The organism is Bradyrhizobium sp. SZCCHNR1043 (genome assembly GCF_032489675.1).
Lineage (GTDB): Bacteria > Pseudomonadota > Alphaproteobacteria > Rhizobiales > Xanthobacteraceae > Bradyrhizobium.
In genome coordinates, this window is the sequence record NZ_JAUEYN010000017.1 from 115,344 (window position 1) to 173,014 (window position 57,671).

47 protein-coding genes (1 of these 47 only partly in view) are annotated in these 57,671 nt (G+C 66.2%); 21 read left to right on the forward strand and 26 right to left on the reverse strand.

The window, feature by feature from the left end; translation table 11 throughout:
* Window positions 1–1,191 carry the 5' portion of an ATP-binding protein gene (locus QX039_RS28100; RefSeq protein ID WP_315740605.1) on the reverse strand. It extends 2,184 nt beyond the left edge of the window, so the window shows 1,191 of its 3,375 coding nt (coding positions 1–1,191); it begins with the start codon at window positions 1,189–1,191; its stop codon lies off the left edge, out of view.
* Between the two features lie 186 nt (window positions 1,192–1,377).
* Between QX039_RS28100 and urtA the strand changes: the two genes are divergently transcribed.
* The 7 genes from urtA to QX039_RS28135 all read left to right on the forward strand — a co-directional run bounded on the left by urtA (window position 1,378) and on the right by QX039_RS28135 (window position 8,343).
* Complete coding sequence (urtA, locus tag QX039_RS28105) at window positions 1,378–2,640, forward strand: urea ABC transporter substrate-binding protein (protein WP_315740604.1); 1,263 nt, start codon at window positions 1,378–1,380, stop codon at window positions 2,638–2,640.
* A 242-nt stretch (window positions 2,641–2,882) separates the two neighbouring features.
* Entirely contained in the window at window positions 2,883–3,809 is a 927-nt protein-coding gene (urtB, locus tag QX039_RS28110) for an urea ABC transporter permease subunit UrtB (RefSeq protein ID WP_315740603.1), read from the forward strand.
* 34 nt (window positions 3,810–3,843) lie between these two features.
* The gene (gene urtC, locus QX039_RS28115; protein ID WP_315740602.1) at window positions 3,844–4,983 is read left to right on the forward strand and encodes an urea ABC transporter permease subunit UrtC; all 1,140 of its coding nucleotides are present in this window, start codon (window positions 3,844–3,846) and stop codon (window positions 4,981–4,983) included.
* A gap of 10 nt (window positions 4,984–4,993) precedes the next feature.
* The gene (gene urtD / locus QX039_RS28120; RefSeq protein WP_315759547.1) at window positions 4,994–5,749 is read left to right on the forward strand and encodes an urea ABC transporter ATP-binding protein UrtD; all 756 of its coding nucleotides are present in this window, start codon (window positions 4,994–4,996) and stop codon (window positions 5,747–5,749) included.
* Window positions 5,750–5,949: 200 nt separating this feature from the next.
* On the forward strand, window positions 5,950–6,639 hold the full coding sequence (urtE, locus tag QX039_RS28125; protein ID WP_315774218.1) for an urea ABC transporter ATP-binding subunit UrtE: 690 nt from the start codon (window positions 5,950–5,952) through the stop codon (window positions 6,637–6,639).
* 36 nt (window positions 6,640–6,675) lie between these two features.
* Complete coding sequence (gene fmdA, locus QX039_RS28130) at window positions 6,676–7,905, forward strand: formamidase (protein ID WP_315774216.1); 1,230 nt, start codon at window positions 6,676–6,678, stop codon at window positions 7,903–7,905.
* Between the two features lie 96 nt (window positions 7,906–8,001).
* Window positions 8,002–8,343: a zinc ribbon domain-containing protein gene (locus tag QX039_RS28135; protein WP_315774214.1), complete on the forward strand. Its 342-nt coding sequence runs from the start codon at window positions 8,002–8,004 to the stop codon at window positions 8,341–8,343.
* Window positions 8,344–8,371: 28 nt separating this feature from the next.
* On the opposite strand, the gene QX039_RS28140 is transcribed toward QX039_RS28135, so the two are convergent.
* The 4 genes from QX039_RS28140 to QX039_RS28155 form a co-directional block, all read right to left on the reverse strand.
* Window positions 8,372–9,196: an MlaD family protein gene (locus tag QX039_RS28140; RefSeq protein ID WP_315774212.1), complete on the reverse strand. Its 825-nt coding sequence runs from the start codon at window positions 9,194–9,196 to the stop codon at window positions 8,372–8,374.
* 57 nt (window positions 9,197–9,253) lie between these two features.
* A complete protein-coding gene (locus tag QX039_RS28145) occupies window positions 9,254–9,970 on the reverse strand; it encodes a DUF1614 domain-containing protein (protein ID WP_315774210.1) in 717 nt (238 codons plus the stop codon).
* A gap of 114 nt (window positions 9,971–10,084) precedes the next feature.
* Window positions 10,085–10,654 (reverse strand): class GN sortase, encoded by a 570-nt coding sequence (locus QX039_RS28150; RefSeq protein ID WP_315774209.1) that lies wholly within the window; start codon window positions 10,652–10,654, stop codon window positions 10,085–10,087.
* Window positions 10,655–10,755: 101 nt separating this feature from the next.
* Entirely contained in the window at window positions 10,756–13,023 is a 2,268-nt protein-coding gene (locus tag QX039_RS28155; protein WP_315774207.1) for a marine proteobacterial sortase target protein, read from the reverse strand.
* A gap of 199 nt (window positions 13,024–13,222) precedes the next feature.
* On the opposite strand from QX039_RS28155, the gene QX039_RS28160 reads away from it, so the two are divergent.
* Window positions 13,223–13,993, forward strand: coding sequence for a helix-turn-helix transcriptional regulator (locus QX039_RS28160; protein WP_315774205.1), 771 nt, complete (start codon window positions 13,223–13,225; stop codon window positions 13,991–13,993).
* 1,284 nt (window positions 13,994–15,277) lie between these two features.
* Here QX039_RS28160 and QX039_RS28165 read toward each other — a convergent pair.
* Window positions 15,278–16,510, reverse strand: a complete 1,233-nt coding sequence (locus QX039_RS28165) for an ABC transporter substrate-binding protein (protein ID WP_315773761.1) — start codon at window positions 16,508–16,510, stop codon at window positions 15,278–15,280.
* 269 nt (window positions 16,511–16,779) lie between these two features.
* On the opposite strand from QX039_RS28165, the gene QX039_RS28170 reads away from it, so the two are divergent.
* The 4 genes from QX039_RS28170 to QX039_RS28185 all read left to right on the forward strand — a co-directional run bounded on the left by QX039_RS28170 (window position 16,780) and on the right by QX039_RS28185 (window position 20,852).
* Window positions 16,780–17,919, forward strand: coding sequence for an acyl-CoA dehydrogenase family protein (locus QX039_RS28170; protein ID WP_315773759.1), 1,140 nt, complete (start codon window positions 16,780–16,782; stop codon window positions 17,917–17,919).
* Window positions 17,920–18,057: 138 nt separating this feature from the next.
* The gene (locus tag QX039_RS28175) at window positions 18,058–19,227 is read left to right on the forward strand and encodes an acyl-CoA dehydrogenase family protein (protein ID WP_315740590.1); all 1,170 of its coding nucleotides are present in this window, start codon (window positions 18,058–18,060) and stop codon (window positions 19,225–19,227) included.
* On the forward strand, window positions 19,227–19,883 hold the full coding sequence (locus QX039_RS28180; RefSeq protein WP_315740589.1) for a glutathione S-transferase family protein: 657 nt from the start codon (window positions 19,227–19,229) through the stop codon (window positions 19,881–19,883). Before QX039_RS28175 ends, QX039_RS28180 begins: the two co-directional genes overlap by 1 nt.
* Before the next feature lie 177 nt (window positions 19,884–20,060).
* Entirely contained in the window at window positions 20,061–20,852 is a 792-nt protein-coding gene (locus tag QX039_RS28185) for a helix-turn-helix domain-containing protein (protein WP_315773758.1), read from the forward strand.
* Here the strand turns inward: QX039_RS28185 and QX039_RS28190 are convergent.
* Window positions 20,822–23,407: a cation-translocating P-type ATPase gene (locus tag QX039_RS28190; protein ID WP_315773756.1), complete on the reverse strand. Its 2,586-nt coding sequence runs from the start codon at window positions 23,405–23,407 to the stop codon at window positions 20,822–20,824. The two genes, QX039_RS28185 and QX039_RS28190, sit on opposite strands and share 31 nt — an antisense overlap.
* Before the next feature lie 188 nt (window positions 23,408–23,595).
* Here QX039_RS28190 and QX039_RS28195 point away from each other — a divergent pair, with 188 nt between their 5' ends.
* The 4 genes from QX039_RS28195 (at window position 23,596) to QX039_RS28210 (ending at window position 29,866) form a co-directional block, all read left to right on the forward strand.
* Entirely contained in the window at window positions 23,596–24,462 is an 867-nt protein-coding gene (locus tag QX039_RS28195) for a 3-keto-5-aminohexanoate cleavage protein (protein WP_315773754.1), read from the forward strand.
* Between the two features lie 117 nt (window positions 24,463–24,579).
* Complete coding sequence (locus tag QX039_RS28200; protein ID WP_315773752.1) at window positions 24,580–26,178, forward strand: AMP-binding protein; 1,599 nt, start codon at window positions 24,580–24,582, stop codon at window positions 26,176–26,178.
* 98 nt (window positions 26,179–26,276) lie between these two features.
* Window positions 26,277–27,893 (forward strand): acyl-CoA carboxylase subunit beta, encoded by a 1,617-nt coding sequence (locus QX039_RS28205; RefSeq protein ID WP_315773750.1) that lies wholly within the window; start codon window positions 26,277–26,279, stop codon window positions 27,891–27,893.
* Between the two features lie 17 nt (window positions 27,894–27,910).
* A complete protein-coding gene (locus QX039_RS28210; RefSeq protein ID WP_315773768.1) occupies window positions 27,911–29,866 on the forward strand; it encodes an acetyl-CoA carboxylase biotin carboxylase subunit in 1,956 nt (651 codons plus the stop codon).
* A gap of 431 nt (window positions 29,867–30,297) precedes the next feature.
* Here the strand turns inward: QX039_RS28210 and QX039_RS28215 are convergent, their stop codons facing one another.
* The 5 genes from QX039_RS28215 to QX039_RS28235 all read right to left on the reverse strand — a co-directional run bounded on the left by QX039_RS28215 (window position 30,298) and on the right by QX039_RS28235 (window position 35,083).
* Entirely contained in the window at window positions 30,298–30,660 is a 363-nt protein-coding gene (locus QX039_RS28215) for a response regulator (RefSeq protein ID WP_315740582.1), read from the reverse strand.
* Window positions 30,647–32,029, reverse strand: a complete 1,383-nt coding sequence (locus QX039_RS28220; protein ID WP_315773748.1) for a PAS domain S-box protein — start codon at window positions 32,027–32,029, stop codon at window positions 30,647–30,649. Before QX039_RS28220 ends, QX039_RS28215 begins: the two co-directional genes overlap by 14 nt.
* Before the next feature lie 344 nt (window positions 32,030–32,373).
* Complete coding sequence (locus QX039_RS28225) at window positions 32,374–32,679, reverse strand: cytochrome c (protein WP_315773747.1); 306 nt, start codon at window positions 32,677–32,679, stop codon at window positions 32,374–32,376.
* A gap of 12 nt (window positions 32,680–32,691) precedes the next feature.
* Window positions 32,692–33,441, reverse strand: coding sequence for a CBS domain-containing protein (locus tag QX039_RS28230; protein WP_315773745.1), 750 nt, complete (start codon window positions 33,439–33,441; stop codon window positions 32,692–32,694).
* Window positions 33,442–33,532: 91 nt separating this feature from the next.
* Window positions 33,533–35,083 (reverse strand): AMP-binding protein, encoded by a 1,551-nt coding sequence (locus QX039_RS28235; RefSeq protein WP_315773743.1) that lies wholly within the window; start codon window positions 35,081–35,083, stop codon window positions 33,533–33,535.
* A 296-nt stretch (window positions 35,084–35,379) separates the two neighbouring features.
* Between QX039_RS28235 and QX039_RS28240 the strand changes: the two genes are divergently transcribed.
* The gene (locus QX039_RS28240) at window positions 35,380–36,567 is read left to right on the forward strand and encodes an ABC transporter substrate-binding protein (protein ID WP_315740577.1); all 1,188 of its coding nucleotides are present in this window, start codon (window positions 35,380–35,382) and stop codon (window positions 36,565–36,567) included.
* A 159-nt stretch (window positions 36,568–36,726) separates the two neighbouring features.
* Here QX039_RS28240 and QX039_RS28245 read toward each other — a convergent pair whose 3' ends face one another.
* Genes QX039_RS28245 through QX039_RS28260 form a run of 4 tightly spaced genes read right to left on the reverse strand, consistent with a single transcriptional unit; the run spans window position 36,727 to window position 41,336 of the window.
* Window positions 36,727–37,119 (reverse strand): MAPEG family protein, encoded by a 393-nt coding sequence (locus QX039_RS28245; RefSeq protein ID WP_315740576.1) that lies wholly within the window; start codon window positions 37,117–37,119, stop codon window positions 36,727–36,729.
* Between the two features lie 26 nt (window positions 37,120–37,145).
* Entirely contained in the window at window positions 37,146–38,228 is a 1,083-nt protein-coding gene (locus tag QX039_RS28250) for a lipocalin-like domain-containing protein (RefSeq protein WP_315773741.1), read from the reverse strand.
* The gene (locus tag QX039_RS28255) at window positions 38,218–40,680 is read right to left on the reverse strand and encodes an FtsX-like permease family protein (protein WP_315740574.1); all 2,463 of its coding nucleotides are present in this window, start codon (window positions 40,678–40,680) and stop codon (window positions 38,218–38,220) included. Before QX039_RS28255 ends, QX039_RS28250 begins: the two co-directional genes overlap by 11 nt.
* The gene (locus QX039_RS28260; RefSeq protein ID WP_315740573.1) at window positions 40,677–41,336 is read right to left on the reverse strand and encodes an ABC transporter ATP-binding protein; all 660 of its coding nucleotides are present in this window, start codon (window positions 41,334–41,336) and stop codon (window positions 40,677–40,679) included. The genes QX039_RS28255 and QX039_RS28260 overlap by 4 nt, the downstream gene beginning before the upstream one ends.
* 256 nt (window positions 41,337–41,592) lie before the next feature.
* Between QX039_RS28260 and QX039_RS28265 the strand changes: the two genes are divergently transcribed.
* Window positions 41,593–42,897, forward strand: a complete 1,305-nt coding sequence (locus tag QX039_RS28265) for an MFS transporter (RefSeq protein ID WP_315740572.1) — start codon at window positions 41,593–41,595, stop codon at window positions 42,895–42,897.
* Window positions 42,898–43,318: 421 nt separating this feature from the next.
* Here the strand turns inward: QX039_RS28265 and QX039_RS28270 are convergent, their stop codons facing one another.
* From QX039_RS28270 to soxX, 8 genes are all read right to left on the reverse strand, one after another.
* The gene (locus QX039_RS28270; protein WP_315740571.1) at window positions 43,319–45,037 is read right to left on the reverse strand and encodes an N-acyl-D-amino-acid deacylase family protein; all 1,719 of its coding nucleotides are present in this window, start codon (window positions 45,035–45,037) and stop codon (window positions 43,319–43,321) included.
* 235 nt (window positions 45,038–45,272) lie between these two features.
* Complete coding sequence (locus QX039_RS28275; RefSeq protein ID WP_315740570.1) at window positions 45,273–46,496, reverse strand: MFS transporter; 1,224 nt, start codon at window positions 46,494–46,496, stop codon at window positions 45,273–45,275.
* Between the two features lie 227 nt (window positions 46,497–46,723).
* Window positions 46,724–48,472 (reverse strand): thiosulfohydrolase SoxB, encoded by a 1,749-nt coding sequence (soxB, locus tag QX039_RS28280; RefSeq protein ID WP_315773739.1) that lies wholly within the window; start codon window positions 48,470–48,472, stop codon window positions 46,724–46,726.
* A 136-nt stretch (window positions 48,473–48,608) separates the two neighbouring features.
* The gene (locus QX039_RS28285; protein WP_315773767.1) at window positions 48,609–48,911 is read right to left on the reverse strand and encodes a hypothetical protein; all 303 of its coding nucleotides are present in this window, start codon (window positions 48,909–48,911) and stop codon (window positions 48,609–48,611) included.
* A gap of 23 nt (window positions 48,912–48,934) precedes the next feature.
* Window positions 48,935–49,783, reverse strand: coding sequence for a sulfur oxidation c-type cytochrome SoxA (gene soxA, locus QX039_RS28290; protein WP_315773738.1), 849 nt, complete (start codon window positions 49,781–49,783; stop codon window positions 48,935–48,937).
* A complete protein-coding gene (soxZ, locus tag QX039_RS28295; protein ID WP_315740567.1) occupies window positions 49,780–50,091 on the reverse strand; it encodes a thiosulfate oxidation carrier complex protein SoxZ in 312 nt (103 codons plus the stop codon). Before soxZ ends, soxA begins: the two co-directional genes overlap by 4 nt.
* Window positions 50,092–50,106: 15 nt before the next feature.
* On the reverse strand, window positions 50,107–50,601 hold the full coding sequence (gene soxY, locus QX039_RS28300) for a thiosulfate oxidation carrier protein SoxY (protein ID WP_315773736.1): 495 nt from the start codon (window positions 50,599–50,601) through the stop codon (window positions 50,107–50,109).
* Between the two features lie 18 nt (window positions 50,602–50,619).
* The gene (gene soxX, locus QX039_RS28305) at window positions 50,620–50,913 is read right to left on the reverse strand and encodes a sulfur oxidation c-type cytochrome SoxX (protein ID WP_315773766.1); all 294 of its coding nucleotides are present in this window, start codon (window positions 50,911–50,913) and stop codon (window positions 50,620–50,622) included.
* Window positions 50,914–51,101: 188 nt separating this feature from the next.
* On the opposite strand from soxX, the gene QX039_RS28310 reads away from it, so the two are divergent.
* Window positions 51,102–51,779: a DUF938 domain-containing protein gene (locus tag QX039_RS28310; protein ID WP_315740565.1), complete on the forward strand. Its 678-nt coding sequence runs from the start codon at window positions 51,102–51,104 to the stop codon at window positions 51,777–51,779.
* A 50-nt stretch (window positions 51,780–51,829) separates the two neighbouring features.
* On the opposite strand, the gene QX039_RS28315 is transcribed toward QX039_RS28310, so the two are convergent.
* Window positions 51,830–53,896, reverse strand: a complete 2,067-nt coding sequence (locus QX039_RS28315) for a prolyl oligopeptidase family serine peptidase (RefSeq protein WP_315773733.1) — start codon at window positions 53,894–53,896, stop codon at window positions 51,830–51,832.
* Between the two features lie 207 nt (window positions 53,897–54,103).
* Between QX039_RS28315 and QX039_RS28320 the strand changes: the two genes are divergently transcribed.
* Complete coding sequence (locus QX039_RS28320; protein WP_315740563.1) at window positions 54,104–55,345, forward strand: MFS transporter; 1,242 nt, start codon at window positions 54,104–54,106, stop codon at window positions 55,343–55,345.
* A gap of 388 nt (window positions 55,346–55,733) precedes the next feature.
* Here the strand turns inward: QX039_RS28320 and QX039_RS28325 are convergent, their stop codons facing one another.
* The gene (locus QX039_RS28325) at window positions 55,734–56,279 is read right to left on the reverse strand and encodes a carboxymuconolactone decarboxylase family protein (protein ID WP_315740562.1); all 546 of its coding nucleotides are present in this window, start codon (window positions 56,277–56,279) and stop codon (window positions 55,734–55,736) included.
* Window positions 56,280–56,440: 161 nt separating this feature from the next.
* Here QX039_RS28325 and QX039_RS28330 point away from each other — a divergent pair, with 161 nt between their 5' ends.
* On the forward strand, window positions 56,441–57,625 hold the full coding sequence (locus tag QX039_RS28330) for an acyl-CoA dehydrogenase family protein (RefSeq protein WP_315773731.1): 1,185 nt from the start codon (window positions 56,441–56,443) through the stop codon (window positions 57,623–57,625).
* The last annotated feature ends 46 nt before the right edge of the window (window positions 57,626–57,671 follow it).

The window sequence follows — 57,671 nt, forward strand, 5'->3', positions numbered from 1 at the left end:
CACCCAGGAGATCGCGATGTTGGAGTACAGCGCCAGCGTCTGCTCCAGCGCCTTGTAGACGCCGATCTCCATCAGCAGCAGCGCGACGACGACGTTGAACACGAGCCAAACCACGCGGCCGGGGTGGCTGTGCGTCAGGCGCGAGAAGAAGTTCGACCAGGCGATCGAGCCGGCATAGGCGTTGGTGACGTTGATCTTGATCTGGGAGACGATCACGAAGGTGCCGGTCAACGCAAGCGCCAAATCCGGCCGGGCCAACACGTAGCGGAACGCCTCCAGATACATGTGCGCCGGTTCGGCGGCGTGGTCGGCGGAGACGCCGTGGCTCAGCGCGAAGAAGGCGAGGAACGAGCCTGCCAGCAGCTTCAGTGCCCCGAGCACGATCCAGCCGGGGCCAGCCGACAACAACGCGATCCACCACGACCGTTTGGACGTGCGGCGGTCACGCGGCAGGAAGCGCAGGAAGTCGACCTGCTCGCCGATTTGGGCGACCAGCGAGAACACGACCGCCGCGGCGGTCCCGAACAGCGCCAGATCGAGATGGCCCATGGGATCGCCGTGCTCGCCGGGAAACTGCTGCCATTCGACGAAGGAGTGCGGGCTGGCATAGGCGATCGCGGCAAAGGGGAGGATGTGCAGCACGACCCATAGCGGCTGTGTCCACAGCTGGAAGCGACTGATCAGGGTGATGCCGTAGGTGACGAGCGGGATGATGACGACGGCGCTGATGAGATAGCCGATCGGCCGGGGAATGCCGAAGCACATCTCCAGCGCCGAAGCCAGGATGACCGCCTCGATGGCGAAGAAGATGAAGGTGAACGACGCGTAGATCAGCGAGGTGATGGTCGAGCCGATATAGCCGAAGCCGGCGCCGCGGGTCAGCAGGTCGATGTCGATGCCGCATTTGGCCGCATGGTAGGCAATCGGCAGGCCGCAGCAGAAGATGATCACACTGGCGACCAGGATCGCGGCGGTCGCGTTGGTGACGCCATAGTTCAAGGTGATGGTGCCGCCGATCGCCTCAAGTGCGAGGAACGAGATCGCGCCCAACGCCGTGTTGGCGACGCGGGCGGCGGACCAGCGCCGCGCGCTCTTGGCCGTAAAACGGAGCGCATAGTCCTCCAACGTCTGGTTGGCGACCCATTGGTTGTATTGGCGCCTGACGCGGTCGATCCGCTGCCGCCCTGCCACTCTCGAACTCCTCACGCGAAGCGGATCGCCCGCACGCTTTGTCCTGCCGCTCGCAAGACCTACGCAGAGCCTACGTCGCGCTTTTGCGGTGCAGTATACGCAATCTTGCGTATCCGTGCGTTGCACAAAGCGCGCCATCCTTCGTCCGACCCAACGCGTGTCCTCGAACCAATGAATGGGGTGCTCATGTCAGACGAAACCAAAAAGGGCCTGAAGTCGCCACTTCGGCGCCAATTGCTGATGGGAATGGCCGCGATCCCGGCGCTCGCCATGATGCCGCGGCCGTCCTTCGGCGCCGGCCCTGCAACCTCTGCAGTCAACACCACCGGCCTTGCAGTCACGGATAGCGAAGTCACCGTCGGCATTCTGCATTCGGTCACCGGCACGATGGCGATCTCGGAGACCGGCTCGGTGCAGGCCGAGAAGCTCGCCATCGAGCAGATCAATGCCGCCGGCGGCGTGCTCGGCCGCAAAATCAAGTATATCCAGGAGGACGGCGCTTCCGACTGGCCGACCTTCGCCGAGAAGGCCAAGAAGCTGCTGGTCAACGACAAATGCGCCGCCGTCATGGGCTGCTGGACCTCGGCCTCGCGCAAAGCGGTGCTGCCGGTGTTCGAGCAGTACAACGGCATGCTGTATTACCCGACCTTCTACGAAGGCCTCGAACAGTCGAAGAACGTCATCTATACCGGCCAGGAGGCCACGCAGCAGATCATCGCCGGCCTCGACTGGGTCAACAAGACCAAGGGCGCGAAGACCTTCTACCTGCTCGGCTCCGACTACATCTGGCCACGCACCTCGAACAAGATCGCGCGCAAGCACATCGAGGGCCATCTGCAGGGCGCCAAGGTCGTCGGTGAGGAATACTTCCCGCTCGGCCACACTCAGTTCAACTCGGTCATCAACAAGATCAAGCTGACCAAGCCGGATGTGATCTACGCGATCATCGTCGGCGGCTCGAACGTCGCGTTCTACAAGCAGCTCAAGGCCGCCGGCATCGACATGTCGAAGCAGACGCTGCTCACCATCTCCGTGACCGAGGACGAGATCGACGGCATCGGCGGTGAGAACATCGCGGGCGCGTATGCCTGCATGAAATATTTCCAGTCGCTCGACAATCCGAACAACAAGGCCTTCGTCGCCGATTTCAAGAAGATGTGGGGCGAGAAGACCGTCATTGGCGACGTGACGCAAGCCGCTTATCTCGGTCCGTGGCTGTGGAAGCTGACGGTGGAAAAGGCCGGCAGCTTCGACATCGACAAGGTCGCCGCCGCCTCGCCTGGCATCGAGTTCAAGGGCGCGCCGGAAGGCTACGTGCGGATCCACGAGAACCACCATCTCTGGTCCAAGACCCGCGTCGGCCGCGCCAAGGCGGACGGTCAGTACGAGCTGATCTACGAGACCGCCGACCTGGTCGAGCCAGATCCGTTCCCGAAGGGCTACCAGTAAGCTGATCTGTCGCGTCTCATAGCAACAGGCGAATGAGATCGCTGACGCTGCTGCGCGGGAAGTGCGCTCCCTCCCCCCCTTGTGGGGAAGGGATGGGGGAGGGGGGTACCCCACCCACAGCTCGTCGTGGAGGCCCCCCTCCCTAGCCCTCCCCCACAAGGGGGGAGGGAACGATCTTGGCTGCGGACACGCTGTGCCGGCGCCGATCCATTTTGCAGCAGGGCATCACGAGAGGACGGATCATGTTCGGTGACTATTCCATCGGCGACCTCGGGGCCATCTTCGCGATGCAGGGCTTCGCGGGCCTCATCCTGTTTTCGGTCTACGTGCTGATGGCGCTGGGGCTCGCCATCATCTTCGGCCAGATGGGCGTCATCAACATGGCGCATGGCGAGTTCATGATCCTCGGCGCTTACGTCACCTGGATGACGTCGAACGCCTTCCAGCATTTCCTCCCCTCGCTGTTTCCCGGCTACTTCTTCGTCGCGATGATATTCGCCTTCATCGCCTCCGGATCGCTCGGCATGCTGGTCGAATGGGCGATGATACGCCGACTCTACAAGCGGCCGCTCGATACACTGCTCGCGACCTGGGGCCTCAGCCTCATCCTGCAGCAGGCCTACCGCTCGGTGTTCGGCGCCCGCGAGGTCGGCGTCGAGCTCCCCGAGTGGATGATGGGCTCCTGGCAGGCGACCGACGCCATCCAGATCCCGATCAACGGCATGTTTGTGATGTGCCTGACCATCCTGATCACGCTCGTGGTGGCCTACGTCCTGTTCCTGTCGCGCTGGGGCAAGCAGGTTCGCGCCGTGGTGCAGAACCGCGTGATGGCCGGCGCCGTCGGCATCAACACCGAGAAGGTCGACCGCTACACCTTCGGCCTCGGCTGCGGCATTGCCGGCGTCGCGGGCTCGGCCTTCACCATGATCGGCTCGACGGGTCCGACGGCCGGACAGCTCTACATCGTCGACACCTTCCTGGTCGTCGTGTTCGGCGGCGCCGCCAGCCTGATCGGCACCATCGCCTCCGCCTTCACCATCTCCCAGGCGCAGTCGACCATGGAGTTCTTCATGTCCGGCTCGATGGCCAAGGTGCTCACGCTGCTTGCGATCGTCGCCATCCTGATGATGCGGCCGCAGGGCCTGTTCGCCCTCAAGGTCCGCAAGTGAGCCAGCTCCGACAGCCCAACAAGAAAGCACGGTCATGATCATCAACTCGCGCTTTTTCAACAGATCAGAACTCATCGGCTTCGTCTCGCTGCTGCTCCTGCTCGTCGTCATCCTGCCCTTGGCGCTCGATGTGTTCCGCCTGAACCTGGTCGCGAAATATCTGACCTACGCCTTCGTTGCGATCGGCCTGGTGCTGTGCTGGGGCTATGGCGGCATCCTGAGCCTCGGCCAGGGCGTGTTCTTCGGCCTCGGCGGCTACTGCATGGCGATGTTCCTGAAGCTGGAGGCCTCTAGCGTCGCCAACACCAAGATCCAGTCGACGCCGGGCATCCCCGACTTCATGGATTGGAATCAGCTGACGCAGCTGCCGTTCTTCTGGAAGCCATTCCAGAGCTTCCCGTTCGCGCTGGCGGCGATCATCCTGGTGCCTGCGATCTTCGCCTTCATCATCGGTGCCGCGATGTTCAAGCGGCGCGTCGGCGGCGTCTACTTCGCGATCATCACCCAGGCGATCGCGGCCATCCTGACCATCCTGATCGTGGGACAGCAGGGCTATACCGGCGGCATCAATGGCATCACCGATCTGCGCACCCTGCACGGCTGGGACATCCGCACCGATCACGCCAAACTCATCCTCTACTTCGTCGAAGTGTTCCTGCTGTTCGTCGCCATCCTGGTGGCGCAGTTCATCCGCCTGACCAAGCTCGGCCGCATTCTAGTGGCGATGCGTGAGCAGGAGGATCGGGTCCGCTTCTCCGGCTACAGCGTCGCCAACTTCAAGATCTTTGCCTTCTGCGCTGCCGCAGTGTTCGCCGCGGTCGGCGGTGCCCTGTTCACCTTGGAAGTCGGATTCATGTCGCCGTCCTTCGTCGGCATCGTGCCGTCGATCGAAATGGTGATCTACACCGCGGTCGGCGGCCGGCTGTCGATCTTCGGTGCGGTCTACGGCACGATCCTGGTCAACTTCGCCAAGACCAGCCTGTCGGAAACCTTCCCGCAGCTCTGGCTGTTCGGCCTCGGCGCGCTCTTCATTGCGGTGGTCCTTGCCTTCCCGAACGGGCTGGCCGGGATCTGGGGCGATCACGTGCAGCCGCGCATCGATCGCCTGCTGGCGTCCCGCACCAAGAAATCCGGCAATGGCGGGCTCGTCGCCAACGGCGCCCCCGCAGAGTGAGGAGACAGCGATGCTCATCGGTCACCAGCCCAAGGACTTCCTGCTCGCGGTCGAAGCGCTCACGGTCTCCTTCGACGGCTTCAAGGCGGTCAACGATCTCTCCTTCTATGTCGAGGAGAACGAGATCCGCGTGATCATCGGCCCGAACGGCGCAGGCAAGACCACGGTGCTCGACCTGATCTGCGGCAAGACCAAAGCGACCTCGGGCTCGATCCAGTTCCGCGGCAAGGAGCTGACGAAGCTGCGCGAGAACGAGATCGTCAAGGCGGGTGTGGGCCGCAAGTTCCAGACGCCGTCGGTGTTCGAGGATCTCAGCGTGTTCGAGAATCTCGAGATCTCGTTTCCGCGCGGCCGCACCGTGTTCGGCTCGCTGACCTTCCAGCGCGACGCGGTCGTCAAGGACCGCGTCGAGGAGGTCGCCGAGATGATCTTCCTCAAGGACCGTCTCAAGACCTCGGCCGCCGAGCTCAGCCACGGCCAGAAGCAGTGGCTCGAGATCGGCATGCTGCTGATCCAGAACCCGGACCTGCTGATGCTCGACGAGCCCGTGGCCGGCATGAGCGTCAGCGAGCGCGCCAAGACCGCCGAGTTGCTCAACCGCATCATCAAGGACCGCTCGGTGCTGGTCATCGAGCACGACATGAAGTTCGTCGAGGACATCGCCCACAAGGTCACGGTGCTGCACCAGGGGCAGATCCTGTCCGAGGGCACGATGGAGCGGGTCAAGAACGATCCCAAGGTCGTCGAAGTCTATCTGGGGCATTGAGCGATGATCGCAATTCTGTTCGCCTCGAATGACGCTGCGTTCCCCTCCCCCTTGTGGGGAGGGGTTAGGGGAGGGGGCCCACGGTGGCAGTCTCGCTTGGGGCCACCCCCCTCCCCAACCCTCCCCCACAAGGGGGGAGGGAGCACACTGCCGATGTTGCTGCAGCCTCATCCAAGTTCATCACTTTGCAGGAGCCATTGATGCTCGCAATCTCCGATCTCCATGTCGCCTACGGTCAGAGCGAGGTGCTGCATGGCCTGAACGTCAAGGTCGCGCCCAACGAGATCGTGGCGATCATGGGCCGCAACGGCATGGGCAAGACCACGCTGATGAAGTCGCTGATGGGCATCCTGCCGTCCAAGAGCGGCTCCATCGACATGAACGGCACCGAGCTGTCCGGCCTGAAGAGCTATGAGCGCGTCGCCAAGGGTCTCGCCTACGTGCCGCAGGGCCGCATGATCTTCTCCACCATGACGGTGAAGGAGAACATCGAGACCGGCCTCGTCGTCTCCGGCGAGTCCGAGGTGCCCGCCGACATCTACGAGCTGTTTCCGGTGCTGCTGGAGATGAAGGGCCGCCGCGGCGGCAATCTCTCCGGCGGCCAGCAGCAGCAGCTCGCGATTGCCCGTGCGCTCGCGACCAAGCCTCAGGTGCTGCTGCTCGACGAGCCGACCGAGGGCATCCAGCCGTCGATCATCAAGGACATGGCGCGCACCCTCAAGCGCATCCGCGACGAGAAGGGGCTGTCGATCGTCGTCTCGGAGCAGGTGCTGAGCTTCGCGCTCGACATCGCCGACCGCGTGCTGGTGATCGAGAACGGCGAGATCGTCCGCGACGATCCGCGCGAGTCCGTCGATGCCGCGCAGGTCTCGAAATATCTGTCCGTCTAACCACTCCGTCCAAGCAAGCAACAAGGGGAGCTTCTGATGCCAGACACACTGATCAAGGTCGATCTCACCAAATCGGCCTATGAGAACGACAAGGTCCACAACCGCTGGCACCCGGACATTCCGATGGTGGAGTGGGTCAATCCCGGCGACGATTTCATCATCGAGACCTACGACTGGACCGGCGGCTTCATCAAGAACAACGACTCCGCCGATGACGTGCGCGACATCGACCTGTCGATCGTGCACTTCCTGTCGGGGCCGATCGGCGTCAAGGGCGCCGAGCCGGGCGACCTCCTGGTCGTCGACCTGCTCGACGTCGGTCCGTTGAAGGAGAGCCTGTGGGGCTTCAACGGCTTCTTCTCCAAGCAGAACGGCGGCGGCTTCCTGACCGATCACTTCCCGCTGGCGCAGAAGTCGATCTGGGACATCAAGGGCCTCTACACCTCGTCGCGTCACGTGCCGGGCGTGAATTTTGCCGGCCTGATCCATCCCGGCCTGATCGGCTGTCTGCCCGATCCGAAGCTGCTCGCGACCTGGAACGAGCGCGAGACCGCGCTGATCGCCACCAACCCGACCCGCGTGCCCGGTCTCGCCAACCCGCCGTTCGCGCCGACCGCGCATGCCGGACAGGCCAAGGGCGACGCCAAGGCCAAGATCGGTGCCGAGGGCGCCCGCACCGTGCCGCCGCGCGAGCATGGCGGCAATTGCGACATCAAGGACCTGTCGCGCGGCTCGAAGATCTACTTCCCGGTCTACGTGCCCGGCGGCGGCCTCTCGATGGGCGATTTGCACTTCAGCCAGGGCGACGGCGAGATCACGTTCTGCGGCGCCATCGAGATGGCCGGCTGGCTGCACATCAAGGTCGACATCATCAAGGACGGCGTGGCGAAATACGGCATCAAGAATCCCATCTTCAAGCCGTCGCCGATCACGCCGAACTATCGCGACTACCTGATCTTCGAGGGCATCTCGGTCGACGAGGCCGGCAAGCAGCACTATCTCGACGTCCACATCGCCTATCGCCAGGCCTGCCTCAACGCCATCGAGTACCTGAAGAAGTTCGGCTACTCCGGCGCCCAGGCCTACTCGATCCTCGGCACCGCGCCGGTGCAGGGCCACATCTCCGGCGTGGTCGACGTGCCCAATGCCTGCGCCACTTTGTGGCTGCCGACCGAGATCTTCGACTTCGACGTGATGCCATCGGCGGCGGGGCCGATCAAGCACATCACGGGCGATATCCAGATGCCGATCTCGCCGGACAAATAGCGGTCTCCCTGCGCGATGGGTGCGGGACGGCAGTGGTTTCGCCGCCCCGCATCCGCCGCGTGAGATGGAGATGATTGTTGCGCAGGAGACGAGACGATGCCGGTCTATGAATATCTCTGTGATACATGCGGACCATTCACCGACATGCGCCCGATGGCTGAATGTGATGAGCCGCAGGTCTGTCCGCAATGCCAGGACATGGCGCCGCGCGTGATCCTCACCGCACCCGCCTTCGCCTGCATGCCCGCGGAGCGGCGCACGGCGCAGGCCACCAATGAGCGCAGCCGCCACGCGCCGCAGACGGTGGCCGAGTACAAGGCCAAGCATGGGCCGGGCTGCGGCTGCTGCTCGCCGAAGAAGTCGCCGCGGTTGATGACCAAGACCAGGAGCGGCGCCAAGGGCTTTCCGACGGCGCGGCCGTGGATGATCAGCCACTGAACGCGAGGGGCGGCCGATCCGCCGTCCCTCAGCGTGACGCCGGCACGCGGCGCGGACCCGGACCCGTCGGCTGGCCGCCGAACTTGACAGTCATCGCATTGGCGCCGTCGCTGATGTCGAGCAGCGTCTTGCGGCTCTCGTCGATCACCTTGGCCGATTTGCGCTTGAAGCTGTCGACGAGCTCGCGCATCGACTTGATCTGATCGAACAGCTGTCCGGGATTGCCGTCCGCGAAGCCGGGAATGGCGCCGTCGATCCTGGTCACGAGCGTGTCGAAGCCCTTGAACACGTCCTCGGCCTTGTCGATCGCGGCGTCGATCGCTGCGGTCTTCTCCTGCAGCGACGCCGTCTCGGACTCGAAGGTCTGCAGCGCCTCCTTGATGGCCGGTGCATTGCTGACGATGAATTTGTCGACGTTGTGCACCGTCTCGACCATCGTCTCCTGGTCCTTGAGGTCGGCCGTCAGCACCGGCACCCCGTCGCGATCGAACGGCACCGGCGGCGCCGTCGGCGCGCCACCGACCAGCGAGATCGCGGCGATGCCGGTCAGGCCCTGAAATTCGATGCCGGCCGTGGTGTCCTTGCGGATCGGCGCCGAATTGTCGAGCGTGATCATGGCAACGATTTTGCGCGGGCTTTCGAGGTTGATCGAGAGGATCTGCCCGGCCTGCACGCCGTCGAAATTCACCGGGCCGCCCTTGCGCAGGCCCGCCGCCGAGCCGCCGTCGAACACGACGCGCATGACGCTGCGCTGCTGGGCGATCCGCGCCTTCTGCTTGATCAGGACGCCGCTGATCCCGGCCGCAACGGCCGCGATCGTCAGGGTTCCGACGATGAGATTGATCGCGCGCATTCCGTGTCCGTCGCTGCCTCTGCTCGATTTTAGCCGTTAAGTCTTCCGGTTGGAAGCTCAGCGCGCGAGCCCGGGCCGGGACGGGGCGGCGAGGCCCGCGAGCAGCACCGCAAGAATCCCGGTCAGGAAGATACCGTCGAAGGTTCCGGCGCCGCCGATCGAGGCCACGGGCGCGCCGAGGCTGCCGATCTTGTCGAGGTTCATCAGGTCGGCGCCGACCAGCGTCCCCATCGAGCCGCCGATATAGGCCAGCGGCGCGGCATATTCGCGCGACAGCAGGAACGCCAGGATCGCGGTCACGACGACCGGCGCGAACACCGGCACGGCGATGCCGACGCCCTGCACCGGCGTTGCCATCGCGTGGATGATCACGGCGATCACCAGCACCGCGATCGCCGCGCGCAGCCAGAGCTGGTAGCGCAGTACGAGATAGGTCGACATGATCGTCGGGATCACGGCGCCGCCGACATTTACGGCGAGGAGGGTGCCGGGCCATTGATGCACCAGCGGCACGACATACTGCATGCCGAAGAAGTCGATGATCTCGCCGGAGCGCGCGACCTGCCCGGGCAGCATGGTGATCGGAATGTTGAAATAGCTGCCGATCAGCGATCCGAACAGCAGCAGCATCGCGGTGCCCGAGCTGACGCCGAGCTTCATGTAGGCGTAGCGCAGGATGCCGAGCTGGATCAGGACGATCAGGACGCCGAACGCCAGCACCAGGATCGCGAAGAAGGCCGGCGTGATCGGCAGATATTGAACCTGGGAATGCATGTCGAAAGCGCTTGAGATGTGGACCGGGCTGTCGCCGACGGAGCATCCCACGCGGGCGACACGGTGACAAATGGGCATTCGTCGCCGGGTTCCCAAGCCCAGCGATGCGCGCGTTCATCTGTCCGCCGCGATCAGCGTGGCATGCAGCGCGTAGCGTTCCGGTCCCTCGGTCAGAGCGTCGAATGGCCAGCAGGTCGACAGCACCAGCTCCGGGCCGTCGCTCGCCGGATCGATGCCGGAGGCATCGAAGCGGACGACTTTGGCCGCATCGGCGCGGTAGCGGAAGGCCTTGCCGTCGCGCCTGATTACGTCGATCTCGTCGCCGATCCTGATGTCGCGCAGGAAGCGGAAATGCGTGTCGCGGTGCGCGGAGTACACCGCGATGCCCGGCTGGCCCGGCTCGGCGCTGCCTTCGACATGGCCGGCGCCGAAGGCGAGCGCCTGGCCGCTGGAGCCGGCCAGCGCGATGGTGGAGACGCCGAGGCGCTTCATCTCGATCCGCGCCACCGGGACCGTGTCGGCCCAGGACCACGGCTTGACCGGCCGGCCCGTTGCGATCGTCTCGCTGAACGCGCGGTCGAGCAGCACCTGCGCGACGATCGCCTTGGCGTGGATGAGGGCGCCGTGGCCGAACAGGGCGAGGCCAGCCAGGGCGATCGCGAGTGGGATGAGGAAGCGGGGCATCATCTCTCCATCTGTCATTGCGAGCGAAGCGAAGCAATCCAGAGCCGTCGTGTCGCCCCTGGATTGCGTCGTCGCTTTGCTCCTCGTAATGACGCCGTTAGTTAGTTGGCAGCCCGCCGCCGAAGGGCGGCGAGCCAGATCAGTTCGAGCATCAGGATCCCCAGCCCGAGCAGCATGCTGAGCTCGGCATCGGTTGCCGTCTTCGGCAGCGTGATCGTGGCAGGCGCCGCCGGCACCACCGGCCGCTTCAACGCGGCGAGCTGAACGTCGCCGTCGGCTTCGGCGCGGCGGTCCTTCCGCATCGCCGGCATCCCACCGCGCTCGCCGAACACCTTCTCATAGTCCCAGCCCGCCGGCAGGTTGATCGGCAGCTCGGCGAGCCTCAGCGGCTCGCCATCGGTCCGCCGCGGCGTCTTGTCGACGGCGACGAGGCTGGTCAGGCGCGTCACCAGCTGATGCTCCAGCGCGAGCTTCAGAATCGCGCCGTCGGCTTCCTCTGACGTCATCTGCCGCATCGTCTGTGCCACCTCGGCATCGCCGATCTTGCGCCGGGCCCACAGCTTGGAGAGGCCCTTGCCTTCGGCGGCGCCTGACAGCGGCAGCGTGATGGTCCAGGGCTGGTCGCCGATGCGGCCCTTGAGCTGCAGCGATCCGGCGAGGCGGTCGAGTTTCGCCGCCAGCACCAGCGGCTCGTCGCGATAGACGTCGGGCAGCACCGCGGGCGTCAGATCGGCCGAGGCTTCCGAGAACGTCGCGGTCAGAGCGGTCACGGCCGGGTTCTCGAGCTTGGCGAACAGGCCGCGCATGCGCTCCTCGACCTGCTCGACCGAGCCGATATGAGTGAAGGCGCCGCGGCCGAGTTCGGCGGCGCGCGTCATCAAATAGGTGTTCGGTGCCGAGCCGATGCCGACCATGAAGATGCGCGAGCGGCCGCGCATTGCGGTGATGGTCTCGAATAGCTGCTGCTCGTTGCCGATGGCGCCGTCGGTGAGGAATACCACCTGCCGCACGCGGTCGCTGTCGCTGCCGTCATCGGTCAGCGCCGCGCGCATCGCCGGCACCATCTCGGTGCCGCCGCGCGCGTCCAGCGAACTCACGTAGCTGGTGGCGCTGCCGACATGCTCGGCATCGGCCGGCACCGAGGACGGAAACAGCACCGTCATGGTGTCGTCGAAGCGGATCACGTTGAAGCGATCGTTCGGCTGCAGCCGTCCCAGAGCATAGAGCAGGCTGGCCTTGGCCTGGCGGATCGAGGTGCCGCCCATCGATCCGGAATTGTCGATCACGAAGATGACGTCGCGCGGCTGCGGCCGCTGCGCCGGCGCTGCCACGGCAGGCGGCGTGACGAAGGCGAGCAGATAATCGGCATCGCCGACCTGCTCGTGGAACAGTCCGACCGTAGGCATCGCCGTCGTGGCCGGCTTCCAGGTCAGCTCGAAATCGCGATCGGCCGGCACCACGCCCTTCGCCAGGGTCACGACCCGCGTGTTCGCATCGGGGCTGTCGATGGTCACCTGGTGATGATGGCTCTTGACCTCGCCGAGTGCGACGCCGGCCTGCAGCCGCACCGTGATCTTGGTCGGGTTGACCGGATCACTCTTGGCGGGGTCGAGCACCTCCGGCGAGATGCGGTCGCGATCAGGCACGGGATCGCTGCTCGCCGCGCCCCAGCCGTTGCTATCAGGGCGTAAATCGACGCTCTGCACGATCGGCGCCGGATTGTAGCGCGGCGCGACCACCAGCGGCACCCGCAGCGAGAATTCGCCGCCACTCTGCGCCACCGGTTGCTGATACTCGATCTGCACCAGCACGGTCTCGCCGGGGCCGATATTGGCGAGCGAGTTGGTGAAGATGTTCGGCCGCTCCTGCTCGGTCAGCGCCGCGGTCTTGCCGTCGCGCTTGGCCTGCTCATAGATCACCTTGGCCTGTTGGCGCGGCTTGATGTCGCCGACCACGACGCGGTCGCCGACGATCATCTTCAGCGTGTCCACCGCGCTGTCCGGCGGCAGCGGATAGACATAGACCGCCTCCATCCATTGCGAGCTCGTGTTCTTGAACAGCTGCGTCACGCGCGCCCGCGCCGTCGGCCCTGAAACGACGATATCGACATCGATGCCGAGCCGCGGCGCCTCGGTGTAACCGAGGTCGCTCTTGAACAGCAGCGCCCCGGAGCGGGCATCGCCCGGCCTGGTCAGCGGCGCCAGCGGCCCTTCGGCGGACCAGCCAGGGGTGACGCTGAGAAACAGCGCCGTGAAGCCGACCAGCAGCACGGCGGCGGCCTGCAGCAGCAGGAATAGCAGCATGGTCACGATCCACGACCGGACCGGATGGGTGCTGCTTCTGATATCGTGGTCGATCGTCTCGCTCATCATTGGCTCCGCAACGAACAATTTCGGCCTGCCGACACTGAGCGCAGCGCGCCAGCGCCGCGAGCGGAATGGTCGGTCTTGTTCGGCCGCGGCCCGCCCGCGCCTGTCCGGTGGCGGTCGAGAGCGCGGCTGATCTGTCCGGGTTTGTGCCGATTTGTCCGTCTGCTAAAAGGACGCGCGCCACATGGCAGGGGACAGGATGTCGATACCGGACAACGAGCTTTCCGACGAGCAGAGCCGGCAGGTTGCGGAGACGATCCGCGAGGAGATCGCGCGGCGCCGGATGTCGCGGCAGGCCCTCGCCGAGCAGGCCAGGCTGAGCCTGTCGACCCTCGAGAAGGCGCTCGGCGGCCGCCGCCCGTTCACGCTGGCGACCATCGTCCGGCTGGAGCAGGCGCTCGGCATGTCCCTGCGCAAGGCGCCGAGCGCGCCTCTCGCCGCGCCTGCCACGAGCGGCGGCATCGCGCCGGACAGTCTCGGCTCCTATTCGCGGCGGGCGGTGGAATGGATCGAGGGCACCTACGTCACCTTGCGGCCGTCATTCGGCGACAAGGACGCGATCTACGCCTACCGCACCGACATCGCCTGGGACGATGCGGCGTCGTCGCTGGTGTTTCGCGAGGGCGCGCGGCTCGATGCGGCGTTCACGCAATTCGGCGAGGTCGCCGTGCCCAACCAGTCCGGCTTCGTCTACCTCGTCACCAACCGCCACGGTCAGCACCGCCTGATCACCGTGTCACGGCCGACCATCACCGGCGAGATGTACGGCATCATCACGACGCTCTTGGCGGGCCGCGGCTCGCTGCTGACGCCGATCGCGGCGCCCATCGCGCTGCTTCCGCTGCGCAATGTGGTGGAGCCGAGCTTCGGCAGACTCGGCACGGATGATCGACACTATGGGGTGTACCGCGAGCATCTGCGCAAGACGGTCGAGGAGCCGTTCGCACTGTTCGTGCAAGGCGTGCCGTGAGTTGTTAGGTGTAGGGTGGGCAAAGGCGCGCCCCGGTGCGTGTTGCATGCTGCGCTCCACCGCGCGCCGTGCCCACCATTCGCTCCGAATGCGCCGACGGACGGTGGGCACGCAACCGCCCTGCGGGCGTCCGCTTTGCCCACCCTACGGCAGCTGATTCCGTCGCCGCGTTCGCTAGGACGGTGCGTGTGGGAGACGCGGTGCTCCTACAAATACGCTGTCGTCCCGGCGAACGCCGGGACCCATACCCCCAGGGAGGGGTTTGAGGCTGGCTGGTCATTGGCATTTTGCCCAACACAACCGCCGCGGAGTATGGGTCCCGGCGTTCGCCGGGACGACAGCGGTGGGTGGGCGGATTCACGGCTCAAACAGCAGAAGGCCTAAACAGCAGAACGGATCGAACAGCAGACGACGGACATGTCGACGCATTCCCGCGGCACATCATGCCCGAGGTCTGCGATCAGTTCGTCCCTCCTCAAATGCAGAGGGCGCAGGGAATGCCGGGTGAAGGCCTCACCCATGGCCCGCCTGCTCAAAAAATGCAGGCGGCAGGTACCACAGGCAAAGCCGATTCAACCGGCATTCCCTGCGCGACGGTCTTCACGCTTATACGCAGTCTCCCTGGTGCGCCGGGCTTGTTGGCCACCATTCGCGACAATGCTTGCGCATTGCGCGGGACACCAGCATCGGGGTGTCAGGACGCTGCGACTTCACGTCCGCAAGCGATCGTTCGTCCGCATCCTCGTTGAGGAGAATGCTGCGATCTCTCGCGGCCATCGCATCCCCACCTCGCGTGTCGTGACGATCGCGCGCAACGCCCCTCTGCGGTGAGGCGGGATGCAGGGATACAATCATGAATTCCGAAAAATCGCAAGTAAATTATTTTTATCAGAATCCGGAGGCAAGCCGAACATCGGTTTTCTTCGTGAAGAGCAGGCTCTTGCCGCGATGTCGGTCAGCTCCCCTCCCCCTTGCGGGGAGGGGGTGGGGGTCCAACGAGTCGTGCTCGATGTGATGAGGGAGGATCTCTGAGAGACGCGAGCACGGCTTCGCGGCAGGGGCGAGGGGGGCTGAGGTCCAGAGCGCCTGATATATCGAGCGACGACGTCGATAGGCGCGGGGGCCTTCATGCGGGTCGGTGCGCGTGGACCCCCACCCCCAACCCCTCCCCGCAAGGGGGAGGGGAGCACACTGCCGTCGTTGCGAGAGCGAGGCCAATGCCAAGCCCGTGTGCTCAGACCAGCGAAACGGGTTGGCTGAAGCACACGGGACGATCTTGTCCGCCTATCCCCCCACGTCCGCGCTGATGATGTCGCCGAACAGGTCCCATTTGCCGCCCTTGAACTGCATCATCTTGAGCTGCTCGATCGGGGCGAAATCATTGGGGCCGGTATTGACCTTGATGCCGGGGATCAGGGTGTCGGGCGCAAAATCCTTCAGGCTGGCCGCCTGCTTCATGACGTTGTCGCGGGTGAGAGTGTCGCCGCACTGCTTCAGGGTCTGCACCATGGTCTGGGCCGCGGCATAGCCATAGGCGAGGTTGGCGTCGGAGATGTTGGCGCCCGGCATGTACTTGTCGATGAAGGCCATGAACTTCTTCATGCCCTCGTCGTCCTTCCACTGCGGGTCCGACGGATCCTTGAGATAGCCGGCGGACAGCACGCCTTCGGACGCATCGAGGCCGGCGGGCTTCATCACCGCGCCGATCGAGATCGAGACGTCGGTCATGACATGCATCGGCTTCCATTCCAGCTCGGCGATCTTCTTGATCGTCTGGGCTGCGAATTTCGGCGTGGAGATGTTGACGAACACGTCAGCGCCGGTTCCCTTCAGCTTGACGATATGGGAATCGATCGAGGGCTCGGTGGTCTCGTAGCTCTCCTCGGCGACGATCATGGTCTTGGCCTTGTCGCCGAGCACCTCCTTGATGCCGAGGACGTAGTCCTTGCCGAAATCGTCATTGGCATAAAAGATCGCGATCTTCGCGTTCGGCTTCTCCTTGAGGATGTACTTGGCGAAGATCCGCGCCTCGACGCGGTAGCTCGGCTGGAAGCCCATGGTCCAGGGGAATTCCTTCGGGTCGTTCCATTTGCTGGCGCCAGTGGCCAGGAACAGCTGCGGCACCTTCTTGGCGTTGTGATATTTCTGCACGGCGGTCTGGGTCGGCGTGCCCAGCGCGTTGAACACCAGGAACACCTCGTCGCTCTCGATCAGCTTGCGCACCTGCTCGACCGTCTTCGGCGGGCTGTAGCCGTCGTCATAGGAAATGAAGTTGATCCGGCGGCCGTTGACGCCGCCCTGATCGTTGATCATCTTGAAGTAGGCTTCCTCGGTCTTGCCGATGATGCCGTAGGCCGAGGCCGGGCCGCTATACGCCTCGACGTTGCCGATCCTGATTTCGGTGTCGGTGGCGCCGGTGTCGTATTTCTTCTGCGCAAGCGCGCTCTGGCTCGCCAGTACGGAAAAGGCGGCCGCGGCCGCGAATGAGAGCAGAGTCCTGGTCGTCATCGGCAACATCCCTGGGCTTCCTCGATTGAATTTCCGTGATTGTCGTTTTTGCTCTTGGCCTGCGGCGATGGTGGCCATGGGAGGCCGCTCACCGCAATCGAGTGGGCAGATGTGTGCAATGCACTGTCTTGCGTCCAGGCGCTGGCCTTGGGAACCTGGCGGAGGCCGATCGGGCGCGCCGCAGGTGATTTTGCCGGCCAGCCACTCCACGCAAGTTGATACGGGCGTTTCCGGCGCATCTTCTCCCGCGCACGAAGCAGGATCCTCCCGGCACCGCCATGACGAAAAGCCCGTTCTACACGGCCGAGCACGAGGCCTTCCGCGACGTCATCAGGCGGTTCGTCGACAAGAAGATCGCGCCGTTCGCGAGCACGTGGGACGAGGCCGGAGAATTTCCGCGCGCGCTGTATCTGAAGGCGGCGGAGATCGGCCTGCTTGGGCTCGGCTTCCCGGAGGAATTCGGCGGCGTGCCGGCCGACCAGTTCATGAAGATCGTGTCGTCGCAGGAACTGGCGCGTGCGGGTGCCGGCGGCATCAGCGCCAGCCTGATGAGCCATACGATCGGCGCGCCGCCGATCGCGCGCGCCGCGCAGCCGCAGGTGAGGGCGCGCGTGCTGCCGGAGATTCTTGCTGGGCGCAAAATCTCGGCGCTGGCGATCACCGAGCCGAGCGGCGGCTCCGACGTTGCCAATCTCAGGACCAAGGCGGTCCGCGACGGCGATCACTACGTCGTCAGCGGCGAGAAGACGTTCATCACCTCGGGGATGCGCGCTGACTACATCACAGTCGCCGTGCGCACCGGCGGACCTGGGCCGGCGGGCGTCAGCCTGCTGCTGGTTCCCGGTGACACACCGGGCCTGACGCGCACCAAGCTCGACAAGATGGGCTGGTGGGCGTCGGACACCGCGACCCTGCATTTCGACGGCTGCCGCGTGCCCGTCGAGAACCTGATCGGCGAGGAGGGGCAGGGCTTCAAGCTGATCATGCACAATTTCAACAGCGAGCGGATGGGCATGGCGGCGAGCTGCACGGCCTTCGCCCGTGTCTGCCTCGACGATGCGATCGCCTACGCCAGGGAGCGCCAGACCTTCGGCAAGCCGCTCGCGCAGCACCAGGTGATCAGGCACAAGCTGGTCGACATGGCGCAGCGCGTGGCGGCGTCGCAGGCGATGCTGGAAATGCTGGCGTGGCGGCTCGAACAGGGCGACAATCCGGTCGCCGAGATCTGCATGATGAAGAACCAGGCGACGCAGACGATGGCCTACTGCGCCTCGGAAGCTGTGCAGATCTTCGGCGGCGCCGGCTTCATGCGCGGCATCCGGGTCGAGCGGATCTATCGCGAGGTGAAGGTCAATGCGATCGGCGGCGGCACCGAGGAGATCATGAAGGATCTGGCCAGCCGGCAGATGGGATTGTGACGCGCACTCTGTCCGCTCGTCATGCCCGGGCTTGACCCGGGCATCCATGCTGTACGCCATACAAGAACAACGACGTGGATGGCCGGGACAAGCCCGGCCATGACGTCAAGACAAGAGACGACAGGAGCTCGATCAAGAATGCTCTTCACCGCCGACCACGACGAACCGCGCCGCATCCTGCAGAAGTTCATCGCTGCCGAGATCAATCCCCATGTCGACGAATGGGAGGAGGCCGGCATCTTTCCGGCGCATGAGCTGTTCAAGAAGCTCGGTGACCTCGGCTTTCTCGGCCTCAACAAGCCGGTCGAGTTCGGCGGCCAGGGGCTGGATTATTCCTACGCGCTGATGATGGCGGAAGAGCTCGGCGCCATCAATTGTGGCGCCATCCCGATGGCGATCGGCGTGCAGACCGACATGGCGACGCCAGCGCTGGCGCGGTTCGGCTCCGACGAGGTGCGCAAGGAGTTCCTGGCGCCCGCGATCTCAGGCGACTACGTCGCCTGCATCGGCGTCTCCGAGCCCGGCGCGGGCTCCGACGTCGCCTCGATCAAGACCCAGGCGCGCGGCGATGGCGACGACTACGTCATCAATGGCGGCAAGATGTGGATCACCAACGGCACCCAGGCCGACTTCATCTGCCTGCTCGCCAACACCAGCGACGGCCCGGTCCATCGCAACAAGTCGCTGATCTGCGTGCCGATGAAGAGCAAGGGCGTGCAGGTCGCGCGCAAGCTCGACAAGATGGGCATGCGCTCGTCGGATACGGCGCAGATCTTCTTCGACAACGTTCGCGTCCCCAAGCGCAACCGCATCGGCGAGGAGGGGCAGGGTTTTACCTATCAGATGATGCAGTTCCAGGAGGAGCGGCTGTGGGCCGGCGCCGCCTGCCTGAAGGCGCATGAAGCGATCATCAATGCGACCATCGAGTACACGCGCAACCGCAAGGCGTTCGGCCGCTCGATCCTCGACAACCAGGTCGTCCACTTCAAGCTCGCGGAAATGCAGACCGAGGTCGAGCTGCTGCGCGCGCTGACCTATCAGGCCGCAGAGGCGCTGATCGCCGGCGAGGACGTGACGCGGCTCGCGACCATGGTGAAGCTCAAGACCGGCCGGTTGGGGCGCGAACTCACCGACGCCTGCCTGCAATATTGGGGCGGCATGGGCTTCATGAACGAGACACCGGTCAGCCGCGCCTACCGCGATTCGCGCCTGAGCTCGATCGGCGGCGGCGCCGACGAGGTGATGCTGACCATCCTGTGCAAGATGATGGGGACCTTGCCAGGCAGCGGCAAAGCGGGGAACGCCTGATGATCACGCTGTATCATTGCGACGGCGCCCGCTCGTTTCGCCCGTTGTGGATGCTGGAAGAGCTTCGATTTAACTACGAGTTGAAGATGCTGCCGTTCCCGCCGCGGGTGCTGGCGAAGGAGTATCTGGCGATCAATCCGCTCGGCACGATCCCGTTTCTGATCGACGGCGAGACGAAGATGACGGAGTCCTCGGGCATCTGCCATTACCTCGGCGTCAAGCACGGACCCACGCCGCTGATGGTCGGGCCTGAGGAAAAGGACTACGGCGCGTTCCTGAACTGGATGTATTTCTCCGACGCCACGCTGACGTTCCCGCAGACGCTGGTATTGCGATACACTCAGCTCGAGCCGGAGGAGCGGCGCTCGCCGCAGGTCGCCACCGATTATGCCAAGTGGTTCCTGGGACGGCTGCGCGCCGTGGAGGCAGCGACGGCGAATGCCGAGTTCTTGTGCGCGGGTCGTTTCACCGCGGCCGACATCGTGATCGGCTATGCATTGCGTCTCGCAGACACGCTTGGGCTCGCCAAGGATTTTGGGCCGAATGTGGCTGCTTACTGGGCGCGCCTGCAGCAGCGTGAAGGCTACAGCCGCGCGCGTGCGGCCGAGCAGCGCGCCGGGATCGAGCAGGGCATCAAGCCGCGGGTCAGGCCGTAGCTTTGGGCACGTCATTCCGGGTTCGCGCTCGCGCGCGCCCCGGAACGACGATCATCTCGAATCGGTGAGTTAACCGCGACAAAAATCGGCAGTCGTCGCCGATGACAGCGACGCGAATTGCGCTATGGTTCTCCTCCAAAGAAGCGGCCGCCAGAGCCGCGCCTCAGGAGGAAGACCATGGATGTGACCCGCCGGGACTCCGGCCATCTCATGCTGATCACGCCCGAGCGCGTCTTCTACGCCGGGCTGCTCGGTCGTCCGCGCCAGCGCTGCTCGGGCGCGTGCCATATCTACGTCGCGCTCACCGGCAGCCTGCGGCTGCTGGCCGAAGGAGCCGAAGAGCGCAGCGGCGAGCTGCTGGTCGTGCCGCCGAACCGGCCGCACACCATCGAGAGCGATTATCGCACCGTCATCGTCGTCACCATCGAGCCGGAGAGCGTGCCGATCGGCACGCTGGACCGCTTCGCCAGCCGCGTCGCCCGCGAGGCCGAGGCGTTCGCCTGCCGCATTCGCGCCGCCTATGAGGAGCTGGTGCAGCGGCCGCTGAGCGGCGACGTCACCAGCGCAGTGTTCGACCGGCTGTGCTTCGGCGAGGTGCTGCCGCAGCGGACGCTCGATCCGCGCGTGGTCAAGGCGATCGGTCTGATCGGCCGCTTCTCCGGCGAGCCGGCCACGGCCGAGAGCTGCGCCGCCGCCGTCGGCCTGTCGACGTCGCGCTTCCTGCATCTGTTCAAGGAGGAGACCGACATCTCCTTCCGTTCGTTCCGGGCCTGGAAGCGCGCGCGGCATCTGCTCAACTACGCCAACCAGGACCTCAACCTCGCGCATCTCGCGCAGGACATCGGCTATCCGGATTCCACGCATTTCAGCCACTCGATCCGCCGCTTCTACGGGCTAAAGCCGCGCGCGATCTTCTCCGGCTCGCGCGATCTCGCGATCTACCGCGCCGGCGAGGTCGCCTTGACGTGATCTTTCCTGGCTGCGTGCCGCGCGAGCGCGGCGCGCAGCGGGAACTTCGACAGTTCGAGCAGGGTCAGCGTGGTCAGCGCGGCTGCCGCGGTCAGCGCGAGATCGTCGGCATGCAGCGGTCCGAACCGGAACAGCGCCGCGGCGGCGGGTAGCGTCAGACTTGTTGCGAGCACGGCGACGACGAAGCCGATCACCAGCAGCAGCATGCGGTTCGGCCGCAGCAGCGCCTCGCGCAGCGAGCTCGAGAACGAGCGGTTGACGAAGATCAGGCTGACGATCACCGACACCAGGGTGAAGAACACCAGCGCGCGGAGCTCGTCGTCCGGCATGCCGTTGCGGTGTGCCAGCAGCAGGACGCCGCCCGTGGTGAGCATCGCCAGGAGGCCCTGCAGCGCCCCCCACAGCACCAGCGGCCGCGGCAGCAATGGCTCCTGCGGATCGCGCGGCGGCCGCCGCATGATGTCGCTCTCCTCGGTCTCGGCCTCGAACACCAGCGAACAGACGGGATCGATGATCATCTCGAGAAAGGCGATATGCACGGGCCCGAGCAGCAGCGGCAGACCGGTGACGAGCGGCAGCAGCGCCAGCCCGGCGATCGGAAAGTGCACGGCAAGGATGAAGCTCATCGCCTTGCGCAGATTGTCGTAGATGCGCCGGCCGAGCCGGATCGCCTTGACGATCGAGCCGAAATCATCGTCGAGCAGCACGATCGCCGAGGCCTCGCGCGCGACGTCGGTGCCGCGGCCGCCCATCGCGATGCCGATATGCGCCGCCTTGAGCGACGGCGCATCGTTGACGCCGTCGCCGGTCATCGCGACGATCTCGCCGTCGGCCTTGAGTGCGGTGACGATGCGCAGCTTCTGCTCCGGCATGATGCGCGCGAACGCCGTCGGCGCGCGCGCCGCAAGCGCCAGGGCGTCGTCGTCGAGATCGGCAAGCTCGGGGCCCGCGATGACGCGCTCGGGATCGATCCCGGCCTGCCGCGCAATGGCGGTGGCCGTCGCGGGATAGTCGCCGGTGATCATGATGACGCGGACGCCGGCGGAGCGGCACTCGGCGACGGCATCCTTCACCTCCGGACGCAGCGGGTCGGCGAAGCCGACGAGACCGCGGAACGAGAATGCGAAGTCCTGCTGTATGTCGGGGAGCGCCTCGTCGCTCCAGCTCGCGTGGGCGACGCCGAGCACGCGCAGGCCCTCGGCGGCGAGCGTCTCGACGCGCGCCTGCAGCGCCGCCAGCTCGCCGCCGTCGACGCCGCAGAGCGATGCGATCGCTTCCGGCGCACCCTTGGCCGCCACGACGCCGGCGCCGTCGCGCGACCAGACGTTGGTCATCGCCAGCAGGTCGGGGCGCAAGCCGTAGCGTCGCTGCAACGTGGCGCCTGCGGTGGCGTCGGCGCCGAGCGCGTGCAGCGCCTTCTCCATCGGATCATGCGACTGCGGGTCGCAGGCCAGCACGGCGGTGGCGACGAGATCGCGGAAGGGCGGCGTGATGGCATCCGGCGTCGCCGTCGCAGGCTGCAGCGCGCTGCCGTCCGGCAGCACCAGCCGGGCCACCATCATGCGGTTCTGCGTCAGGGTGCCGGTCTTGTCGGTGCACAGCACGGTGGCGGCGCCGAGCGATTCGATCGCCGAAGCGCGCCGCGTCAGCACGCGCGCCTGCGAGATGCGCCAGGCGCCCATCGCCAGGAACACCGTCAGCACCACCGGGAATTCCTCGGGGAGCATCGACATGCCCAGCGCGATGCCGGCGAGGATTCCCTCCAGCCAGCCGCCGCGATACACCGCATAGAGCACGACGGTGATGGCGACCACGATGGCGCCGGCGATCGCGAACGCCATCACCAGGCGCCGGGTCTGCTGCCGCAGCCGCGGCGTCTCCGTCTCCAGCGCGCTCACCGACTGGCCGATCCTGCCGATCGCCGTGTGCGGCCCGGTCGCCGTCACCTCGGCAATGCCGCCGCCGCGGACGACGAGACTGCTGGAGAACACGAATGGCTGGTCGTCGCCGCCGGCCGCCGCGGCGGGCGTGTCGATCGGCTCGGCCGGGGCCGGGCGCTTGCGCACCGGCACGGATTCGCCTGTCAGCAGCGATTCATCCGTCAGCAGATCGTCGCACTCCCGCAGCACCGCATCGGCCGCGACGCGATCGCCCTCGGCGAGCACGATGAGGTCGCCGTGCACCACCTCGCGGCCGGCGATGCGGATGCGCTCGCCGTCGCGGATCACCAGCGCGCGCGGGCTGGAGAGATCGCGCAGCGATTCCAGCACGCGCTCGGTCCGCGCCTCCTGCACGATGGTGATGAAGACGGAGGCCGAGGCGAACACGCCGAGCAGCATCGCTTCCGCCGCGTCGCCCAGCGCGAGATAGATGCCCCCGCCGGCGAGCAGCAGAAGCAGCATCGGCTCCTTCAGCACGTCGGCGACGAGGCGCAGGATCGAGCGTTTGCCGGTCTGCGGCAGCTCGTTGAATCCCTCCGCCGTCAGACGCCGTGCCGCCTCGGCTGCGCTCAGGCCGTTCGGAAATGTCGGCGCCGGTTGTGTGTCGATCGGCATTGCACGCCCCGTGACGAGAAACATGGGAACCAGTTAGCGCCGATCCCGTCCGGGCGCTTGATGCAGAGCAATAGCGGGTTGCGCGGCCTCCAACCAGCGAGTCAACGCAAGCAGATCAGGCGGAGACGCCGTCATATACGGGCCGGATCAGCACAGCGCCGCTTGCGCGAAGCCATCGAACGAGTGCCATGAGCGACAAAGCCGTCATCACCTGCGCGCTGAACGGCGTGCTCACCGATCCCAGGCAGCATCATGTGCCGGTCACGCCCGAGGAGATGGCGCGCGAGGCGCGGCGCGCCTATGACGCCGGTGCTGCGATCATGCACATCCATCTGCGCCAGCAGGCGCCGGGCAAGGGGCATCTGCCGTCCTGGGACGTCGACGTCTCCCGCGAGATCCAGCAGGCGATCCGCGAGGCCTGTCCCGGCGTGATCATCAATCACACCTCGGGCGTGTCGGGACCGAACTATCAAGGTGCGCTCGACTGCATCCGGCAGACCCGGCCGGAGATCGCGGCCTGCAATGCCGGCTCGCTGAACTATCTCAAGGTCAAGGCCGACAACAACTGGGCCTGGCCGCCGATGATGTTCGACAACTCGGTCGAGAAGATCCAGGACTATCTCGCCGCGATGAAGGACGCGCACACGATCCCGGAATTCGAATGCTTCGACGTCGGCATCGTGCGCTGTGTCGCGATGTATCGCCAGACCGGCATGTATGGCGGTCCGCTGGAGTACAATTTCGTGATGGGCGTTGCCTCCGGCATGCCGGCTGATCCCGAGCTGCTGCCGATCCTGCTCAAGCTGAAGCTGTCCGAAGCGCACTGGCAGGTCACGGCAATCGGCCGCGCGGAGATCTGGCCGCTGCACCAGCGCTGCGCCGAGCTCGGCGGCCATCTCCGCACCGGGCTGGAGGACACGTTCTATCTCGGCGACGGCACCAAGGTGACCTCGAACGGCCAACTGATCGAGGCCATCGCGGCGTGCGCGCGGCGCGCCGGCCGCGAGATCGCAAGTCCCGCCGAGGCCCGGCAGATGTTTGGCACGGTGAATTGACGCAGCATACGCCGTCATTGCGAGTGCAGCGAAGCAATCCAGAGTTCTGCACGACGCCCTGGATTGCTTCGTCGCTTCGGCTCCTCGCAATGACGTGGATGGGGAGGGAACAGACCAATGACCAATCTCGATGCCACAGGCGGCGTGTCCGGTCCCGGCCGCATCGGCCGGGTCGCGATCGGCGATCTCCTGAAGCGCGCGGCGCGCCGCTTTCCCGAGCGGGTGGCGATCACCGATGGCGCCCGTCAGGTGACGTTCACCGAGCTGGAGCGCGATGCCAACCGGTTTGCGAACCATCTCGTCGCCAAAGGGCTGAAGCCGGGCGAAAAGATCTCGACCGTCTGCAACAACTCGATCGAGTTCGTCAAAGCGCTGTTCGGCATCCATCGCGCCGGTCTCGTCTGGGTGCCGATCAATACGATGCTCGGGCCCGCCGACATGGATTACATCCTCGGCCATGCCGAGGTCCGCTTCGCGCTCATCGATGACAATCTGTTTGCTCAGGCGGACCGCCGCGCCGCGCTGGAAAAGCGGGGCGTCGAGCTGATCGCCGTCGATCTCACCGGGACGGCGAAGGCCGCGGGGCTTGCCAGCTTCACCGACCTCATCCAGGGTCATTCGGACGTCGAGCCCGAGATCGAGATCAACGATCGCGATCTTGCGATGATCATCTACACCTCGGGCACGACGTCGCGGCCGAAGGGCGCGATGCATTGTCACCTCGCCGTGGTGATGGCCGTGATGAGCAACTGCATCGAGATGCAGCTCTCGCGCGACGACGGCATCACCGGGCAATTTCCGCTGTTCCACTGCGCCGGCCATGTGCTGCTGCTCAGCTATCTCTCGGTCGGCGGCCGCATGGCGCTGATGCGTGGCTTCGACCCGGTCGCCTGCATGGAGGCGATCGTGCGCGACCGCCTCACCGTGTTCGTCGGCCTGCCGCTGATGTACCAGGCAATCCTTGATCATCCGCGCCGCAAGGAGTTCGACCTCTCCCACTTGCGGACTTGCCTCTACACGATGGCGCCGATGGGCCGGCCGCTGTTGGAGCGCGCCATCAGGGAGCTGTGCCCGAACTTCGTGCTGACCAGCGGCCAGACCGAGATGTATCCGGCGACGACGATGTCGCGTCCCGAGGTGCAGCTCAATCGTTTCGGCAATTACTGGGGCGAGTCGCTGTTCGTCAACGAGACCGCGATCATGGACGATGCCGGCAACCTGCTGCCGCCCGGCGAGATCGGCGAGCTGGTGCATCGCGGGCCCAACGTGATGCTGGGCTACTACAAGGATCCGAAATCGACCGAGGACGCCCGCAAGTTCGGCTGGCACCACACCGGCGATCTCGCGGTCATCGACAAGGGCGAGGTGCTGTTCCTCGATCGCAAGAAGGACATGATCAAGTCCGGCGGCGAGAACGTCGCCTCGGTCAAGATCGAGGAGACCCTGCTGGCGCATCCGGCGGTGCAGAATGCCGCCGTCGTCGGCCTGCCGCATCCGCAATGGGGTGAGGCGGTCTCGGCCTTCGTCAAGCTCAAGCCCGGCGCGCAGGCCAGTGAGACCGAGCTGCTCGAGCACTGCCGCAAGTCGCTTGGCGGCTTTCAGGTGCCGAAGCTGGTGCGGGTGCTCGAGGAGATGCCGATGACCGCCACCGGCAAGCTGCGCAAGGTCGAGCTGCGCCAGGCCTATGGCGATCATTTCGTGGCGAAGAGCGCGTGAGGGTTGATCCTCGAGATTCCGGGTTCGCTCCCGCGCAGCAAGATGGCCCGTCCATCTTGCTGCGCACTCGTGTCCCGGAATGACGAAAGCATGAACTGATGGCCACCATCGACAACACCATCTCTCCCGCTGGCGCCGCCTTCCAGGCCAATCGTGACGGCATGCTCGTCCTGATCGCGCGGATGCGCGATCTCGAGGCGCGCACGCGCAATGCCTCTGCGGCGGCAAAGGAGCGCTTCCATCAGCGCGGCCAGTTGTTGCCGCGCGAGCGCGTCGCCTTGGTGCTCGATCCCGGCGCGCCGTTCCTGGAGCTGTCGACGCTTGCCGGCTACATGTTCGATACGCCGGACCCGGCCAAGAGCGTGCCGGGCGGCGGCGTCGTCGCCGGCATCGGCTTCGTGTCCGGCGTGCGCTGCATGGTCTCGGCGAATGACGCGGGCATCGATGCCGGAGCGCTGCAGCCTTACGGCCTCGACAAGACCCTGCGCGTGCAGGAGCTGGCGCTGGAGAACAAGCTGCCCTACGTGCAACTGGTCGAGAGTGCCGGCGCCAACCTGCTGCGCTACCGCGTCGAGGACTTCGTGCGGGGCGGCAACATCTTTCGCAATCTCGCGCGGCTGTCGGCAGCCGGGCTGCCGGTCGTCACGGTGACACACGGGTCGTCGACCGCGGGTGGCGCCTATCAGACCGGATTGTCCGACTACATCGTGATGGTCCGCGGCCGCACCCGCGCCTTCCTCGCCGGCCCGCCGCTGCTGAAGGCCGCGACCGGCGAGATCGCCACCGAGGAGGAGCTCGGCGGCGCCGAGATGCACACCTCGATCTCCGGCCTCGGCGACTATCTCGCCGAGGACGACCGCGATGCCCTGCGTATCGCGCGCGAGATCATGGGCAAGCTGAACTGGGATCGGCCATCGCACGAGTCGTCACCGGTGAAGCCGCCGCGCTACGACCAGGAGGAGCTGCTCGGCATCATGCCGCTCGACCACAAGCGCCCCGTCGACATGCGCCAGGTCATCGCGCGGATCGTCGACGACAGCGACTTCGTCGAAATGGCACCAAACTACGGGCCTGCGACGGTGTGCGGCCATGCCCGCATCGAGGGCCAGGCGATCGGCATCGTCACCAACAACGGCCCGCTGGATCCGGCCGGCGCCAACAAGGCGACGCACTTCATCCAGTCCTGCTGCCAGACCCGAGCGCCGATTCTCTATCTCAACAACACCACCGGCTACATGGTCGGCCGCGCTTATGAGGAGGCCGGCATGATCAAGCACGGCTCCAAGATGATCCAGGCGGTGACCTCGGCCAGCGTGCCGCAGATCACGATCTATTGCGGGGCCTCGTTCGGGGCGGGCAATTACGGCATGTGCGGCCGTGGATTCCACCCGCGCTTCTGCTTCTCCTGGCCCAACGCCAAGACCGCCGTGATGGGTGGCGAGCAGGCGGCGGAGACGATGGCGATCGTGACTGAAGCGGCGGCGGCGCGCCGCGGCAAGCCGGTGGAGCGCGAGAAGCTCGATGCCATGAAGGCGCAGATCATCGGCGTGTTCGACAGCCAGATGGACGTGTTTGCGACTTCGGCGCGCGTGCTCGACGACGGCGTGATCGATCCGCGCGACACCCGCGCGGTGCTGTCGGAGGTGCTGGCGATCTGCCGCGAGGCGGAGGCGCGGCAGCCGCAGCGCATGCAGTTCTCGGTGGCGCGGCCATGAGCGAAGAGATGGGTGCAATGACGCGCAGGCCGTTCCACAAGGTGCTGATCGCCAACCGCGGTGAGATCAGCTTGCGGATCATGCGCACCGCGCGCCGGCTCGGCTATGGCGTGGTCACGGTCTATTCGGACGCCGATTCCGATGCGCTGCATGTCCGGTTCGCCGATCAGGCCGTCCGCATCGGCGCGCCGCCGCCCGCACAGTCCTATCTCAACATCGCAGCGATCATCGCCGCCGCAAAGGCGACTGGCGCGGATGCCGTGCATCCCGGTTATGGCTTTCTCGCCGAGAACGAGGATTTTGCGCAAGCGTGCAAGGAGGCCGGTCTGGTGTTCATCGGGCCATCGCCCGAGGCGATCAAGGCGATGGGCAACAAGGCCGGCGCCAAGGGGATCATGAGTTGCGCCGGCGTGCCCTGCGTTCCCGGCTATCAGGGCGAGGACCAAGGCGACGACGCGATGCTGCGCGAGGCGCGCCGCATTGGTTTCCCGGTAATGATCAAGGCCGTCGCCGGTGGCGGCGGCCGCGGCATGCGGCTTGTGACGGATGCGGACGCCTTTCCCGACCTGCTGCGCAGCGCCCGCTCGGAAGCGGCGACGGCGTTCGGCGACGGCACCGTCATCCTCGAGAAGGCGATCGTCAGTCCGCGCCACATCGAGATCCAGGTATTCGGCGATAGCCACGGCAATGCCGTCCATCTCGGTGAGCGCGACTGCTCGGTACAGCGGCGGCATCAGAAGCTGATCGAGGAGGCGCCGTCGCCGGCGGTCGGGCCGGAGCTGCGCGCGCGCATGGGCGCGGTGGCGGTGCAGGCGGTGAAGGCGCTCGGCTATGAGGGGGCAGGTACGCTGGAATTCCTGCTCGATGCCGACGACCAGTTCTACTTCATGGAGATGAACACGCGGCTGCAGGTCGAGCATCCCGTGACGGAGGCCCTGACGGGACTCGATCTCGTCGAGTGGCAATTGCGTGTCGCCGCCGGCGAGCCTCTGCCGTTGCGCCAGGACCAGATCAGCTTCTCGGGTCATGCGATCGAGGTGCGGCTGTGCTCCGAGGATGCCGCGCACGACTTCATGCCGCAATCGGGGCGGATGGCGCTGTGGCAGATGCCGGGGATGATCCGGGTCGAGCATGCGCTGGAGTCCGGCGCGGAGATCCCGCCCCACTACGATTCGATGATCGCCAAGCTGATCAGCCATGCTGCGACTCGTGAGGAGGCGCGCGCAAGGCTGATCGCCGGATTGGAGCAGGCCGTTGCTTTGGGCGTCCCGACCAACCGGGCCTTCCTGATTTCATGTCTGCGGCATCCGGCCTTCGCCGCGGGCAAGGCAACCACCGCATTCATCGCGGCGCATCGTGACGAGTTGCGTGCGCCGGCCGCCGAAGCGGCAGACCTCGCGCTGGTCGCGCTGCTGCTCTCCGTCAGCCATCCGCTCGCACATCCCGTCCGCCGCGGCCGCTCGCTCGCGGCCGCCTTCGCGACGCCGCTCCGGTTCGAGATTGCCGGCGAAGTGGCCGAGTGCGAGCTACTGCGCGAGCGTGACGGAAGCTATCGCGTGACGCGTGGTGATGCAGAGCATCGCTTCGAGATCGTATCGCTCACGGATGACACGATCCGCGTTCATCACGCCGAGATCGTCGAGAGCGCGCGCTTCGTCCGTGACGACGATCGGCTGTTCGTCCAGCATCGCGGTCAGACGCTGGCAGTGCGCGATCTGACGTTGGCGAGGCCGCAATCCTCGGCCGCCACCGGAGGTGATGGCAAGGTCCGTGCGGCCCTGAACGGTCGCGTGGTCGCGGTGCTGGTGAAACCGGGCGACAGCGTGGTTGTGGGACAGCCGGTGGTGACGCTCGAGGCGATGAAGATGGAGCACGTTCATACTGCCGGCATCGCCGGAACGGTGACCGCGATCGAGGTCGCCGAGGGCGACCAGGTGACGACGGGTCGGATCGTGGTGGAGATTGCGGGCTGATCGTCGCGCAACTGGGCGTGAGTTAGCTCGAGGCATGCTGCACCTCCCTCCCGCTTGCGGGGCGGGGGTCCGCGCGCGCTGAACTCTGTTGTATGCGACTTCGATATTCTCACGGAGTCGTCGCTTCGCGACATGCAGCGTCCCGCCGCTGCATTCTGCAACACTCAAAGGAGGCGGTTCGCCGGTTGCGCAGATCATCGTCGACATCGTCCACGGTGGGAGCGCAGATCACGTGGAGCGCGACACGTGGACCCCCACCCGCGACCCCTCCTCGCAAGGGGGAGGGGAGTGCATTGCTGTCGAGGCGAGGGGCAATTCTGCCATCAAAGACGTGAAATCAACTGCGCTGTTTCAAGGGCGGGGTACCGACCCCTAATCCTTCAAACGGCAACAATGCCGATCGTGGCTCTGTTGCGCGGCCGACGCGCGCCTCACGGATGCAATTGCCGCCTCAGCGCCGCGACCAGCCGTGACGTCTGGAACGGCTTCGACAGCAGCGGTGCCGTGGCGAATTCTTCCGGGCATTGATCGACGGAATAGCCGGTGACGGCGACGAAGGGCACGCCGGCCGCGGCCAAAGCGCGCGCGATCGGCGCCGATGTTTCCCGCCCGAGATTGACGTCGAGCACGGCAAGATCGCAGTGATTCCGCTCGAGCAGATGGAGGGCTTTGTGCACGGTCGGCGCCACGCCGACCACCGTGAATCCGGCGGCTTCGAGCTCGACCGCGAGGTCGAAGCCGATCAGGGGATCGTCCTCGACGATCAGGAGGTGAGTCTTCTCACTGGCGCGCATGATGATGGTCGCGGCTGAGGCGTTGCAGGGGGCACCTCAGGTGCCAGCGCAGTCCGGCCGGCAGGAACTGGACCTCGACCGATCCATCCAGGCCAGCGCGCACCAGGTCGGAAATCACCCGGCTGCCGAAGCCGGTGTGCTCGGGCGGCGCCACCTCAGGTCCGCCGCTTTCGACCCAGGTCATGTCGAAGCTGTCGTCGCTGCGCGTCCAGCGGACCGCGATCCGTCCGTCGTGGTTCGACAGCGCACCATATTTGGCGGCGTTGGTGGCGAGCTCGTGGACCGCCATGCCGATCGACTGCGCGGCCTCTGGCGTCAGCTCGATCGGCGGTCCGTCGATCGCGATGCGGTCGCCGATCAAGTCGCTGAACGCCCCGAGCTGCGAGCGGACCAGGCCGCCGAGTGGAATGAAACGCCAATCGTTCTGAATCAGGAGATCCTGATTGCTCGCGATCGCCTGCAGGCGCTCCAGAAAGCGGTTGAGGTCGAGCTGGCGGCCGTGACGGGTCATCTGCCGGGCGATCGCCTGCACCAGCGACAGCAGGTTCTTGCTGCGGTGGTTCACCTCGGCCAGCAAGGTGCGCAACTGCTCCCTTGTCTGGCGCTTGTCGGTGATGTCACGCACGATCTTGGAGGCGCCGATGATCCGGCCGCTCGAATCCCGGACCGGCGAGACCGTGACCGACACGTCGATGAGCGCACCATCCTTGCGCAGGCGGATGGTCTCGAAATTGTCGATGATCGCGCCGGATAGGACGGTGGCGAGGATCCGGTCCTCCTCGGCCTGGCGCTCCTGCGGGATGATCGTGCGGATCGAGCGGTTGATCATCTCGCCTTCCGAGAAGCCGAAGATCCGTTCGGCGCTCTTGTTCCAGCTGGTGATCGTGCCGTCCAGCGTCTTGCTGACGACGCCGTCCGAGGACGAGGCGACGATGGCCGCGAGCATCGCCGCCGCACGCTCGGCCTTCTTCGACAGCGTGACGTCGCGGATGATTCCGGAGATGCCGACGATCACGCCGGTGCTGCTGCGGATCGGTGAAAACGTGATGGAGACCTCGATCGGGCGTCCCTGCTTGGTCAGCCGGACGGTCTCGAAGCTCTCGACCGCTTCGCCCGCGTTGACCCTGGCGCGCAAGGCGCTCGCTTCTTCCGCCAGCTCCGGGGGAACGATCTCGGAGACGGATCTGCCGATCATTTCAGCCGCGGTGAACCCCAGCATCCGCTCGCTGGCCGCGTTCCAACTGCGGATGACGCCGTCGGCGGTGGTGCTGACAATGGCGTCGGCCGAGGACTCTACGATCGCCGCCAGATAGGCCGTATCGTCGTCGGTCGCGCGTGGGGCGGGGGAGGCGCCGGGCATTCCGTGCACGTCGCAGGCTCCTTGCTAACAGGTCGGTAGAGAAGACGCCGTGCACCAGATTACCAACTTGTTTGTGTGCAAATGCAAGGGCTATCTCGATCGCTGCTTGTTGTTGGTCTTCCCGGCAACGAGGACAGGGCGATTTGCCGTCAGCAGACCCGTTTGGGGCCATGCGACGTGCTCCAGCTCACGACGGCGAACACACAGAACGCAGGCTTGAGCGTTTCGTTCCGGAGGATCTTGCTAAATTGCCGGCGAAGGTGCCGTATCATCGGGCGCCAGGGCCCACTCTTGCGTCCGGACGCCGCCGACCACGGGGCTGCGGCGCAATCCAAAGGCGAATTTGGCCGCAACTACTTCCTAAGGCTGAGGATATAGCCTGCCAGGTCGGTCGCATCGTTCGCACTGAGCGGATTGTTGGCCATCGTCGCGTGGGGAAGCAGGAGGAACTTGACCAGCATGTCCTTCGTCACTCCGTCCCTGGCCGCGATGGCGACGAACGGCCGGGCGCGGCGGAACTTGGTCGGCTCGGTGGCCACCGCATGGCAGGCGGCGCACCAGCGCTCGGCGAGCCGGCGGCCGTGGTCGAGATCCTCGGCGGCCGCCGAGGCGGAGAGCAGGACCAGCAGCAGCAGTGATGGTACGGAGGCACGTCGCACGCCCGGCTCTCCTCACAGCGGTTGGTCGTCGTCGGTCGACGGCTGGTCCTGCAGCGAGACGATGTCACCGCCGCCGAACTCGTCCTCCGGCGGCGGATAGACCCACATGTGGTCGCGCACGTTCCTGACGCCCGGGACGCTCTTGGCCGCCACGATCGCCGTGGCCCGCTCCTTCTCGTTGCGAACCGCGCCCGTGAGATGCGCGATGCCGTTGCGGACGACGACGTTGAAGCGGCAATGCTTGCAGGCGGCCTGGTCGAGCGAATCGAGAATGGCGCCGCGGATCCCGTCATCGTCGGGGGTGGGGCCCGGAACGGCAGTGGCGAGGTCGGCCACGGTTTGCAGGAAATCCGTGTGTGTCACCACGCCGGCCAGCCGGTCGCCACTCATCACAGGGAGACGCTTGATGTTGCGCTTCTCCATGATCTCGGCGATCTCCGCCAGGCTGGCATCGGCGCTAACCGTAACCGGAGGCTGGCTCATGATGTCGCCGACCGTACGGCCGTGGGAATGGACGAAGTCGGCGCCGATGCGGCCGCGGCCGACCAGGAGGTCGAGCCAGCGGCCTTGCCTGCGTTCGGTGCCGAGCTCGGCGCGGCGCAGGAAATCACCGTCCGTGACCATGCCGACGAGCGTGCCGGACGCGTCGACCACCGGCAGCCCGCCGATGTGGTTGCGCAGCATGATCCGCGCCGCCTCGGCCACCGGGGTTCCGGGCGTCACCGCGATCACGGATCTGGTCATGATTTGATGAGCGCGCATGTCGTCGTCTCGTGCTGCGATCGCAATCGGCGAAGAATAGCTGCGCGGCATCGCGCGCGCTTGACCAGGATCAATCCGAGGTCGTGCCGCCCTACACGATCCTAGAAGTCTTGTTGCCCCAATAGCGGTCGCGCAGCAGGCGCTTGTAGAGCTTGCCGGTCGGCAGCCGCGGCAGCTCCTTCTCGAAATCGATCGAGCGCGGCACCTTCTGTCGCGACAGCGATTGCCGGCAGAACGCGATCAGCTCCTCTTCCAGCTCAGGCCCAGGCATGATGCCCGACATCGGCTGGACCACCGCCTTCACCTCCTCGCCGAGATCGGAATTGGGCACGCCGAACACGGCGGCATCGGCGACCTTCGGATGCGTGATCAGCAGGTTCTCGCATTCCTGCGGATAGATGTTCACGCCGCCGGAGATGATCATGAAGGTGGCGCGATCGGTGAGATAGAGATAGCCGTCGGCATCGACATAGCCGACGTCGCCGACCGTGCTCATCATGCCGTCGGCTGAGCGTGCCTCCTTGGTGCGCTCGGGGTCGTTGAAATACTCGAACGGCGATCCGGTCTTGAACCACACCGTGCCGGCCGTTCCGGTCGGGCACGGCTGCATGGTCTCATCGAGGATGTGCAGGTCGCCGAACAGCACCTTGCCGACGGTGCCGCGATGCGCGAGCCATTCCGCGCTGTCGCAGGCGGTGAAGCCGAGGCCTTCGGTGGCGCCGTAATATTCGTGGATGATCGGCCCCCACCATTTGATCATGTCCTCCTTGACCTGTGCCGGGCACGGTGCGGCGGCATGGATCGCGACTTCGAGCGAGGAGAGGTCATAGCGCGTGCGGATCTGTTCCGGCAGTTTCAGCATGCGCGAGAACATCGTCGGTACCAATTGCGTATGCGTGATGCCCCATTGCTCGATCAGTTGCAGGTAGCGTTCGGGATCGAACGTCTCCATGATGATGGCGGTGCCGCCGACGCGGATGGTGAGGTTGACCGCGGCCTGCGGCGCGGAGTGATAGAGCGGCGCCGGCGACAGATAGATCATGCCTTCGCGGTAGCGCCACAGCTTCTCCAGGAAATCGAAGATCGGCAGCTGCTGCACCGGCTGCTGCTCGGGCAGCGGCCGCAGGATGCCCTTCGGCCGGCCCGTGGTGCCCGAAGAATACAGCATCGCGGTGCCGACGCATTCGTCGGCAATCGGCGTCGCCGGCAGGCCGGCGGTGGCCTCCGCGAGGCCGACGATCCGCTCGCTCTCGCCTGCGCCATCGGCGACGATGCAGAGCTCGATGTCGGGCGCCTCCTTCAGCGCCTCGCGCGCGACGTCGAGCTTGGCGAGGGAGGTGATCAGAAGCCGCGACCGGCTGTTGTTGAGGATGTAGGCCAGCTCGCCGGGCGTGAGGTAGGAGTTCACGCAGGTGAAGTAGAGCCCGGAGCGCTCGCCTGCGCCGCACGCTTCCAGATAGCGGCTGTTGTTCTCCATGAAGATCGAATAGTGGTCGAGCCGCTTCAGGCCGCGCTGGCGGAACAGATGCGCCAGCCGGTTGCTGCGCGCCTCCAGCTCGCGGTAGGTCACGGCCTCGCCGGTCGAGGCCATGATGAAGGCGGGCTGCAATGGGCGCAGCCGGGCGTGCTTGCCGGTGTACATGTGTCCTCCCTTCCGACGCCGGCCGGAGGTACGGTGGTGGAGGGCCATAGGGCAAACGTCACGCCGACGATGTTCTCGTCGCGCCCTCGGGCCGTTTCCTTCCGCGCGTACCATCCTTACGGGACGGCATGTCGTTGTTTGCGGCCAATCTAGCGGACAGGTTCCGGGCTCTCAACAGGCCTCTCAGCCCTTTGGCTGAGGAGGGAAGGGATGGGCGCGGCCGGGGTTCTGGCATAACATGGTCAGGCATTCCAACGAATGACATGTCAAAGCCAAGAAACTCCGGGAGAGATCATATGAAATCGGGCTTGCTGGCTGTTGCTGCCGTCGGTGCGCTGCTCGTGGCGGCGCCGGCGTCGGCACAGGTCAAGATCGGCATCCTCAACGACCAGTCCGGCGTCTACGCGGACTACGGCGGCAAGTACTCCGTCGAGGCCGCCAGGATGGCGATCGAGGATTTCGGCGGCGAGGTGCTGGGGCAGAAGGTCGAGCTGGTCACCGCCGACCACCAGAACAAGCCGGACCTCGCTTCGTCGATCGCGCGGCGCTGGTACGATACCGAGGGGGTCGACATGATCACGGAGCTGACGACCTCGTCGGTCGCGCTCGCCATCCAGGATCTGTCGAAGGAAAAGAAGAAGATCGACATTGTCGTCGGCGCCGCGACCTCGCGCATATCAGGCGATGCCTGCACGCCCTACGGCTTCCACTGGGCCTATGATACCCGCGCGCTCGCGGTCGGCACCGGCGGGGCGCTGGTCGAGTCCGGCGGCGATACCTGGTTCTTCATGACCGCGGACTACGCCTTCGGCTATGCGCTGGAGAAGGACACCAGCGACATCGTGACGTCGAAGGGCGGCAAGGTGCTGGGCTCGGTGCGCATCCCGCTCAACTCGTCGGACTTCTCGTCCTTCCTGCTGCAGGCGCAGAGCTCGAAGGCGAAGATCATCGGGCTCGCCAATGCCGGCCTCGACACCACCAACTCGATCAAGCAGGCGGCCGAGTTCGGCATCGTCAAGGGCGGCCAGAAGCTCGCCGGCCTGCTGATGACCTTGTCGGAGGTGCATGGCCTCGGGCTGGAGGCGGCGCAGGGCCTGATCCTCACCGAAGGCTTCTACTGGGATCGCGACGACAAGTCCCGCGCCTTCAGCGAGCGCTTCATGAAGCGGACCGGCCGGATGCCGAGCATGATCCACGCCGGCACCTATTCCGCGACAATGTCCTATCTGAAGGCGGTGAAGGCCGCCGGAACCAAGGACTCCGATGCGGTCGCGGCCAAGCTGAAGGAGCTGCCGGTCGACGACGCCTTCGCGCAAGGCAAGGTGCTCGCCAACGGCCGCATGGTCCACGACATGTACCTGTTCGAGGTCAAGAAGCCGTCGGAGTCGAAGAAGCCGTGGGACTACTACAAGCAGCTCGCCACGGTGCCCGGCGACAAGGCGTTCTTCACCGCCAAGGAGAGCGGCTGTCCGCTGACGAAGTGATCGCGCGCCAGAACATTGGTGTCGCCCCGGCGAAAGCCGGGGCCCATACCGCGTGATCTCTGAACAGGGTAGGCTGCACGTCGACCCGCCGCGCAACAAACATCCGTCGGTGGCTATGGGTCCCTGCGTTCGCAGGGACGACAGCGGGGGACTGGGCGGTCAGCCGTGCAGCATGCGCCAGAGGACGGCGATGAGCGAACCGACCAGCAGGATCGAGCCTGCCAGGGCCTGCACGCCAAAACCGGGGCCGCGCTTCTCGGCGGCCCTTGCGTAGGACACCATGTACATCCCGCGCCCGGCGATCCAGACCAGGCCGATCAGTGCGGCGATGACATCGCTGACATAGATGGCGAACAGCCACAGTGCCGGCAGGAAGATCGGCAGCCATTCCAGCGTATTCATCTGCACGCGGAAGGTGCGCTCGAAATCGGCATTGCCGGTGGTCGCGGGCGCCTTCACGCCGAACGTGGCGCGCGCCTGCGCGACGCGGACGGCCATGTAGAAATACAGCATGAGCGCGAGCACGGTGACGAGTGCGGTGAAGTGATACATGCGCGGTTCCCCCTGATGACGGCTTCTTAATATCCGGTCAGTTCGAGATAGCCCACCCCGGTGTGGCTGCCCTTGAAGCTGATCGGCCCTTCCCAATAGGGCACGCGCGTGCCCATCCAGGCGTTTGGATTGCGCGCTGCGGTGTCGATGGCGATGCCGAGCGCTGATATCTCGACACGCCAGCCGACCGGAAGCCTGCGCTCGCCGATCGCAACCGTCTCTGTCGGCGTCATGACGATGCCCCCGGGGCCGAGCGCATGCGAGGCGCCGTCAGCCGTGATCCAGGTTCCCGACGTGTAGTCGCCATTGCCCTGCCGCATCCGGTACAGCATCAGCTTCTCGCCGCCGGCAAAATGCAGCGCGAACCAGTCCCAGCCGCTCTGGTCGGAGGCCAGCGGCTGGCTGCTCCATTCGCGATCGAGCCAGGCCAGCCCTGAGACCTCGACTGGTTGATCGTCGAAGCTGATGCGGCCTCGGGCGCGGTAGAACGGCTGGCTGTAGTAGTACGACGCCTGGCCGCGCTCGGATTTGCGGCTGTAGCCGCCGATGCCCTGCAGCACCACCGGCCGGTCCGCCTCCAGATGCAGCGCATACGAGAAGTCCGGTCCGACGGCGCTCATGTCCAGAGGCGCCAGCGCTCGATCGTCGGTCGCGGCGGTGCCGCACAATTGCCAGTCGTCGATCCACGCCTGGAACGGCTTGGCCTCGACGCCGGCCTGGCCGACGCCGCCGCGCGCGAATTTTTCGGACGAGCGGTGACTGTCGGCACGCGTCACCGCGGCATGCGCCATCCAGAGCTGCTGATTGTCGAAGCCTTCGCCCTGCGGCCCCGGCCGGGCCGCCGAGCGGAACAGGGTCCATTGCAGGCCATAGGCCTTGCCGCTGGAATCGGCGAGGTTGGCGGTGACGTACCACCATTCGATGCGGAAATCGTCGTGCGGCCCGTGATCCGCAGGGAAGCTGAACTCTCGTCCGGGCGTCACCGGCACAAAGCCGTCGGCGCTATCGCTCAGTCCCGCAAAGCCCTGCGCGCGCGCGAGGCGGGGCAGCGCCAGCAGGCCGAGCCCGCCGATCAGCATGCGTCGCGAAATGGTCGCTCTAGCGCTCAATGGTGAAGGTCCTGACGAGATCGGCCGGCTGCATCCGCGCCAGCCGCAGCACCGGCAGCAGCGAGGCGATCAGCGCCGCGATGAGCGTGACGAGCAAGAGCCGGATGAGCTGCAGCGGAAACACGTCGAACGGCAGCCGCCAGCCGAATGCCTTGACGTTGACTATCGCGATCAGGCACCACGCCACCACAAGCCCGAGCGGCAGCGCCAGCAGCGCGGTGAGGCCGGCAAGCGACAGCGTCTTCAACAGCTCGACCTCGGCGAGCCGCCGCCGCGTCAGCCCGATTGCCCATAAGGGTGCGAGCTGCGGCAGCCGCGAGTTCGCCAAGGTCAGCAGGCTGGTCAGCAGCGCGATCGCGGCGACGCCGAGCGTGAAGGTGTTGAGCGCGCCGGTGACCGCAAAGGTGCGGTTGAAGATCTGTTTCGATTCCTGCTTCACGGTGGCCTGGTCGACGACGTTGCGACCATCGAGGCCGAACTTGTTGGTGAGCCCCGTGATCAGCCCCGGCACGTCGGCGGCCGCCGCGCGCACGGCCATGCGCGTCATGGGCGTCGCCGGGAAGCGGCGTGTCAGCGCGGCGACGTTGACCGTGATCTGGCCCTTGGGATTGCCGTAGTCGGCATAGATGCCGGCGACGGTGATGCGCCAATCGCCGCCGGGCGCGGGAAGGTCCAGGCTGTCGCCAACGGATAGATTGAGCCGCCGCGCCAGCTGCTCACTGACGAAGCCGGCGTCGCCACGCACCAACTGCTTCCACGCGTTGTCGACGGCCTGCAGCAGTGGCCAGTGGTCGCGATAGGTGTCGTGATCGGGCAGGCCGAGAATGTCGACCGGCGCGCCTGAAAGCTGCGTTTCGGCGCGTCCGCCCGGCAGCACGGCCTGGACATCGGGCCGCGCGCGCAGCCAGGTCTGGATGTCGCGCGCCTGCGCTTCATCCGCGGCGCTGATGTAGACATCGGCGGCGAGCCGGCCGTCGAGCCAGACCAGGAAGGTGCGGCTGAAGGTTTCCACCATCGTCGCCACGCCGACGTTGACGGCGAGCGCCATCAGCAGCGCCATCAGCGCGAGCGACAGGCCCGAGATCTGCTGGCGGCTGTCGGCCCAGAACCATTGTGCCAGCGCCCCCCGCGCGCCGCGCTCGCCGAGCCGCAGCACCAGCTCGAGGATCGCCGGCAGCACTAGCGCGGCGCCGAGCATCATGGCTGCGAGCACGCCGAAGCCGGCGAGCAGCGACTGCCCGAGCCACAGCAGCAGGCCGGCGGTAACGAAGAAGGCGAGCGCGACCGCGCTCTGCAATCGCAGCCAGCGCCGCTGCGCCTCCTGCCACGCATAGGGTTGTGCGGTGGAGAGGATCGGCAGCCGCATCGATTTGATCAGGCTCGTCGTCGCGGCTGCGAGCGCGCCGGCGATGCTGATGACGAGGCCCGCAAACCACCATTCGGGTTGCAGGCTCAGCTCGCCCGGCACCTGCGCGCCATACAGCCCGCGCAGCGACGCTGCCACGTTCGGCAACAGCGCCGCAGCTATGAAATAGCCACACACCAGCCCGATCAGGCCGGCCGCCAATGCGAATGCGATGAGCTCGCCGATCAGCACGCCATTGAGCTGGCGCGCCGACACGCCGCAGGCGCGCAGGGTGCGCAGCACCGGCAGGCGCTGCTCGAAGGCAAGCCCGATGGCGGAGTTGACGATGAACAGGCCGACGACGAAGGACAGCAGGCCGAACGCGGTGAGGTTGAGGTGGAAGCTGTCGGTCAGCCGCTCCAGGTCGGTCTCGGCCTCCGGCTGCACGAGCTGCAGCCGGCCGTCCGCCAACGACTGCAACGGCTGTCGCTGGCCTTGCGTCTTGCCGACCAGCAGCCGCGAAATCTGGCCGGGCTTGCCGAGCAGCCGCTGCGCGTCGCTGATATCGACCACGAGCACGCCGGGTGCGAGCTGCTGCTGCGCCATCAAAGGCGGCAGCATGGCGTCGTTGCTGAGTCGCGGCATCGCGCCATCTTTGAGTCCGAGATCGGCCAGTGTCTCCGGCGAGATCAGCGTGCGATGCGGCGGTGTCAGAAACGCCTCGAGCTCGCTGCGGCCGACCATCGGCGCTTCGCCGACCTCCCTGGGAATGCTGAACGGCTCGATGCCGAGCAGTCTGATCGAGCGGCCGTCGATCTGCACGCGGCCTTCGAGCACCGGCGACACCGGCCAGGCGGCGCGGCGCAATTCCGCGAACACGCTCTGCGGCAGCATCTTGCCGTCGGTCGCGACCAGCATCGGCGTGCGCGCGCCGCCGAAGATCGCGGCGGCGCGGTCATAGGAGCTGCGCGCCTGCTGGTTCAGCGCCTGCACGCCGCTCCACAGCGCTGTCGCCGAGATCAGCCCGATCAGCAGGGTCGCGAGCTGCATCGGATGCCGCCGCCAGTGGCTGAGCAGCACCGCCAGAATCCAGAGCGCGCGTCTCATGCGACGCGTCCGGCATGCAGATGCACATGGCGGTCGAGCATCGCGGCGAGCCTGGTGCTGTGCGTCACCATCAGGAAGCCGCAGCCGGTGCGCGCGACGAGGTCGCGCGTCAGCGCCATCACCTCGTCGGCGGTGTCCTCGTCGAGATTGCCGGTCGGCTCGTCCGCGAGCAGCAGGACCGGCTTGACGGCTAGCGCGCGGCCGATCGCGACGCGCTGCTGCTGTCCGCCCGACAATTGCTCCGGATAGCGCTTGAGCAGCGACTTCAGCCCGAGCCGCTCGACAAGCTCGGTGTGCCACGCCGGATCATGCCGACCGGCCAGCCGCGCCTGGAAACTGAGATTGTCCTGAACCGACAGGCTCGGCACCAGATTGAACTGCTGGAACACGAGGCCGAGCCGCTCGCGCCGGACCGCCGCGCGTCCAGCATCGTCGAGCGTGCCGACCGAAGCGCCGTCGAGCAGGATGTCGCCGCCGTCGGCGGCATCGAGCCCGGCGATGAGATGCAGCAGCGTGCTCTTGCCGGAGCCGGATTCACCGGTCAGCGCGACGCGCTCGCCGGAGGAGACGTCGAGGTCGACGCCACGCAGGACGTGGATCGGCTCGCCGCCGGATCGATAGGACTTGGTGAGATGACGGACGCTGAGCACGAGCATGATCGGGGTTGTTGCGTCACAACATAACAAGGGCCAACGCGAACATCACGCGCTCGTTCTTCATGACGCCCCCGATGTGATGCCGGCCGCGTGCATCAGGTTGCGAGGGTATCGCGATGCAGCCCAAGGGGGGCGGATTCCCGCGTTGCAGCAATAACTTAGCTCGCCAGCCGGTTGCCTGCAAAGCCGCTTCGTGGGTAGCATCGTCAAAACGCCCGGACGACAGGGGCGGATCATGACAGAATGGGGAAGGACCATGGCCGCGCCAACGACGCTGAAGGGCACATCCCGCGCAAGCGCGACGCCGAAAGGCGCCTGGAAGATCACCTTCCTGCTGTTCCTGTTCATGCTGGTGAACTTCGCCGACAAGATCGTGGTCGGGCTCGCCGGCGTGCCGATCATGACCGAGCTTAATCTGAACGCCGAGCAGTTCGGCCTGCTGGGCTCGTCCTTCTTCTTCCTGTTCTCGATCTCGGCCATCGTCGTCGGCTTCGTCGTCAACCGGGTTCCGACGCGCTGGGTGCTGCTGGTGCTGGCGCTGATCTGGGCGCTGGCGCAATTCCCGATGGTCGGCACCGTCGGCTTCACCACGCTGCTGATCTGCCGCATCATTCTCGGCGCCGGCGAAGGTCCCGCGGCGTCGGTCGCCGTGCACGCCGTCTACAAATGGTTCCCCGACGAGAAACGTGCGATGCCCACGGCGATCCTGTCGCAAGGCTCGGCCTTCGGCGTCATTCTCGCGGTGCCGGCGCTGAACTGGATCATCGTGAATCACGGCTGGCACTATGCCTTCGGCGCACTCGGCGTGGTCGGGCTGATGTGGAGCGTGGCGTGGCTGTGGCTGGGCAAGGAAGGACCGCTGGCGGAGGTCGAGCTCGCCGGATTGCGCGAGCGGCGCGTTCCCTATCTGCAACTGCTGACGTCGCGGACCTTCGTCGGCTGCGTCGCCGCGACCTTCGGCGCCTATTGGGCGCTGTCGCTCGGGCTGACCTGGTTCACGCCGTTCCTGGTGAAAGGCCTCGGCTTCTCGCAGCAGCAGGCCGGCTTCATCTCGATCCTGCCCTGGATCTTCGGCGCGTGCGTGGTGCTGACCACCGGCTTTGTGTCGCAGACGCTGATGGCGCGTGGCGTCTCCACGCGCATGGCCCGTGGCGTGCTCGGCGCGACGCCGCTCGTGATCGGCGGCGGGCTGATGGCGATGATGCCGCATGTCGACGCCGCTTCGGCAAAGATCGCACTGCTCGTGGTCGGATCGGGATTGTGCGGCTCGATCTACGTCGTCTGCCCGCCGATGATCGGCGAATTCACCCCGGTCACGCAGCGCGGCGCCGCCATGGCGATCTACGGCGCGCTCTATACGCTCGCCGGCATCGTTGCGCCCCTCGTGATGGGCAAGATGATCCAGGCCTCCGGCAGCCTGCTCGAAGGCTACATGTCCGGCTTCACCATCAACGCGGTGATCATGGTGATCTCCGGCCTCCTCGGCCTGGCCCTGCTCTGGCCGAACAGCGAACGCGCCCGCCTGCAGGCGCATCAGGCTGTCGCGCCGGAATTTGCGTGAGCGCTGGTTTAGAACTCGGCCTTGGGCAACGCAGGTTGCCATGATCACGACCGTCGTCCCCCGGCTTGACCCGGGGGACCCAGTATTCCAGAGGCGGTTGTGCATGGGCCGACAAGCCGCCGTATAGCGGATACCCGCGCCTGCGCGGGGCATGACGACGACGAGCGTAGCGCCGCCATGCCGCAATGTGGGCCTCACACTCGGTGTCGTCCCGGGCAAGTCCGGCAACGCACAGCGTTGGCGGACGCCGACCCGGGATCCATACGCCGCGGCGGATGTGGCTGGGCGAGATGGGGCGGCCATCGTGCCCCGAACTTTTCCCGGGGGTTATGGGTCCCAGATCGGCGCGCGCGTACCGCGCGCTTGTCCGGGACGACACTGAGGATTTCGCGGGCGGCCAGGAGCGTGACAGCCGAGAGCCTTATTGCACCCCGCTTCGCGCACCCCTGACCAGTCGACCCGGCCGCGCGCCCGTCGCCTCGCCGTGGCGGCGCGTCACCACGCCCGACACGATCGTCGCCTCATAGCCGTCGACATCCTGCATCAGGCGGCGACCGCCGACCGGCAGGTCGTAATGCACCTTGGGCGGATGCAGGTGCAGCCGGTCGTAGTCGATGACGTTGATATCCGCCTTGTAGCCTGGCGCGAGCAGGCCGCGATCGTCGAGGCCGACCGAGAGCGCGGTCTTGCGCGACTGCGCGGCGACGACGAAGGGAATCGACAGTCTGTCGCCGCGCTTGCGGTCGCGGGTCCAGTGCGTCAGCAGATAGGTCGGGAAGCTGGCATCGCAGATGATGCCGCAATGCGCGCCGCCATCGCTCAGGCCCGGCACGCTGCGCGGATCGCGCAGCATCTCATAGGTGGCATCGAGATTGCCGTCGGAATAGTTCAGGAACGGCACGTAGAGCATGCCCCGTCCGTTGTCCGTCAGCATCGCGTCATAGGCCAGCTCCTCGGGACGACAGCCGCGCGTGCGGGCCTGGGCGCCAAGCGACCGTTCCGGCGGCTGCTCATAGTCCGGCGGATCGCCGAGCAGGTACATTTTGTCGTAGTTCGGCTTGAAGAACAGCGGGTCGTCGGTCGCGCTGGCCTGCTCGCTCAGGATGGCCGCGCGCAGCGCCGGATCGCGCATCCGCGCGACGCGCTCCGCCAGCGGCAGATGCGCGATCGCCTGGTAGCTCGGATGCGTCTGCAGCGGGTTGCGCGACAACTCCAGCCCGAGCAGCAGCCCGACCGGGCGCGCCGCGATCTGCGCCGTCACCGACAGGCCGCGCGCGGCGGCGGCGTTGATCTCGGCCAGCGTCTGCCGCCAGCGTTGCGGCGCGCGGTCGTTCTGCGTCACCGAGAACGAGATCGGGCATTTCGTCGTGTCGGCGATGCGCAGCATCATCGGCAGGTCTTCGTGGATCGTGGAGATATCGAGCACGAATTGCAGCACGCTGCGGCCGGCGCCGTGCATGGCCTGCGCGATCGTCGTCAGCTCGTCCTCGCCGGCCTTGAGCGTCGGCGTGTAGTCACCGGTCGATGTCCGATGGTTGAGCGTGCGCGAGGTCGAGAAGCCGAGCGCGCCGGCGTTGACCGCATCGCGTGCCAGCGCCGCCATGGCGCGGTTGTCGTCGGCGGTGGCCGGATCGCGGCGCGCGCCGCGCTCGCCCATGACATAGACGCGCAGCGCCGCATGCGGCAGCTGCGCGCCGATGTCGAGATCGAAGGTGCGCTTGCCGAGCCACTCCATGTAGTCCGGAAAGCTCTCCCATTCCCAGGGAATGCCGGCTTCGAGCACCGGCTCGGGAATGTCCTCGACGCCCTCCATCAGCTGGATCAACCGCTGATGATCGGCTGGCCGGCACGGCGCGAAGCCGACACCGCAATTGCCCATGATCGCGGTGGTGACGCCGTTCTGCGACGACGGCGAGATGTCGTGGCTCCAGGTCACTTGGCCGTCGTAATGGGTGTGAACGTCGACGAAGCCTGGGGTCACAAGTTTGCCGCGTGCGTCGATCTCCTCGCGTCCGGCGCCGCCGACCTTGCCGACCTCGATGATGCGACCGTTCGAAATCGCGACATCGGCGTCGTAGAGATCGCCGCCGGAGCCATCGGCAACGGTTCCGCCGCGGATCACGAGATCTGGCTGCGTCATGGCGTGTCTTCCCCGGTCGTTGTTGTTATGGGCACATCATCGGCGGGAAGGCGATGATGTCAACATACGGGGAAGAGGCAGCAGCCTTGCGTCAGCGACCTGATTGTAGGGTGGGCAAAGCGGCGCCATAGGCGGCGCGTGCCCACCACCGCGAGCGGGATGGTGGGCACGGCGCGCGATGCTGTCGTCAATCACGACGAGCGTGCCAGGCGCCTTTGCCCACCCTACAAGAAACCTACGCCTTCGCCTTCCTCGGCTCGGTGAAGAACGCGAGCACGATCGTCAGCAGCATGAACACGACGGAGGCGCCGAACACCCAGCGCGGCGCGTTCATGTCCATGATCCAGCCGAACAGCAGCGGACTGACCACGCCGGCGAAGTTGAAGCCGGTGGAGACGATGCCGAAGGCGCGGCCGGCGGCACCCGGAGGGGCGGCGTTGCGCACCAGCATGTCGCGCGACGGCGCGATCACGCCGCTCATGAAGCCCGCGACCAGCATGATCGTCGTGAGCAGCACGGTCGGCAGGTTGATGAAAGTGATCATCAGCACCAGCACGGCGTTGATCGCATAGGCGACGGCCGCGACCAGATTGTGATGGCGGATGCGGTCGGCGAGCTGGCCGCCGGCGAGCACGCCGACGGCGCTGGCGCCGAGGAACGCGGTCAGTGCGATGTTGGCGGTCGAGAACGAGATGCCGTAGCCGTTCATGAGCGCGACAACGCCGAAGCTGGCGATGCCGGCGTTGGACAGGCTGAGCAGCATGAAGAACACGGTCAGCAGCATCAGCATCGGCGTCAGCAGGCTAGGCTGTTTCACCTTGCTGCCGTCGGCGCCGGTGTGATGCGGATGCGGCGGCACCTCGGGCACGTTGCCGACGAGCAGCAGCAGCGCGGCGAGCGGTCCGACCAGGCCGGCCGCGATCAGCGCGCCGGAGCCGCCGACGGTGGTGACCAGCGCCGCCATCACGGCGGGCGCGACGGCGCCGCCGAGATAGCCGGCGAAGGTATGCACACCGAACGCGCGGCCCATGCGCTTCTCTTCCATGTGCGCGGCCAGCAGCGCGTAGTCGGAGGGATGGTAGACCGCGTTGGCGAGGCCGAGCAGCACCGCCGAGACGACAAGACTGGCATAGCTCAGATAAACGCCGAGCATCGCCAGCGACAGGCCACCGAGCGTCAGGCCGATCAGCAGGATGCGGCGGGCACCGGCGCGGTCGACCAGATAGCCGACGGGCGCCTGGGTCAGGGCCGAGACGACCGCGAACACGGTGAGCGGAAAGCCGAGCTCGATGTAGCCGACGCCGAGCTTCTCCTTCAGGTAGGGAAACAGCATCGGCAGCACCAGCATGTGCAGATGGCTGACCCAGTGCGCCAGCGAGATCAGCGCCAATGTGCGCAGCGGCGAGGCGGTTCGGACCGGAGCACCGGCATGTTGCGATGCGGCAAGAACGTCAGCCATGGTCGATCCGTTTGGCTCCCGGCGTCAGTGATGGTCCTGAAGGGCGCGTTGCCGGCAAATCACCAAGGGCTGCCGAATAATGGGCGCGCGACACAACGCCACACTATCGGATTACGGTTCATTGTCCACGAACGCGCGCGCATGGCACCTGCGCGCGCCGGCCGGCATTTTCGGTGCACGGCGACGATTCGGCCAGCCATTCTGGCGCAATGCATGCTCCACGCCGCTCAGGACAGCGATGCAAAGCCAGGATTGCCGTCGACGCCCGAGAGCGTGACCTTGTTAGTTCCGACCAGCACCAGCTGACCGTTGCGCAGGTGGCTCGCGACCACATCCCAAACCGGCTTGCCGTCCTGTGCGTTCATCGAGGCCCAGCCGGCGACCTTGTAGCTCTTGCGGGCCTCCAGCGGACGGCCATCGTCGAGCGTGAGATCGGAGATGCGGCGGCCGATCGGCTCGGCGGGCGCGCAACGGTAGGACAGCCCGCCCGTGCGCACCATGTCGCCGCCCTGCTGCAGATAGGGATCGGCGTTGAACAGGTTGTCGCAGACGTCCTCGAGCACGTCCTTGATCTCTGCACCGGTCATTCGCTGCACATAAGTCTCGGGATAGGTGATCGCGGTCTGCGCCAGCACGTCCTCCAGCAGGATGGATTGGTTCGCGAGCAGCGTCGGACCCCAGCGGAATCCGGGCGACAGCGCGATCTCGGCATCGAGCTCGCGGCGCAGCGCCGCGCAGATCAGGTCGTCGGTCGCGCCTTCAAAATTGCCGCGCCGGTACAGCAGCCGGTCCGACGTCGCGAGCTTCTCGCTCCAGGCCGCGACCTGCGGCTGCTGGGTCTGGTCGATCAGCGCCTGCATCGCAGGATCGGGCTTCAATAGCTCCGAGTAGATGGGCAGCAGCCGGTAGCGCGCGTCGGCGACGCGCCCCTTGCCGACGTCGAGATCGAGCACGGCGAGGAATTTGCCGTTGGAGCCGGCACTGGTGACGAGCGTCGCGCCCTTGGCGTTGCTGACCGCGACCGGTTGCGGAACCGCGTCATGGGTATGGCCGCCGAGGATGACGTCGATGCCGGTGACGCGGCTCGCGAGCTTGAGGTCGACATCCATGCCGTTATGCGACAGCAGGATCACGGCATCGACCTTGTCGGCGCCGCGCAGGCCATCGATCAGCTTCTGCAGCTCCTCCTCGCGGATGCCGAACGTCCAGTCCGGCGTGAAGCGGCGCGGATGCGCGATCGGCACGTAGGGGAAGGCCTGGCCGATCACCGCAACGCGCGCGCCGCCGATCTCCTTGATGGTGGCCGGCTTGAACACGCGGCCGGAGCCGTGATCGAACGCCTTGGCGTCGTTGAACGCGGCCTCCTCGGTCAGGAACACGTTCTGCGCCAGGAACTCGCCCTTGAAGCGGGCGAGGTTGGCGCGCAGCGCCTCCTCGCCATAGGTGAACTCCCAGTGCCCGGTCATGGCGTCGATGCCGAGCAGGTTGGCGGCGCTCACCATGTCGGCGCCGCGCATCGCATTGGCAAGTCCGGTGCCCTGCCAGAGATCGCCGCCATCGAGCAGCACCGAGCGATGGTCGCCGGCATCGGCGCGCAGCTTGTCGACCAGGGTTTTCAGATGCGCGAAGCCACCCATCCGGCCGAAGCGCCCGGCGTACTTCTCGAACTCGAACGAGGTGAACGCGTAAGCCTCGGCGCTGTCGGGCCGGATGCCGTAGCGGTCGAGGAAGGCGCGCTCGACCAGATGCGGCGGCCGTCCCCACATCTCGCCAATGCCGAGATTGACGCTGGGCTCGCGGAACAACAGCGGTCGAAGCTGCGCATGCGTGTCCGTGATGTGCAGGATGCGGGCGTTGCCGAACTTCTCGATGTCGTAGAGGCTGACGGTGTCGGCGGCGCTGGCGTTGCGCAGCAGCGCCGGCGCGGCGAGCGCGGCGGCAACTGATGCTTGCAGAAAGTCCCGGCGCCGAATCATGGCTCGCGTCCTAGCTTATGATGCGATTCCATGGAATCGCATCGTGAGCTATCCCTTTGCTTGAGCATGATCTCCGCACAAACGCCTTCGGCGTTTGTGCGAGGGAAAGCCGGTTTCCACTTTTCGGGATCATGCTCTACCTGATCTCCATGTCCTTCCAGCGCTGCTTCTCGCTGGTGGCCTGGACGATCGATGCCTTGGCGAGCGCCTCGGCCTCCTGCGCCGATTTCACCGCAGAATCGAAATTGCCGGAATCGGCTGCCTTCTTCGCGGCATTGAGTGCGGCCTGGGTCACGGTCCATTGGTTGCGCAGACGTCCGGCTTCCTTGTTGGCGCTCTCGGCCGCCGCGACAGCCGCGAGATAGTCGGCCTCCGACGCGGCCCGCGCGGAGCCGGCGCCGACCGCTGATACCATCATGGCGAACACGATCTTTTTCATGACGCTTGCTGTCTTGACATTTGTCATGGCCGCGCTCCCGGTCCTGAAACCGGCAGGCCGTTCGACACGTAGGACAGATAATATTCGAGGTTGCGGTATTCGTCCGATTGCGGCTCCAGCGGCACGGCGCGCGTCTGGCTGTTGCAGGTGACGAAGCGCCGGCTGATCGTGCCCATGCCGCTCCATTCCGAGCGGTAGATCGGCATCGCGTTGAGGATGCCGAGCGCCGGCGCCAGGATCTCTGCGCGGATCCGCTCGCCCGGGCTCTGCACATGGCAGCTCGCGCAGGAGAAGTTCAACTGGCCGCGGCGGGTGTAGAAATATTCCTTGCCCTTCTCGAACGCCTCGAGCGCACGCGGATCGTCGGGGATCTTGATGTCGAAGCGCTTGCCGCGCGACGTGTACGCCATGTAGGCGGTCAGCGATGCCATCTCGTCCTTGACGTAGGAGTAGGGCTGCTCGCCATTGGCCTCGCGGCAGCGATTCAGCGCCAGCTCGAGGGTGATGACCTTGCCTTCCTTGTCGTCGAAATAGGGATAATTCTGGCGGATGCCGATGCCGCCGTTCGGGAAGCAGTCGGCATAGGTCTTGCCGTTCTTGAACGGCTTGGCGAACATCTCCTTGCCGGCATCGAGCGCGAACTCGTAAGGCGGAAACTGCTCCTTCTCCTCCCATTGCTTGCGCATGTCGGCGTTCATTGAATACGGCCCGTTGACGAAATCGTCGAACGCTACCTTCGGAAACTTCTTGATGAAGTAATCCTGGAACGCCTTGGCGTCGGCAGCCGGGTTCGGCTTGTCCGCGGCCGCAGCGCCGGAGGCGCCGAGAGCGAGCGCGGCCGCGACAGTCAGCGCGAGGCGCAGCGCCCTCATTGGATCGTCGCCGTCAGGCTGTCGGTCGCGCCCTTGCTGTCGACCCAGCTCACCTTGAGCTCGTCGCCCTTGGCCGCGCCCTTGAAGGCGAACTTGACATAGGGGTCCTTCGACACCGCGGTGCCCCAATCGGCCAGGAACACCGTCTTGTCCTTGTGCACGAAGGTGAGCTGCTGGATGTAGTGCGCCGGGATCAACTCGCCCTTGGCGTCCTTGACCAGGCCCGTATCCATCGGGTGCTGGATCAGGGTCTGGACCTCGGCGATGTCGCCGTTCAAGACGGCGCGGACGCGGATGCTCGATGCCATGATGATCTCCTGACCTTAGCCGCCGCAGCCGCCGACGGTGACCTTGACCTCCTTGGTCGCGCTGTAGAGCTTGCCGCCGGATTCGACGAGCGCGATCACGTTGGAGGTCTTGGCCATCTTGAGCCGGTTCGCCACCGCGGGCACGGTGCCCTCGGGGATGTGGTACGACGCCGCCAGCGCGAATGGATTTTCGCTGACGATGAAGGCGATCGAGGTCACGTTCGGCAGGCTCGTGCTCACCGCGATCGGCACCACGCCGCCGTTCTCGGCGATCTCCGGTGCGTCCAGCTTGATCTTGTCGGAGGCCTCGTGGTCGCGGCCGTACAGCGTCTTGACCGCGTCAGACGCATTCTTCTGCTTGAAGGCGTCTTCCGGATACTTGTTGTCGTTGGTCGCGGCGAAGGCGGGCGCGGCGTGCAGCACGGCGTTGCCGAGGCCGATCAGCGCGACGAGGCCGGCGCCCTTCAGGAACAGGCGGCGGTGGGCCAACGGGCCGAACGAGGCAGTCATGGCGGTCTCCAAACGGAATCAGAGGGTCTGCAGGAAGTCGACGATGGCGCTGATTTCCTGCTCGGTCAGGATGCGGTTGCGGCCGAACGGCGGCATCACCGTCAGCGGATTGCGCCTGGTCTCGTCGTTGAGAATCGCGATCAGCTCGGCGCGGTCGTATCTTGCCTTGAAGTTCTCCAGCTTCGGGCCGATCGAGCCCGGCAGGTCGCCGCCCTTGATCTCGTGGCAGGTCAGGCAGTTGCCCTTGCCGCGGTCGAAGGCGAGCTTCTGGCCGTCGAGGGCACCGGACTGGGCGTGAGCGGCCATGGACATGGCGAGCGAGAGCCCCATCGCCAGGGCGGTACGCAGGACAGGTGTGATCAAGGTGGAGTTCCGACGTCTCGGTGATCTCGGCAATATAGGCGCTGCAAAGCATAAAGACCATCGGCTGACAATGCAGCTATGGTGGCCGCGGCAACGCGGTTAACGAGGCCGTTCATGGGGCGGCCGGGAGAATGGGCATGGCGGAATATGTCGTGGAGTTCGGCCGGGACGGCCGGCCGGTGGAACCGGACGGACGACTGGACGCGGCTGCCTTCCACCGCAATCACCAGCCGATCTGGGCGGTGCTGGGAAGGCTGCTTGCGGGCAAGACCGGCGACGTGCTGGAGGCCGGCAGCGGCACCGGCCAGCATGTCGTGCATTTCGCCTCCCAGCGGCCAGATCTGACGTGGTGGCCGAGCGATCTCAACGCCAACCACCTCGCCAGCATCGCGGCGTGGCGCAGGCATGCCGGGCTGTCGAACATCCGTGATGCCCAGCGCATCGACTTGTCAGATCCCGGCTGGCCTGCGGCGTTCCGCGCCGCGGGCGGGCCTTCGCAGCTCACCGCGATCTTTTGTGCCAATGTGATTCACATCGCGCCGTGGTCGGTGGCGGAGGGATTGTTCGCCGGCGCCGGGCAGGCGCTGTCAGCGGACGGCGTGCTCGTGCTCTACGGCCCGTTCAAGCGCGCCGGCAAGCACACTGCGGTCAGCAATGCCGTGTTCGATACCTCCCTGCGCGAGCACAATCCGGACTGGGGGGTGCGCGACATCACCGACCTCGAAGCGCTTGCCGCGCGCCACGGGCTCGCCTTGCGCGAGACGATAGAGATGCCGGCCAACAACATGATCCTGGTGTTCGCGCGGGCTGCTTGAAGGCTGCGTCGTCGCCCTCGGCGCCGCGCGATGACCGTGAAGAGAGCCGTTTACGCCATCTCCAGCCCGACATGTCGCGCCAGAAACCGCGTGCCCAACGTGATGAAGCCGGCGCGCTCGCGGTTGTCGGTGCCGTAGCCATGGCCGCCGGCGGCGGGTTCGTAGAACCAGGCATCGTAGCCCATGGCCTGCAGCTTGGCGGTCATCTTGCGCGCGTGGCCCGGATGGACGCGGTCGTCGCGCCGCGTGGTCGCGATCAGGATCGGCGGATAGGGCTGGCCGGGCATTGCGGTGTGATAGGCCGAGTAGGTCGACAACCAGCTCCAATCCTCGTCGCTGTCGGGATCGCCATATTCGGCGATCCAGCTCGCGCCGGCGAGCAGCTTGCTGTAGCGGCGCATGTCGATCAGCGGGATGGTGCAGAACAATGCGCCGAAGCGCTCGGGGTAGCGCACCAGCATGTTGGTGATCAGGATGCCGCCATTGGAGCCGCCTTGCGCCGCGATGCGCTTCGGCACCGTGACGCCGCGGCGGACGAGGTCGGCGGCGACCGCTGCGAAATCATCATGCGCGAGCCGCTTGCCGGCATAGCGGCCGGCGTCGTGCCAGGCGGTGCCGAACTCGCCGCCGCCGCGGATGTTGGCCTCGACCAGGGTGCCGCCACGCTCCAGCCATAGCTTGCCCAGCGCCGCATTGTAGGCCGGACGGAGCGTGTGACCGAAGCCGCCATAGGCGCTCATGTGCACCGGCGCGTCGCCTGTCAGCTCGGCCGGCCCGGTCTGGGTGTAGGGAATACGCTCGCCATCCACCGAGATCGCCTCGTGTCGCGTGACGACGTGCCCCTCGGCGCTGAAGGTGCGAGGCGCCTGCTTCAGCACGATCGGCGCGGCCAAGCCCTCGATCAGTAGCAGCGACGGCGGCGTCAGCGGATCCTGGATGTTGGCGAGCAGGTCGCCGTTGCTTTCGGCCTCGTCGGTGTCGAGACGCCAGACGTCCACCGTCGCGATCTCCGGCAGGCCGGGGAGCCGCTCGCAGCTCCACTCCCCCGGTGACGGCGTCCACACCTCGAACCTTGCCCTGAGCTCGTCGAGGATCGACAGCACCAGCCGGTCGCCGGCCCAGGACAGGCCCTGCAGCGCGCGTCGCGGCGCGGGCTCGAACACGCGGGTGAAATCGCGGCGCCCGGCAAGGAATGCCGAGAGCTGGAGACCGAGCACCACATCCGCGGGATGGGTGACCTCGCCGACGGTCCAGGGCTGGCGCAGCTTGATGGCCATCCAGTCGCCATGCGCTGACATCCAGCAGTCGGTCGGCAGGTCGAGCCTGGTCCGCGCCCCGCCGCCGTCACCGAGCCATAGATATTGGTTGAAGAAGTCGATGCCCTCGGCAAACCACACCCGCGCCGGCGCGACGCTGCGATCGACACCGACATGCACCCATGTCGACTGACTGCCTTCGGCGGCGAAGATCACCTCCGCCTGCTCGACCGGCTGGCCGCGCCGCCAGCGCCGCACCGTCCGCGCGTAGCCCGACGGCGTCGCCATGCCCACGCCGAACGCGCTCGCCAGCAGCAGGGTGTCGGCATCGAGCCAGGCGGCGCCGCCCTTGGCCTCCGGGAGCGTGAAGCCGCCCGTCACGAAGCGCTTCGTCGCGATGTCGAACTCGCGCAGCACCACGGCGTCGCTGCCGCCCCGCGACAGGCTCAGGATGGCGCGCTCATGCGCCGGCGGCAGGCTCGAGACCCCGTTCAGCGCCCAGTCCTCGCCTTCGTCGGCGGCGAGTCGGTCGATGTCGAGCAGGTCCTCCCATTGCGGTTGCGCCTCGCGGAACTCCGCCATCGTCGTGCGCCGCCACAAGCCGCGCGGATGCTCCGCGTCCTTCCATTGATTGTACAGCAGCCCGCCGCGGCGGCTCACGAATGGGATGTTGTCCGGCCGATCCAGGATGGCGGCCAGCGCGTCGCGGTCGTGTTCGAAGGCCGCGTCGCCGAACGCGGCGAGCGTGCGCTGGTTCTGCGCTGTGACGAAGGCGAGCGCACGCTCGCCGTCGATCTCCTCGAGCCACAGATACGGATCGTCATCGGGCGCCGCGATGGTCGGACGATCGTCGATTGACATGGCTCAAGCTCCGCGGGCGCCGTTGACGCGAGAATACCATTTGATTAGCCGGGCCGGCCGGGAGTGTCGAATCACGCTCCGTGGCGCGTTCGCCGCCCGCATGGCTTGTCTCCGTTCGCGCCCGTTGCCTCGGGCGCGCGCTTCCCGCAATAGTGCGGCCAAACCAGCAAAGCGGGAGCGTGCGCCCCACGCCTCCGGATACCCGAGATGATCGATCTGACCGTGAGCGAAGACACCTCCGATGATGCCCGCGCCCGCCGCAACGTGGCGCGGCTCGCGGCCGCCCAGGCGCTGACCGGCGCCAACTCGGCCGTGATCTTCGCCACCGGTGCGATCGTCGGCGTCACGATCGCGCCGAGCATCGGGCTCGCGACCGTGCCGATCTCGATGTACGTCGTCGGCCTCGCCGCCGGCACCCTGCCGACCGGCGCGATCTCGCGCCGCTATGGCCGCCGGGCGGCCTTCCTGATCGGCACCGGCTGCGGCGCCGTCACCGGCGTGCTCGGCTGCCTCGCCATTCTCCGCAGCTCGTTCGCGCTGTTCTGCCTGGCGACCTTCCTCGGCGGTTTTTACGGCGCGGTCGCGCAATCCTATCGCTTCGCGGCGGCCGATGGCGCCAGCGCGACGTTCCGGCCCAAGGCGGTGTCGTGGGTGATGGCGGGCGGCATCTTCGCCGGTCTGCTCGGTCCGCAGCTCGTGCAGTGGACCATGGACGTCTGGCAGCCCTATCTGTTCGCGTTCAGCTATCTGGTCCAGGCGGCGGTCGCGCTGGTCGCGATGGGGATCGTCGCCGGCGTCGATCTGCCGAAGCCTGAAGCTGCCGATCTCCATGGCGGCCGGCCGCTGTCCGAGATCGTGCGCCAGCCGCGCTTCATCGCAGCCGCCCTGTGCGGCACCATCGCCTATCCGGTGATGAACCTGGTGATGACCTCGGCACCTTTGGCGATGCAGATGTGCGGGCTCACGGTGTCGGATTCCAATTTCGGCCTGCAATGGCACATCGTCGCGATGTACGGCCCGAGCTTCTTCACGGGATCGCTGATCGCGCGCTTCGGCGCGCCCGTCATCGTCGCGGTCGGCCTCGCGCTGGAAGCGGTCGCAGCGGTGATCGGTCTGTCCGGCCTCACCGCGATGCATTTCTGGGCCACGCTGGTGGCGCTCGGGGTGGGGTGGAATTTCGGCTTCGTCGGCGCCTCCGCGCTGGTGCTGGAGACGCATACATCCGCCGAGCGCAACAAGGTGCAGGCGTTCAACGATTTCCTGATCTTCGGCCTGATGGCGCTGGGCTCGTTCTCGTCGGGCCAACTGCTCGCGAATTTCGGCTGGTCGGCGGTGAACCTCGTGGTCTTCCCACCGGTGCTGCTGGGCTTGTGCGTGCTGGCACTGGTGTGGTCGTCGAAGCGCCGTGATGCGCGGCTCGCGGCAGTGGATGTGGCGGAGCGGGGGTAGAGGCGGTGCGAGCTCGCACGGCGTACACAGTATGCTCCCCTCCCCCTTGCGGGGAGAGGTCGGGGGTGGGGGTCCACGAGTCGTGCTCTCTCCGTGAGAGATCGACCCCATCGAGCGCCTCTGTTGTCCCTGTGCGCGTAGGATCATGGTGGCTGGAAGGCCTTCTACGCTTCTGAAGCACTGAGGCCCTGGACATGTCAAAAGGCGTGCTCAACGACGTTCAGCGCGCGTGGACCCCCACCCCCCAACCCCTCCCCGCAAGGGGGAGGGGAGTTCACCGCGGTCGCGGCAAAATGGCGACTCCAATGAGCGAAAATGTGTACGCAATAGTCGCTCTCCTACAAGGAGAGGCGTACTTATCAGCACCGCTCTTCAGCACATTCACGCCTCACTTCAACTCCGACACCTCGCCCTCCGGCAGGTTGAAGTCGAACGCGTTCAGCGTCATCGAGACCATCGTGTAGTAGCCGCACAGGCCGATGATCTCGACCAGGCCGCGCTCGCCGAGCAGCGCGATCGCCTCCTTGTACAGCGCATCGGTCAGCCCGTGGCCCTCATGCAATGACTTGGCAACGTCGTAGATCATCTTCGCCTTGGGATCGGAAAACGCCGGCGTGCGGCGGTCGCGAATGGCGTCGATGATCTTGATGTCGAGGCCACCCGCCAGCGCCAGGCGCTTGTGCGCGTACCATTCGTAATGCGCGGTCCAGTGCCGCGCCGTCACCAGGATCGCGATCTCCGACAATGCTGCGGGAAACACCGTGTCGTAGCGCAGGAAGGCGCCGAGCCGTGTCGCATGCCGCGCCATCTCCGGACTATTGAGCCAGGCCATCATCGGCGGCGGTGGCGCGCCGCGCTTGCTGGCGATCGACTCGTCATAGGTCTGGCGCTGGTCGGCGCTCATTTCGCCGGGCGAAAGAAGTTTCAGGCGCATGTCGGTGTCCTCATATTTCGGGCGGCGGCATCATGACCATAGAACGCCATGCAAGGCGAGGGCGTACCGCCCTTGCGGCGACATCGATGTTGAAATCCAGGAAGCGCTGAGGTTAGGTCGTTGCCAACGACAGCAATCATGGAAACGCGCGAGGACCAGACATGGCCGATCTCGACACATTCCGCCGCGAAACGCGCTCCTGGCTGGAGGCCAATTGTCCGCCAGAGATGCGCCGCCCGATGACCTCCGAGGAGGACACGTTCTGGGGCGGCCGCAATGCAAAATTCTCCTCCGAGCCGCAGCGCATCTGGTTCGAGCGCATGCGCGACAAGGGCTGGACGGTGCCGCATTGGCCGAAGGAATATGGCGGCGGCGGTCTCGACGGCGAGGAGGCCAAGATCGTGCGCCAGGAGATGGCGGCGATCGGCGCGCGCGCCCCGATCACCTCGTTCGGCATCTCGATGCTCGGGCCGGCGCTGCTGAAATACGGCACCGACGCGCAGAAGCGTGAGCATCTGCCGAAAATCACCGCCGGCCTCATCCGCTGGTGCCAGGGCTATTCTGAGCCGAATGCCGGCTCCGATCTCGCCTCCTTGCAGACGCGCGCTGAAAGCGACGGCGACGACTACATCATCAACGGCCAGAAAATCTGGACGTCCTACGCCAACTACGCCGACTGGATCTTCTGCCTGGTGCGCACCGATCCCGCGGCGAAGAAGCATGACGGCATCAGCTTCATCCTGTTCGACATGACGTCGAAGGGCGTCTCGACCAAGCCGATCCTCCTGATCTCCGGTCGCTCGCCCTTCTGCGAGACCTTCTTCGACAATGTCCGGGTGCCCAAGGCCAATGTCGTGGGTCAGGTCAATCGCGGCTGGGACGTCGCCAAATATCTGCTGCAGCATGAGCGCGCGATGATCTCCGGCATGGGCGAGCGCGGCGGCAGCCGGCCGCTCGGCCAGGTCGCGGCGGACTCCGTCGGCAGCGACGGGCAGGGCCGGCTCGACGATGCGCTGCTGCGCGCCGAGATCGCGACCTTCGACGTCGACGAGGCTGCGCTCGCGGCCGCCGCCGAGCGCATGGTCGATCTCGCCAAGGCGGGGCAGGGCCATCCGGCGTTCTCGTCGGCGATGAAGTACTACGGCACCGAGCTCAACAAGCGCCGGCACGAGCTGCTGATGTCGGCTGGCGGCATCGACGCGCTGGAATGGGAAAGCGAGCGCTCCAGCGAGGGCGCCCGCCCGCGCGCCTGGCTGCGCACCAAGGCCAACTCGATCGAAGGCGGCACCTCCGAAGTCATGCTCGGCATCATCGCCAAGCGCATCCTCGATCTGCCGGGGGCGTGAACTATTTCCCCTCATCCTGAGGAGCGCGCCTCTCGGCGCGCGTCTC

Excerpts from the sequence above, each read along its gene's own strand:
- QX039_RS28240 (WP_315740577.1), top strand. The coding sequence starts at position 35,380 with ATGAAATCGGGCTTGCTGGCTGTTGCTGCCGTCGGTGCGCTGCTCGTG.
- QX039_RS28170 (WP_315773759.1), top strand. The coding sequence starts at position 16,780 with ATGACGAAAAGCCCGTTCTACACGGCCGAGCACGAGGCCTTCCGCGAC.
- soxZ (WP_315740567.1), bottom strand. The coding sequence starts at position 50,091 with ATGGCATCGAGCATCCGCGTCCGCGCCGTCTTGAACGGCGACATCGCC.
- QX039_RS28140 (WP_315774212.1), bottom strand. The coding sequence starts at position 9,196 with ATGCGCGCGATCAATCTCATCGTCGGAACCCTGACGATCGCGGCCGTT.
- QX039_RS28160 (WP_315774205.1), top strand. The coding sequence starts at position 13,223 with ATGTCGATACCGGACAACGAGCTTTCCGACGAGCAGAGCCGGCAGGTT.
- QX039_RS28155 (WP_315774207.1), bottom strand. The coding sequence starts at position 13,023 with ATGAGCGAGACGATCGACCACGATATCAGAAGCAGCACCCATCCGGTC.
- QX039_RS28235 (WP_315773743.1), bottom strand. The coding sequence starts at position 35,083 with ATGTACACCGGCAAGCACGCCCGGCTGCGCCCATTGCAGCCCGCCTTC.
- QX039_RS28145 (WP_315774210.1), bottom strand. The coding sequence starts at position 9,970 with ATGCATTCCCAGGTTCAATATCTGCCGATCACGCCGGCCTTCTTCGCG.
- QX039_RS28320 (WP_315740563.1), top strand. The coding sequence starts at position 54,104 with ATGATCGATCTGACCGTGAGCGAAGACACCTCCGATGATGCCCGCGCC.
- QX039_RS28245 (WP_315740576.1), bottom strand. The coding sequence starts at position 37,119 with ATGTATCACTTCACCGCACTCGTCACCGTGCTCGCGCTCATGCTGTAT.
- QX039_RS28150 (WP_315774209.1), bottom strand. The coding sequence starts at position 10,654 with ATGCCCCGCTTCCTCATCCCACTCGCGATCGCCCTGGCTGGCCTCGCC.
- soxY (WP_315773736.1), bottom strand. The coding sequence starts at position 50,601 with ATGACTGCCTCGTTCGGCCCGTTGGCCCACCGCCGCCTGTTCCTGAAG.
- QX039_RS28315 (WP_315773733.1), bottom strand. The coding sequence starts at position 53,896 with ATGTCAATCGACGATCGTCCGACCATCGCGGCGCCCGATGACGATCCG.
- QX039_RS28285 (WP_315773767.1), bottom strand. The coding sequence starts at position 48,911 with ATGAAAAAGATCGTGTTCGCCATGATGGTATCAGCGGTCGGCGCCGGC.
- QX039_RS28325 (WP_315740562.1), bottom strand. The coding sequence starts at position 56,279 with ATGCGCCTGAAACTTCTTTCGCCCGGCGAAATGAGCGCCGACCAGCGC.
- QX039_RS28180 (WP_315740589.1), top strand. The coding sequence starts at position 19,227 with ATGATCACGCTGTATCATTGCGACGGCGCCCGCTCGTTTCGCCCGTTG.
- soxA (WP_315773738.1), bottom strand. The coding sequence starts at position 49,783 with ATGAGGGCGCTGCGCCTCGCGCTGACTGTCGCGGCCGCGCTCGCTCTC.
- QX039_RS28255 (WP_315740574.1), bottom strand. The coding sequence starts at position 40,680 with ATGAGACGCGCGCTCTGGATTCTGGCGGTGCTGCTCAGCCACTGGCGG.
- QX039_RS28185 (WP_315773758.1), top strand. The coding sequence starts at position 20,061 with ATGGATGTGACCCGCCGGGACTCCGGCCATCTCATGCTGATCACGCCC.
- QX039_RS28165 (WP_315773761.1), bottom strand. The coding sequence starts at position 16,510 with ATGTTGCCGATGACGACCAGGACTCTGCTCTCATTCGCGGCCGCGGCC.
- QX039_RS28215 (WP_315740582.1), bottom strand. The coding sequence starts at position 30,660 with ATGCGCGCCAGTGAGAAGACTCACCTCCTGATCGTCGAGGACGATCCC.
- urtC (WP_315740602.1), top strand. The coding sequence starts at position 3,844 with ATGATCATCAACTCGCGCTTTTTCAACAGATCAGAACTCATCGGCTTC.
- QX039_RS28230 (WP_315773745.1), bottom strand. The coding sequence starts at position 33,441 with ATGCGCGCTCATCAAATCATGACCAGATCCGTGATCGCGGTGACGCCC.
- QX039_RS28275 (WP_315740570.1), bottom strand. The coding sequence starts at position 46,496 with ATGGCTGACGTTCTTGCCGCATCGCAACATGCCGGTGCTCCGGTCCGA.
- urtB (WP_315740603.1), top strand. The coding sequence starts at position 2,883 with ATGTTCGGTGACTATTCCATCGGCGACCTCGGGGCCATCTTCGCGATG.
- urtA (WP_315740604.1), top strand. The coding sequence starts at position 1,378 with ATGTCAGACGAAACCAAAAAGGGCCTGAAGTCGCCACTTCGGCGCCAA.
- QX039_RS28200 (WP_315773752.1), top strand. The coding sequence starts at position 24,580 with ATGACCAATCTCGATGCCACAGGCGGCGTGTCCGGTCCCGGCCGCATC.
- fmdA (WP_315774216.1), top strand. The coding sequence starts at position 6,676 with ATGCCAGACACACTGATCAAGGTCGATCTCACCAAATCGGCCTATGAG.
- QX039_RS28310 (WP_315740565.1), top strand. The coding sequence starts at position 51,102 with ATGGCGGAATATGTCGTGGAGTTCGGCCGGGACGGCCGGCCGGTGGAA.
- QX039_RS28135 (WP_315774214.1), top strand. The coding sequence starts at position 8,002 with ATGCCGGTCTATGAATATCTCTGTGATACATGCGGACCATTCACCGAC.
- urtE (WP_315774218.1), top strand. The coding sequence starts at position 5,950 with ATGCTCGCAATCTCCGATCTCCATGTCGCCTACGGTCAGAGCGAGGTG.
- soxB (WP_315773739.1), bottom strand. The coding sequence starts at position 48,472 with ATGATTCGGCGCCGGGACTTTCTGCAAGCATCAGTTGCCGCCGCGCTC.
- QX039_RS28195 (WP_315773754.1), top strand. The coding sequence starts at position 23,596 with ATGAGCGACAAAGCCGTCATCACCTGCGCGCTGAACGGCGTGCTCACC.
- QX039_RS28175 (WP_315740590.1), top strand. The coding sequence starts at position 18,058 with ATGCTCTTCACCGCCGACCACGACGAACCGCGCCGCATCCTGCAGAAG.
- QX039_RS28330 (WP_315773731.1), top strand. The coding sequence starts at position 56,441 with ATGGCCGATCTCGACACATTCCGCCGCGAAACGCGCTCCTGGCTGGAG.
- QX039_RS28205 (WP_315773750.1), top strand. The coding sequence starts at position 26,277 with ATGGCCACCATCGACAACACCATCTCTCCCGCTGGCGCCGCCTTCCAG.
- QX039_RS28265 (WP_315740572.1), top strand. The coding sequence starts at position 41,593 with ATGGCCGCGCCAACGACGCTGAAGGGCACATCCCGCGCAAGCGCGACG.
- soxX (WP_315773766.1), bottom strand. The coding sequence starts at position 50,913 with ATGTCCATGGCCGCTCACGCCCAGTCCGGTGCCCTCGACGGCCAGAAG.
- QX039_RS28270 (WP_315740571.1), bottom strand. The coding sequence starts at position 45,037 with ATGACGCAGCCAGATCTCGTGATCCGCGGCGGAACCGTTGCCGATGGC.
- QX039_RS28260 (WP_315740573.1), bottom strand. The coding sequence starts at position 41,336 with ATGCTCGTGCTCAGCGTCCGTCATCTCACCAAGTCCTATCGATCCGGC.
- QX039_RS28190 (WP_315773756.1), bottom strand. The coding sequence starts at position 23,407 with ATGCCGATCGACACACAACCGGCGCCGACATTTCCGAACGGCCTGAGC.
- urtD (WP_315759547.1), top strand. The coding sequence starts at position 4,994 with ATGCTCATCGGTCACCAGCCCAAGGACTTCCTGCTCGCGGTCGAAGCG.
- QX039_RS28210 (WP_315773768.1), top strand. The coding sequence starts at position 27,911 with ATGACGCGCAGGCCGTTCCACAAGGTGCTGATCGCCAACCGCGGTGAG.